This is a genomic window from Rhizobacter sp. (assembly GCF_046595475.1).
GTDB lineage: Bacteria > Pseudomonadota > Gammaproteobacteria > Burkholderiales > Burkholderiaceae_C > Rhizobacter.
This window is the reverse complement of the sequence record NZ_JBKJOQ010000004.1, coordinates 1-56085: the sequence shown is the minus strand read 5'-3', so window position 1 is coordinate 56085 and position 56085 is coordinate 1. Positions and strand designations below refer to the sequence as shown.

54 protein-coding genes, 1 other RNA gene, 2 pseudogenes and 1 riboswitch (1 of these 58 only partly in view) are annotated in these 56085 nt (G+C 64.6%); of the genes and pseudogenes, 26 read left to right on the top strand and 31 right to left on the bottom strand.

What is annotated here, in order from left to right:
• Positions 1–434: the beginning of a pyridoxal phosphate-dependent aminotransferase gene (locus AC30QB_RS00895; protein ID WP_489544296.1), read on the bottom strand. The gene continues 718 nt to the left of window position 1, outside the view; only the first 434 of its 1152 coding nucleotides appear in the window; its start codon is at positions 432–434; its stop codon lies off the left edge, out of view.
• A gap of 135 nt (positions 435–569) precedes the next feature.
• Here AC30QB_RS00895 and AC30QB_RS00890 point away from each other — a divergent pair, with 135 nt between their 5' ends.
• Positions 570–995 carry an Hsp20/alpha crystallin family protein gene (locus AC30QB_RS00890; protein ID WP_489544295.1) on the top strand — a complete coding sequence of 142 codons (426 nt, stop codon included), beginning with the start codon at positions 570–572 and terminating at the stop codon, positions 993–995.
• 7 nt (positions 996–1002) lie between these two features.
• Here the strand turns inward: AC30QB_RS00890 and tsaD are convergent, their stop codons facing one another.
• The gene (tsaD, locus tag AC30QB_RS00885) at positions 1003–2031 is read right to left on the bottom strand and encodes a tRNA (adenosine(37)-N6)-threonylcarbamoyltransferase complex transferase subunit TsaD (RefSeq protein ID WP_489544294.1); all 1029 of its coding nucleotides are present in this window, start codon (positions 2029–2031) and stop codon (positions 1003–1005) included.
• Positions 2032–2180: 149 nt separating this feature from the next.
• On the opposite strand from tsaD, the gene AC30QB_RS00880 reads away from it, so the two are divergent.
• From AC30QB_RS00880 to AC30QB_RS00870, 3 genes are all read left to right on the top strand, one after another.
• Positions 2181–2507: a hypothetical protein gene (locus AC30QB_RS00880; protein WP_489544293.1), complete on the top strand. Its 327-nt coding sequence runs from the start codon at positions 2181–2183 to the stop codon at positions 2505–2507.
• A gap of 77 nt (positions 2508–2584) precedes the next feature.
• Positions 2585–3229 carry an ANTAR domain-containing response regulator gene (locus tag AC30QB_RS00875; protein ID WP_489544292.1) on the top strand — a complete coding sequence of 215 codons (645 nt, stop codon included), beginning with the start codon at positions 2585–2587 and terminating at the stop codon, positions 3227–3229.
• Positions 3230–3304: 75 nt separating this feature from the next.
• Positions 3305–4507, top strand: a complete 1203-nt coding sequence (locus tag AC30QB_RS00870) for a CmpA/NrtA family ABC transporter substrate-binding protein (protein WP_489544291.1) — start codon at positions 3305–3307, stop codon at positions 4505–4507.
• Between the two features lie 101 nt (positions 4508–4608).
• On the opposite strand, the gene AC30QB_RS00865 is transcribed toward AC30QB_RS00870, so the two are convergent.
• From AC30QB_RS00865 to AC30QB_RS00850, 4 genes and pseudogenes are all read right to left on the bottom strand, one after another.
• Positions 4609–5451 (bottom strand): ABC transporter ATP-binding protein, encoded by an 843-nt coding sequence (locus AC30QB_RS00865; protein ID WP_489544307.1) that lies wholly within the window; start codon positions 5449–5451, stop codon positions 4609–4611.
• A gap of 417 nt (positions 5452–5868) precedes the next feature.
• A pseudogene (locus AC30QB_RS00860) lies at positions 5869–6420 on the bottom strand (ABC transporter ATP-binding protein); the annotation flags it as partial.
• A 29-nt stretch (positions 6421–6449) separates the two neighbouring features.
• Complete coding sequence (locus AC30QB_RS00855; RefSeq protein ID WP_489544290.1) at positions 6450–7418, bottom strand: ABC transporter permease; 969 nt, start codon at positions 7416–7418, stop codon at positions 6450–6452.
• 33 nt (positions 7419–7451) lie between these two features.
• Positions 7452–8819: a CmpA/NrtA family ABC transporter substrate-binding protein gene (locus AC30QB_RS00850; RefSeq protein ID WP_489544289.1), complete on the bottom strand. Its 1368-nt coding sequence runs from the start codon at positions 8817–8819 to the stop codon at positions 7452–7454.
• Positions 8820–9276: 457 nt separating this feature from the next.
• On the opposite strand from AC30QB_RS00850, the gene AC30QB_RS00845 reads away from it, so the two are divergent.
• The 3 genes from AC30QB_RS00845 to AC30QB_RS00835 are packed head-to-tail and all read left to right on the top strand — an operon-like array spanning position 9277 to position 12263.
• A complete protein-coding gene (locus tag AC30QB_RS00845; RefSeq protein WP_489544288.1) occupies positions 9277–11421 on the top strand; it encodes an ATP-binding protein in 2145 nt (714 codons plus the stop codon).
• Positions 11418–11801, top strand: coding sequence for a response regulator transcription factor (locus AC30QB_RS00840; RefSeq protein ID WP_489544287.1), 384 nt, complete (start codon positions 11418–11420; stop codon positions 11799–11801). The genes AC30QB_RS00845 and AC30QB_RS00840 overlap by 4 nt, the downstream gene beginning before the upstream one ends.
• Before the next feature lie 3 nt (positions 11802–11804).
• On the top strand, positions 11805–12263 hold the full coding sequence (locus AC30QB_RS00835; RefSeq protein WP_489544286.1) for a chemotaxis protein CheX: 459 nt from the start codon (positions 11805–11807) through the stop codon (positions 12261–12263).
• Positions 12264–12407: 144 nt separating this feature from the next.
• Here AC30QB_RS00835 and fdx read toward each other — a convergent pair whose 3' ends face one another.
• The 8 genes from fdx to uvrB form a co-directional block, all read right to left on the bottom strand.
• Positions 12408–12746, bottom strand: a complete 339-nt coding sequence (gene fdx, locus AC30QB_RS00830) for an ISC system 2Fe-2S type ferredoxin (protein ID WP_489544285.1) — start codon at positions 12744–12746, stop codon at positions 12408–12410.
• A gap of 9 nt (positions 12747–12755) precedes the next feature.
• Complete coding sequence (hscA, locus tag AC30QB_RS00825) at positions 12756–14612, bottom strand: Fe-S protein assembly chaperone HscA (protein ID WP_489544284.1); 1857 nt, start codon at positions 14610–14612, stop codon at positions 12756–12758.
• 4 nt (positions 14613–14616) lie between these two features.
• Positions 14617–15135 carry a Fe-S protein assembly co-chaperone HscB gene (hscB, locus tag AC30QB_RS00820; RefSeq protein WP_489544283.1) on the bottom strand — a complete coding sequence of 173 codons (519 nt, stop codon included), beginning with the start codon at positions 15133–15135 and terminating at the stop codon, positions 14617–14619.
• Between the two features lie 72 nt (positions 15136–15207).
• Positions 15208–15531, bottom strand: coding sequence for an iron-sulfur cluster assembly protein IscA (iscA, locus tag AC30QB_RS00815; protein ID WP_489544282.1), 324 nt, complete (start codon positions 15529–15531; stop codon positions 15208–15210).
• A gap of 1 nt (position 15532) precedes the next feature.
• On the bottom strand, positions 15533–15919 hold the full coding sequence (iscU, locus tag AC30QB_RS00810; RefSeq protein WP_047484366.1) for a Fe-S cluster assembly scaffold IscU: 387 nt from the start codon (positions 15917–15919) through the stop codon (positions 15533–15535).
• Between the two features lie 22 nt (positions 15920–15941).
• Positions 15942–17156: an IscS subfamily cysteine desulfurase gene (locus AC30QB_RS00805; RefSeq protein WP_489544306.1), complete on the bottom strand. Its 1215-nt coding sequence runs from the start codon at positions 17154–17156 to the stop codon at positions 15942–15944.
• Between the two features lie 25 nt (positions 17157–17181).
• Positions 17182–17715, bottom strand: coding sequence for a Fe-S cluster assembly transcriptional regulator IscR (gene iscR, locus AC30QB_RS00800; RefSeq protein ID WP_489544281.1), 534 nt, complete (start codon positions 17713–17715; stop codon positions 17182–17184).
• A gap of 286 nt (positions 17716–18001) precedes the next feature.
• Positions 18002–20092: an excinuclease ABC subunit UvrB gene (uvrB, locus tag AC30QB_RS00795; protein WP_489544280.1), complete on the bottom strand. Its 2091-nt coding sequence runs from the start codon at positions 20090–20092 to the stop codon at positions 18002–18004.
• Between the two features lie 99 nt (positions 20093–20191).
• Between uvrB and AC30QB_RS00790 the strand changes: the two genes are divergently transcribed.
• The 11 genes and pseudogenes from AC30QB_RS00790 to AC30QB_RS00740 all read left to right on the top strand — a co-directional run.
• A complete protein-coding gene (locus tag AC30QB_RS00790; RefSeq protein ID WP_489544279.1) occupies positions 20192–21391 on the top strand; it encodes an amino acid aminotransferase in 1200 nt (399 codons plus the stop codon).
• Positions 21392–21577: 186 nt separating this feature from the next.
• Positions 21578–22870 carry a polyhydroxyalkanoate depolymerase gene (locus tag AC30QB_RS00785; RefSeq protein ID WP_489544278.1) on the top strand — a complete coding sequence of 431 codons (1293 nt, stop codon included), beginning with the start codon at positions 21578–21580 and terminating at the stop codon, positions 22868–22870.
• Positions 22871–23089: 219 nt separating this feature from the next.
• Positions 23090–23752: a sugar transferase gene (locus tag AC30QB_RS00780; RefSeq protein ID WP_489544277.1), complete on the top strand. Its 663-nt coding sequence runs from the start codon at positions 23090–23092 to the stop codon at positions 23750–23752.
• 137 nt (positions 23753–23889) lie between these two features.
• Positions 23890–24879, top strand: a complete 990-nt coding sequence (locus AC30QB_RS00775; protein ID WP_489544276.1) for a glycosyltransferase — start codon at positions 23890–23892, stop codon at positions 24877–24879.
• A 25-nt stretch (positions 24880–24904) separates the two neighbouring features.
• Positions 24905–26329 carry a chain length determinant protein EpsF gene (epsF, locus tag AC30QB_RS00770; protein WP_489544275.1) on the top strand — a complete coding sequence of 475 codons (1425 nt, stop codon included), beginning with the start codon at positions 24905–24907 and terminating at the stop codon, positions 26327–26329.
• Positions 26330–26360: 31 nt separating this feature from the next.
• On the top strand, positions 26361–27278 hold the full coding sequence (locus AC30QB_RS00765; RefSeq protein WP_489544274.1) for a polysaccharide biosynthesis tyrosine autokinase: 918 nt from the start codon (positions 26361–26363) through the stop codon (positions 27276–27278).
• Between the two features lie 26 nt (positions 27279–27304).
• Positions 27305–28573 (top strand): hypothetical protein, encoded by a 1269-nt coding sequence (locus AC30QB_RS00760; RefSeq protein WP_489544273.1) that lies wholly within the window; start codon positions 27305–27307, stop codon positions 28571–28573.
• Entirely contained in the window at positions 28570–29685 is a 1116-nt protein-coding gene (locus tag AC30QB_RS00755) for an acyltransferase family protein (RefSeq protein ID WP_489544272.1), read from the top strand. Before AC30QB_RS00760 ends, AC30QB_RS00755 begins: the two co-directional genes overlap by 4 nt.
• The gene (locus tag AC30QB_RS00750; protein ID WP_489544271.1) at positions 29682–31031 is read left to right on the top strand and encodes a glycoside hydrolase family protein; all 1350 of its coding nucleotides are present in this window, start codon (positions 29682–29684) and stop codon (positions 31029–31031) included. Before AC30QB_RS00755 ends, AC30QB_RS00750 begins: the two co-directional genes overlap by 4 nt.
• Positions 31028–32101, top strand: a complete 1074-nt coding sequence (locus AC30QB_RS00745; protein ID WP_489544270.1) for a glycosyltransferase family 4 protein — start codon at positions 31028–31030, stop codon at positions 32099–32101. Before AC30QB_RS00750 ends, AC30QB_RS00745 begins: the two co-directional genes overlap by 4 nt.
• 30 nt (positions 32102–32131) lie before the next feature.
• Positions 32132–33259: pseudogene (locus tag AC30QB_RS00740) on the top strand (glycosyltransferase family 4 protein); the annotation flags it as partial.
• Here the strand turns inward: AC30QB_RS00740 and AC30QB_RS00735 are convergent.
• Genes AC30QB_RS00735 through AC30QB_RS00725 form a run of 3 tightly spaced genes read right to left on the bottom strand, consistent with a single transcriptional unit; the run spans position 33240 to position 36783 of the window.
• Positions 33240–34469 (bottom strand): oligosaccharide flippase family protein, encoded by a 1230-nt coding sequence (locus AC30QB_RS00735; protein WP_489544269.1) that lies wholly within the window; start codon positions 34467–34469, stop codon positions 33240–33242. The pseudogene AC30QB_RS00740 and the gene AC30QB_RS00735 sit on opposite strands and share 20 nt — an antisense overlap.
• A gap of 14 nt (positions 34470–34483) precedes the next feature.
• Positions 34484–35773 (bottom strand): aminotransferase class I/II-fold pyridoxal phosphate-dependent enzyme, encoded by a 1290-nt coding sequence (locus AC30QB_RS00730; protein WP_489544268.1) that lies wholly within the window; start codon positions 35771–35773, stop codon positions 34484–34486.
• Positions 35770–36783 carry a glycosyltransferase family 2 protein gene (locus tag AC30QB_RS00725; RefSeq protein ID WP_489544267.1) on the bottom strand — a complete coding sequence of 338 codons (1014 nt, stop codon included), beginning with the start codon at positions 36781–36783 and terminating at the stop codon, positions 35770–35772. Before AC30QB_RS00725 ends, AC30QB_RS00730 begins: the two co-directional genes overlap by 4 nt.
• Positions 36784–36914: 131 nt before the next feature.
• On the opposite strand from AC30QB_RS00725, the gene AC30QB_RS00720 reads away from it, so the two are divergent.
• Together AC30QB_RS00720 and nth are read left to right on the top strand one after the other, a co-directional pair.
• Positions 36915–37481, top strand: a complete 567-nt coding sequence (locus AC30QB_RS00720; RefSeq protein ID WP_489544266.1) for an RnfABCDGE type electron transport complex subunit B — start codon at positions 36915–36917, stop codon at positions 37479–37481.
• The gene (gene nth / locus AC30QB_RS00715) at positions 37478–38134 is read left to right on the top strand and encodes an endonuclease III (RefSeq protein ID WP_489544265.1); all 657 of its coding nucleotides are present in this window, start codon (positions 37478–37480) and stop codon (positions 38132–38134) included. The genes AC30QB_RS00720 and nth overlap by 4 nt, the downstream gene beginning before the upstream one ends.
• Here nth and AC30QB_RS00710 read toward each other — a convergent pair.
• The 12 genes from AC30QB_RS00710 to AC30QB_RS00655 are packed head-to-tail and all read right to left on the bottom strand — an operon-like array spanning position 38080 to position 49540.
• Complete coding sequence (locus AC30QB_RS00710) at positions 38080–38652, bottom strand: histidine phosphatase family protein (protein ID WP_489544264.1); 573 nt, start codon at positions 38650–38652, stop codon at positions 38080–38082. The two genes, nth and AC30QB_RS00710, sit on opposite strands and share 55 nt — an antisense overlap.
• A complete protein-coding gene (locus AC30QB_RS00705) occupies positions 38637–39416 on the bottom strand; it encodes an adenosylcobinamide-GDP ribazoletransferase (protein WP_489544263.1) in 780 nt (259 codons plus the stop codon). The genes AC30QB_RS00710 and AC30QB_RS00705 overlap by 16 nt, the downstream gene beginning before the upstream one ends.
• Entirely contained in the window at positions 39413–40459 is a 1047-nt protein-coding gene (gene cobT, locus AC30QB_RS00700) for a nicotinate-nucleotide--dimethylbenzimidazole phosphoribosyltransferase (RefSeq protein WP_489544262.1), read from the bottom strand. Before cobT ends, AC30QB_RS00705 begins: the two co-directional genes overlap by 4 nt.
• A 9-nt stretch (positions 40460–40468) precedes the next feature.
• On the bottom strand, positions 40469–41914 hold the full coding sequence (locus AC30QB_RS00695) for a cobyric acid synthase (protein ID WP_489544261.1): 1446 nt from the start codon (positions 41912–41914) through the stop codon (positions 40469–40471).
• On the bottom strand, positions 41911–42879 hold the full coding sequence (locus tag AC30QB_RS00690; RefSeq protein WP_489544260.1) for an aminotransferase class I/II-fold pyridoxal phosphate-dependent enzyme: 969 nt from the start codon (positions 42877–42879) through the stop codon (positions 41911–41913). The genes AC30QB_RS00695 and AC30QB_RS00690 overlap by 4 nt, the downstream gene beginning before the upstream one ends.
• On the bottom strand, positions 42876–43802 hold the full coding sequence (gene cbiB / locus AC30QB_RS00685; protein WP_489544259.1) for an adenosylcobinamide-phosphate synthase CbiB: 927 nt from the start codon (positions 43800–43802) through the stop codon (positions 42876–42878). The genes AC30QB_RS00690 and cbiB overlap by 4 nt, the downstream gene beginning before the upstream one ends.
• Before the next feature lie 9 nt (positions 43803–43811).
• The gene (gene cobO / locus AC30QB_RS00680) at positions 43812–44381 is read right to left on the bottom strand and encodes a cob(I)yrinic acid a,c-diamide adenosyltransferase (RefSeq protein ID WP_489544258.1); all 570 of its coding nucleotides are present in this window, start codon (positions 44379–44381) and stop codon (positions 43812–43814) included.
• A 1-nt stretch (position 44382) separates the two neighbouring features.
• Positions 44383–45147 carry an ABC transporter ATP-binding protein gene (locus tag AC30QB_RS00675; RefSeq protein ID WP_489544257.1) on the bottom strand — a complete coding sequence of 255 codons (765 nt, stop codon included), beginning with the start codon at positions 45145–45147 and terminating at the stop codon, positions 44383–44385.
• Positions 45144–46163 carry a FecCD family ABC transporter permease gene (locus AC30QB_RS00670; protein WP_489544256.1) on the bottom strand — a complete coding sequence of 340 codons (1020 nt, stop codon included), beginning with the start codon at positions 46161–46163 and terminating at the stop codon, positions 45144–45146. Before AC30QB_RS00670 ends, AC30QB_RS00675 begins: the two co-directional genes overlap by 4 nt.
• Positions 46163–47044, bottom strand: a complete 882-nt coding sequence (locus tag AC30QB_RS00665; RefSeq protein ID WP_489544255.1) for an ABC transporter substrate-binding protein — start codon at positions 47042–47044, stop codon at positions 46163–46165. The genes AC30QB_RS00670 and AC30QB_RS00665 overlap by 1 nt, the downstream gene beginning before the upstream one ends.
• Positions 47041–47604, bottom strand: coding sequence for a bifunctional adenosylcobinamide kinase/adenosylcobinamide-phosphate guanylyltransferase (locus AC30QB_RS00660; protein WP_489544254.1), 564 nt, complete (start codon positions 47602–47604; stop codon positions 47041–47043). The genes AC30QB_RS00665 and AC30QB_RS00660 overlap by 4 nt, the downstream gene beginning before the upstream one ends.
• 1 nt (position 47605) lies before the next feature.
• A complete protein-coding gene (locus tag AC30QB_RS00655) occupies positions 47606–49540 on the bottom strand; it encodes a TonB-dependent receptor domain-containing protein (RefSeq protein WP_489544253.1) in 1935 nt (644 codons plus the stop codon).
• A 68-nt stretch (positions 49541–49608) separates the two neighbouring features.
• Positions 49609–49845: riboswitch (cobalamin riboswitch) on the bottom strand.
• Positions 49846–49896: 51 nt separating this feature from the next.
• On the opposite strand from AC30QB_RS00655, the gene AC30QB_RS00650 reads away from it, so the two are divergent.
• The 4 genes from AC30QB_RS00650 to AC30QB_RS00635 all read left to right on the top strand — a co-directional run bounded on the left by AC30QB_RS00650 (position 49897) and on the right by AC30QB_RS00635 (position 51211).
• Positions 49897–50124 carry a cell division protein ZapB gene (locus AC30QB_RS00650; RefSeq protein ID WP_489544252.1) on the top strand — a complete coding sequence of 76 codons (228 nt, stop codon included), beginning with the start codon at positions 49897–49899 and terminating at the stop codon, positions 50122–50124.
• A complete protein-coding gene (locus tag AC30QB_RS00645; protein ID WP_489544251.1) occupies positions 50121–50423 on the top strand; it encodes a cell division protein ZapA in 303 nt (100 codons plus the stop codon). The genes AC30QB_RS00650 and AC30QB_RS00645 overlap by 4 nt, the downstream gene beginning before the upstream one ends.
• A gap of 37 nt (positions 50424–50460) precedes the next feature.
• A non-coding RNA gene (gene ssrS, locus AC30QB_RS00640) (6S RNA) lies at positions 50461–50641 on the top strand.
• 108 nt (positions 50642–50749) lie between these two features.
• Positions 50750–51211: an EVE domain-containing protein gene (locus AC30QB_RS00635; RefSeq protein WP_489544250.1), complete on the top strand. Its 462-nt coding sequence runs from the start codon at positions 50750–50752 to the stop codon at positions 51209–51211.
• Between the two features lie 17 nt (positions 51212–51228).
• Here AC30QB_RS00635 and AC30QB_RS00630 read toward each other — a convergent pair whose 3' ends face one another.
• Positions 51229–52263: a GGDEF domain-containing protein gene (locus AC30QB_RS00630; RefSeq protein ID WP_489544249.1), complete on the bottom strand. Its 1035-nt coding sequence runs from the start codon at positions 52261–52263 to the stop codon at positions 51229–51231.
• Between the two features lie 322 nt (positions 52264–52585).
• Here AC30QB_RS00630 and AC30QB_RS00625 point away from each other — a divergent pair, with 322 nt between their 5' ends.
• Positions 52586–53803 (top strand): MFS transporter, encoded by a 1218-nt coding sequence (locus tag AC30QB_RS00625; RefSeq protein WP_489544248.1) that lies wholly within the window; start codon positions 52586–52588, stop codon positions 53801–53803.
• Positions 53804–53806: 3 nt separating this feature from the next.
• Here the strand turns inward: AC30QB_RS00625 and AC30QB_RS00620 are convergent, their stop codons facing one another.
• Entirely contained in the window at positions 53807–55507 is a 1701-nt protein-coding gene (locus AC30QB_RS00620; RefSeq protein ID WP_489544247.1) for a bifunctional protein-serine/threonine kinase/phosphatase, read from the bottom strand.
• A gap of 174 nt (positions 55508–55681) precedes the next feature.
• Between AC30QB_RS00620 and AC30QB_RS00615 the strand changes: the two genes are divergently transcribed.
• A partial coding sequence (locus tag AC30QB_RS00615) for an NAD(P)/FAD-dependent oxidoreductase (protein ID WP_489544246.1) occupies positions 55682–56085 on the top strand: 404 nt, incomplete at its 3' end.

Sequence of the window (56085 nt, the reverse complement as noted above, 5' to 3'; positions counted from 1 at the left end):
AGCACCCAGGCGTCGTCTTTCACAGTCAACGACACGCGCCTCACCTGCGCGCCCAAGATGGCAGGTTGTGCGGTGATGTTGGGCCACACCGGGACAACCGCCACCACCTCGTCGCCAGGGCCAACGATCAACTGGCTGGCGATCATCAGCGCACTCACACCCGATGAGGTAACGGCAATGCGATCAGCCGCGATGGGGCTGTGCAGACCGCTCAACTGCTCGGCCAGCGCCTCGCGCAGTTCGGGCAAACCAAGGTTGTGTGAATAGAAAGTTTCGCCCGCACGCAGCGACGCGATCGCCGCTTCGCTCACAGCCAGAGGCGTCGCCTCGTCGCTTTCGCCGAACCAGAAGGCCAGCACGTCGCTCCGGCCAAGGCCCGCATTGGCCACCTCGCGAATCTTGGAAGCCGGTAAACCAGCAATGGCAGGTCTCATGATCAGCCGATGCTAGCGGGGTTGAAGAAGTCAGATTTCAAGCCCCTTGAAAACAAAAATGCGGAACCTAGTTGAGGGCCATGGGTTGCTGCACGGTGCGGTAGCCACGGTTGAATCTTCAAGGAGATACCTCTCATGTTTCTGTTCCCTGCCCCAGTCGCTTCCACCCGCCGCGTCAACCCCACCCTTTCGCGCGCCATCGACCACCTGTTCAACGACAGCTACCTGTCCGGCGAGCCGCGCGTGCCGGCACTCGACGTGGCCGAGAGCGACACCGCATACACCCTGACCCTCGATCTGCCCGGCTTGGCCAAGGATCAGCTGAAGGTGACGGTGCAAGGCCGCTGCGTCAACATCGAAGCCAACGCCACTGCGGCACAGGCCAAGGAAGGCGAACGCGTGCTCTACCGCGAGCGCAGTGCAGCGCAATACGCACGCACCGTGAGCTTGCCTGCCGAAGTAGACCAGTCCACCTCCAGCGCCAAGTTCGAGAACGGCGTGCTCACCTTGACGCTGGCCAAGAGGGTGCCGACCGGCGCCACGCAGATCAGCATCAGCTGATGCACGATCAGGCGGCCGCAAGCTCCCAACGCGGCCGCACATCAAACGCATAGTCGCGGCTGGTGGCCGCGATACCGCGCTGCAGCCTCATGGCCGCGGCGAGCGCGATCATCGCGCCGTTGTCGGTGCACAGCGCCAGTTCGGGGTAATGCACCCTGCACTGGCGCTTGGCACATTCGGCGTTCAGCATTTCGCGCAAGCGGGCGTTGGCACCCACGCCGCCGGCTACGACCAGTCGCTTCAGGCCGGTCAACTTCAATGCGGCCAACGACTTTTTCACCAGCACCTCGACGATGGCCTGCTGAGTCGACGCCGCCAGGTGCGCCTTGTCTTGCTCGCACACGTTGCCGAGCTTTAGCAGCTGGGTGCGCACCGCCGTCTTGAGCCCCGCAAACGAGAAATCGAGGTTGCCACTGTGCAGCAGCGGCCGCGGCAGGTTGAAGGTGCCGGCATCGCCAAACTCAGCCAGACGCGCGAGCGCCGGGCCACCGGGGTAGCCCAGGCCCATCATCTTGGCCGACTTGTCGAAGGCCTCCCCGGCAGCGTCGTCGATGGTTTCGCCGAGCAGCTCGTATTGGCCGACGTCGTCCACACGCATCAACTGCGTGTGGCCTCCCGACACGAGCAGCGCAACAAACGGAAACTCAGGCGGGTCGCTCGCCAGAAACGGGGAGAGCAGATGCCCTTCCAGGTGATGTACGCCCAACACCGGTTTGCCCAGCGCCGCACCCAAGGCGCAAGCCACACCCGCACCCACCAGCAAGGCCCCCGCCAGGCCTGGGCCACGCGTGTAGGCCACCACATCAATGCTGGCGAGGTCACAGGCGGCCTCAACCAGCACTTGTTGAGTCAAAGGCAGCACACGCCGAATGTGATCGCGTGACGCCAGCTCGGGCACCACGCCGCCATAGGCTTGATGCATGTCGATCTGACTGTGCAGGGCATGCGCCAGCAAGCGCGGCACACCGCTTGCATCGGCGTCGACCAACGCCACACCGGTCTCGTCACACGATGACTCCACACCCAGAACTCTCATCGAGCCGAGTGTACCGAGCGCAACACTGCGCCCAAAAATGCCTGTGGTTACCCACAGCTTTGCATCGGTGTTTTCCCGCGAAACCCCTAGAAGCTCTTCACGTCAACAGGTTCGCGCACTAATCTGCACATCCGAGCAATTGCCACGATGTGATTGCCAACAACGACAGTCAGTTGGGGAAATCCACCATGAAGGAATACCGTCTGGTCGCTTGGGCCGATCTTCCTGCGCCGTATCACCACACGGCCTATCGCCGTATGCTGAGCGATTTGTCACACCGATACATGTCGGTGGCCCAACTGGCGGCCGAAAGTGGTGCACGGCGCACCGAAGTCCGGCAATTTCTGGAGATGCTCAACAGCCGAGGCCTGCTGGCTGACCGCGATCTGTTCACCTCGGAGTCGGTCTTCGGCTCCCTGCGACCACTGGGCGGCTGGATTCGCAACGCCCTGACCACGTCGGCAAACGACCGCTGACGCGCCATTTGTCTCGACGAAGCCCGCCTTTGGCGGGCTTCGTCGTTTCTGGCGCAGATGTTGCAGTTTTGTGCACCATGACCGCGCCCCGACCGAGCTCCCCTGCAAACGCCCTGCGCATCGTGATCGTGGCACCTGACCTGGTGTCAGACGACTCGGAATCCCAGGCCGGAACCGAGACCGAGCGGTACAGGCGCCTGAACATCGGCCTGCTTGAGAACGGCTACAACATCGCGGCGGTCTTGCCAGCCGATGTGTTCCTGTCTGACCGGCTCGCACAGATCGCGCCCGACATGATCATCATCGACGCCGAGAGCCAAGCCCGCGACATGCTCGAGCACGTGGTCATGGCAACGCGCGACGCGCGCCGGCCCATCGTGCTATTCACCGAAGACCATGACACCTCACACGTGCCTGCGGCCATTGCGGCGGGGGTTACCGCCTACGTGGTGGCTGGCCTTGAAACCGACCGCATTCGGCCGGTACTCGATGTGGCGTTGGCGCGCTTCAAGCACCAGGAGTCCTTGCTGCAGGCACTGGCAGACGCTCGCACCGAGCTGAGCGACCGCAAGTTGATCGACCGCGCCAAGGGCCTGCTGATCAAGCGCCACAACCTGCCCGAAGCCGAGGCCTATGCCCGCATGCGCAAGACCGCCATGGACAAGGGCCTGAAGATCGCCGAGGTGGCACAACGCATCGTCGACATTGCCGAGTTGCTTTGATAGGCGTGCATCACGCCTGCCAACTGAACCCGCACCTCAGGCTTGGCACGGGGCTTGCCTTTTCAGCCTGAACCCATGAACCCAAACACACCGGGCAGCAACGGCCGTTCGCCGCGGCCCATTCTTCGACTCACCGGGAGCGACAGACCCGAGCTGGCAGAGGTGCGCATCGGCTTCATGCCGCTCACCGATTGCGCGTCAGTGGTGATGGCGTCAGCCCTCGGCTTCGACCGCAAGCACGGCATTCGCATCGTGCCCACGCGTGAATCATCCTGGGCCGCCGTGCGTGACAAGCTCGCGCGCGGTGACCTCGACATGGCGCACGCACTCTACGGCCTGGTCTACGGTGTGCACCTGGGTGTGGGCGGGCCGAAGAAAGACATGGCCGTGTTGATGACGCTCAACCAAAACGGCCAAGGCCTCTCTCTCTCGCGGCGCATCACCGAGCAAGGCGCGGTGGACTTGCCTTCGCTGGCTGCGCTGGTCAGAAAGCGGCCGGGGGCCTGCACCTTTGCACAAACCTTTCCCACCGGCACGCATGCCATGTGGCTCTACTACTGGTTGGCGTCGGGTGGCATCGACCCGTTTTCAGATGTGAAGACAGTGGTCGTGCCCCCGCCGCAAATGGTGGCCTACACGCGCAGCGGTCAGATCGACGGTTTCTCTGTGGGTGAACCCTGGAACCACCGCGGCATCCTCGACGGTGTTTCCATTCACGCGGCGAGCTCGCAAGACGTGTGGCGGGATCACCCCGAAAAGGTGATGGCCACGACCAGCGACTTTGTGGCACGCCACCCCCACACTTGTCGCGCCGTGGTGATGGCCCTGCTGGAAGCCAGCCGCTGGATCGACGCCAGCCCGGACAACCGCCTGAAGATGGCCGAGACCATTGCGTCGACGAGCTATGTGGACGCCTCGGTCGATGTCATTCGGGAGCGCATCGTCGGTTGCTATGCCAACGGCCTGGGGCGCACCTGGGAAGACCCGCACCACATGCAGTTCTTCCGCGATGGCGAGGTCAACTACCCCTACCTGTCCGACGGCATGTGGTTCCTGACCCAGCACAAGCGCTGGGGGCTGCTGAAAGAACACCCCGACTACCTGGCCGTGGCGCAAGAGGTCAATCGCACAGCCCTGTACAGCGAGGCCGCGTCAGCCCTTGGCATTGCCGTGCCCAACTCGCCCATGCGCACCAGCCGTTTGATCGACGGCAAGGTCTGGGACGGCTCGAACCCGCAAGCCTATGCCGACAGTTTCGAGATCGGTTGGCGCGGCTGATGCACCGGGTGACATGCCGGGTGACACGCCGGGTGTCACACGACCGGACAAGACAAAACAGCCGCTCGAAAGCGGCTGTTTGCATTCAACGCGGCCCCGCTTCAGTGCTGCCTACCGCACTCTTCCAGGAAGGTGATCAGCTCCTCACGCAGCTCGTAGTAGCGTGGGTGCGCCAGCAGCTCTGCGCGCGAGCGCGGGCGCGGCAGCGTCACCTCCATGATCTTGCCGATCTTGGCGCGGGGGCCGTTGGTCATCATCACCACACGGTCGGCGAGCAAGATGGCCTCGTCGACATCGTGTGTGACCATCACGGCGGTGACCTGGTTGCGCGCCCACACCTCCATCAGCACCTCTTGCAGATCCCATCGCGTGAGTGAATCCAGCATGCCGAAGGGCTCGTCCAGCAAGAGCAGCTTGGGCGACAACGCGAATGCCCGCGCGATGCCCACGCGCTGCTTCATGCCGTTGGAAAGATCTTTCGCCAGCTTGTGCATGGAGTCACCCAGGCCCACACGCGACAGGTAGTACTCGACCGTGTTGCGACGCTCGGCCGAGGAAGCCTCAGCAAACACCCGCTTCACGCCCAGCATGACGTTGTCGTAGGCCGTGAGCCACGGGATGAGGCTGGGGGCTTGAAATACCAGACCGCGGTCAGGCCCGGCGCCCACCACCTCGCGGCCGTCGAGAATGATGCCGCCCTCGCTGATGCCCGTCAGCCCCGCCACCATCGACAAAACAGTGGACTTGCCGCAGCCCGAGTGGCCGATCACCGAAATGAACTCGCCCTTGCGCATGCGCATGTCGAAACCGTCGACCACGGTCTGTGGGCCCTTGGGGGTCGGGTAGACCTTCACCACTTGCGAAAACTCAACAAAACGGTCGTCGGAAATCTTCTGTTGCGCCACCGCGTCAACGGCCGACGCCACCCCCTCGGCCTGCGCCATCTCCTGCAGCTGCGCTGCGTGTCGCAGGCGCGTCAACGAAGCCAGGGAGGGCAGCTTGCTGCGCTCCACCTTGGGCACCAGCGTCGGCAAGGGAATCACCTTGGCACTGCCACCCTGGCCGCGCTGGTGGGCGATGTCGATCAGGTACTTGGTGATCTCGCCGCGCAGCGCCTTGAAGCGCGGGTCATGGTTCATTTCACGCCGGTCGCGAGGCCGCGGGATGTCAACCTTGAATGCCGGCCCCAAGGTCGCCTTGGGCCCCGGGTTGAGCGGGATGATCCGGTCGGCCAGCATCAACGCTTCGTCTACGTCGTTGGTGATCAGCAGCACCGTCTTCTTCTGCTCGCTCCAGATGCGTGTGATCTCGTCTTGCAGGTTGGCGCGGGTCAGCGCGTCGAGTGCTGACAAAGGCTCGTCCATCAGCAACACATCGGGGTTGGTGGCCAAGGCACGTGCCACCGACACGCGCTGGCGCATGCCGCCCGAAAGCTGCGAAGGTTTTTTGTCGATGGCGGCGGTGAGGCCGACCATCGAGACGTATCGCAGCACACGCTCATTGCGCGCCTTGGCAGATTCGCCAGCGTGCACGCGGTCGACCGCCAAGGCGATGTTGTCTCGCACGCTCAACCAAGGCATCAGCGAATAGCTCTGAAACACAACGCCCCGGTCGGGCCCCGGGCCACGTATGGGCTGGCCCTGCTTGAGCACCAGCCCTTCGTCTGCGGTGAGCAACCCCGACAAGAGATTGATCAGCGTGGTCTTGCCACTGCCCGAGAAGCCCACGATGGCGACAAACTCACCCGGCGCAATGCTCAGGTTGATGTCGTGCAGCACTTCAGCCGCCCCAGCGCCACGCCCGAATCGCTTGCTCACGCCGCGCAACTCAAGCGCCGCGGTTGCGGCCACCGGTGTGATCGCCTTGCGCGAGACAAGCGCACTTGAGTCAGGCACAGCCAGGGCTTGCGCCATTTGCATGTTGGTTCCCATGGTTGGCTCCATCACGCTCGCGAAACAAGGTTTTGCAGACCGAGCATCAGCCGATCTAGCAAGAAGCCCACCACCCCGATGGTGAACACGGCCACCATGATTCGGCTCAAGGAGTCGGAGCTGCCGTTCTGGAATTCGTCCCAGACGAATTTGCCCAGGCCCGGGTTCTGCGCCAGCATTTCTGCAGCGATCAACACCATCCAGCCCACACCGAGCGACAAGCGCATGCCGGTAAAGATGTAAGGCAATGCAGACGGCAAGATGATCTTGCGAACCTTGGTGCCCCAAGGCAGCTGCAAAACCTTGCTCACGTTCATCAGGTCTTTGTCGACCGAGGTCACGCCGATGGCGGTGTTGAGCAGCGTCGTCCAGAGCGAACACAAGGTCACCGTGATGGCCGAGATCAGGAACGATTTCTGGAACATTGGCGTGCCGGTGGTCACGTAGACGGCGCTCACGATCAGCGTGACGATGGGCAGCCAGGCCAAAGGAGACACCGGCCGGAAGATCTGCACCATCGGGTTCAAGGCCGACTGCACGATGCGCGAAGAGCCGCACAAGATGCCCAGGGGCACCGCAATGACCGTGGCGATCAGAAAGCCGGTGAACACGGTGATCAGGCTGGTGATGATCTGGTCGATGTAAGTGGGCCTTCCGGTCCAGTTGAACACCCGCACTTCAGCCTTCGGGTCTTCCGCAAGGCGCTCCTTGTTGCGCTCGTCCTGGCGCTTGTAAAACTCTGCACGCTTTTGACGCTCGGCCACGTGGTCGGCCAAAAGCGTAGCAACCTGCTCGGCCACCTGAGCCGGCCCGGGCACTGCGCCCAGGCTGGTCTGGATGCGTGAGGCGCTGAAGGCCCACAACCCGAGGAACATGGCAAACGCAATGACGGGCACACCCAGGTTCATGAACAGCGCACGCGCCATGTCAGCGGGGGCTCGCCCGCCCAGGGCACCAAACAACTTGGCAACTTGTTCCATGTGTCGTTCCTCGAAAGTTCTGGGTTGCTTCGCTCAGGCGCTCTTGTCGGCCTTGAGGCCGATCTTGAATTTCTTCAGGTAGTCGCTGGGCTTCTTGCCGTCGTAGACGATGCCGTCGATGAAGCCGCTTTGCGGGCCACGGAAGCCGTCTGACTTGACCGGGAAGTCAGTCGCCTTGGCCTTGCCTTCGGCAATCAGCGCATCAGCCGCCTTCATGTAGATCTCGGGGCGGTACACCTTCTTCGCGGTCTCGAAGTACCAGCTGTCGGGCTTGTTGTCGCCAATCTGGCCCCAGCGGCGCATTTGCGTCAGGTACCAGATGGCATCGCTGTAGAACGGGTAGGTGGCGTGGTAGCGGAAGAACACGTTGAAGTCGGGCATCGGGCGCTTGTCGCCCTTCTCGTATTCGAAGGTGCCGGTCATGCTGTTGCCGATCACCTCGGCGTCAGCGCCCACGTAGTTGGACCTCGACAGAATCTTCACCGCCTCGATCCGGTTGGCCATGCTGGCGTCGAGCCACATGCAGGCGCGGATCAGCGCCTTGATCACTGCAATGTGGGTGTTGGGGTTCTTCTCGGCCCAGCCCGAGGTCACACCAAACACCTTCTCGGGGTTGTTCTTCCAGATCTCGTCGTCGGTGATCACCGGCACGCCTATGCCCTTGAACACAGCCTGCTGGTTCCACGGCTCGCCCACGCAGTAGCCATTGATGGTGCCGGCCTCCAGGGTGGCGGGCATCTGCGGCGGCGGCGTGACCGAGAGAAGCACGTCGGCGTTCGAGGTGCCCGAAATATCGCTCGCGGTGTAGTACCCCGGGTGCAGACCACCGGCCGCCAGCCAGTAGCGAAGCTCGTAGTTGTGCGTCGACACGGGGAAGACCATGCCCATCTTGAAGGGCTTGCCTTCCTTCTTGTACTTGTCGACCACGACCTTGAGCGCGTCGGCCTTGATGGGGTGCTTGACGCGGCCACCTTCCATGGGCAGCAGCGGCTTCATTTCTTGCCAAACCTGGTTGGACACGGTGATGGCGTTGCCATTCAAGTCCATGCTGAAGGCGGTGATGATGTCGGCCTTGGTGCCGAAGCCGATGTTGGCGCCCAAGGGCTGGCCTGCCAGCATGTGCGCGCCATCGAGTTGGCCGTCGATCACGCGGTCGAGTAGCACCTTCCAGTTGGCCTGCGCCTCCAGCGTGACAAACAAGCCCTCGTCGTCAAAGAACTTCTTCTCGTAGGCGATGACAAGAGGCACACAGTCCGTCAGCTTGATGAAGCCGAATTTCACCGCCTCCTTTTCCGGCCGCGCCTTCTTTTGTGCAAAGACTGGCAACACGGCAGAGGCGCCTGCCAACGCCGTGGCGTTGGCAATGAAGCGACGTCGATTGAGCTGCGAACGATTGGTCATCAAGGGTCTCCCGGTGCATGGAACAAGTTGAAGGCAGAAACAAAAACAGCGCCCGATCGCCAACGCGCGACCGCCAAGCTGCGCATTGAACGATCGGACGCCGTTGCCCAAGGTTCGATAATTTGTGAGGCACTTTCTCGTGCCGTCGTGGCTACCTAAGCAGATGACATGCCAGGGCCGCGCAACCCCCTTTTCTCCCAGTAGGCGCGCGTGACGAAGACTGTGGGCACAAGGCTCACCATTTCGGTGCTGCAGCGCAGCATTGGTGCGCGCATGCGGCCTGCCCCCCAGGTTTGGGTGAGCGGCGGTTGTGTTCAAAAGAGGTGGTTTGCAAGCGCGCCCCGAGTGCTCAGCGCGCCTCGCGGCGATCCACTGCCGCGCATCAGGCCCTTTTTTTGCGTGAGCACTTGTCGATCGGCACGACGCATAGCCCGCCCAGCCTTCAGGAAGGAAACCCATGCCTCTACACGGCGCCACCGGCCTCGCTCTCAACCCATCAGCAATGCCCATAGCCGGCGACGGCGTGCCCAGTCGATCGCGCAAGGCTGCTTTTTCATTGGGCAAGTACCGCGAAATCATCACTGCGGTGGCGCTCTTCCTGCTGTTCGACTTGGCGGTTCTGGTACTGAACTTCTACGTCTCGTTCCAGATTTCAGAAGACGCCGTCGCCATCAACTTGGCCGGCCGCCAGCGCATGCTCACGCAGCGCTTGTCCAAGGCCTCGTATGCGTCCGAGCTGGCGGTGACGAGTGGCCCCGTGCCACAGACCCTGCTCGCCGAATTGCAGCTCGCCAGCCGGCTTTTCGACAGCACGCTGCAAGGCTTTCGCTACGGCGCGCAAGTGACCGGCGGCGATGGGCGCTCCGTTCAGTTGCCGGCGGCGTTGGGCCCCAAGAGCGCTGACATCCTGGCCCGCGCATTGGCGGTGTGGGAGCCATGGCGACAAACGCTTGACGCTCTGCGCGAAGCCGACACCATAGCCCAGCCGGGCTACGTGAAAGTGGCGGCCGACTATGCGCGCGCCAACAATCTCGCCTTGCTTGGATTGATGAACGAGCTCACCACCGACCTCGAAGGCGCGGCCTCAAAGCGTGCCTCCACGCTGCGCTTGGTGCAAACCGGCGGCATCGTGCTCGCGCTGCTCAACTTCCTGTTCATCCTCTTCAAGTTCATCCGCCGGCTGCGGCAATCGGACGCCGCGGCCGAGCAGGCGAGCGGCGAGACGCAAGAAATCTTGTCGGTTGTGCGAGAAGGCCTGTTCTTGCTCACACCTGACATGAAGCTCGGCACCCAGATTTCGCGCTCAGTGGTTGGCATGTTCGGCCGCAATGCCTTGGCTGGCGACGACTTCGTTGCGTTGCTCTCCCCGCTGGTGTCGGCCAAGACCCTGGACGACGCGCGCGGCTACATGGAGCTGCTGTTCACCCCGCACGTGAAAGAAGACCTGGTGCAAAGCATCAACCCTCTCACCGAAGTGGAGCTCTCGCTGACCGATGCGCTCGGCCACCGCAAGCCGCGCTTCCTGTCGATGCAGTTCAGCCGGGTGCTCGAAGGGCGCGAAGTGAAGCACCTCCTGGTGACGGTGCAAGACGTGACACCTCGCGTCGAGCTTGAGAAGCGGTTGGCAGGAGAGCAGCGGCGCGCCCAGCGCGAGTTCGATCTGCTGGTGCAGGCCTTCGAGGCCGACCCCACCGCGTTGCGCAGCTTTGTCGACCGCGCAGAAGCCTCACTGCTGTCGGTCAATGATTTGCTGCGCGAGGTCGAGGCCGGATCAGACGCCAAACGCATGCGCCGCACGGTTGACGCCGTTTACCGACACGTCCATTCCGTCAAAGGGGAGGCAGCGATGCTGTCGCTCGACCTGCTCAGCGCCACGGCGCACGAGTTCGAGTCACAGCTGCAGACTCTGCGCGAGTCAGAGGTCGTCAGCGGAGAAGCCTTGTTGGCCCTGCCCCTGCCGCTGGAAGAGCTGCTGACCCGCCTGCAAGCACTCAAGCGATCGGTGCTGCGCGAGCGCGCCTTGCCAGTAGAAACGCTGCCGCACGCTACCGACCAGCTCAAAGGCCAGCTCGCCACTTTGGTGGCGCGCATTGCGAGCGCAACCGCCAAACCCGCTCGCCTGTCGGCTCAGCTCGAAGCGCTGGCCACCTTGCCAGCACACACGCGAGACGCCCTGACCCAGATCGCCTTGCAGCTGGTGCGCAATGCTGTCTTCCACGGCGTGGAAGACGCCACCACCCGCGCCGCGCAAGGCAAACCGACCGAAGCCTGCATAGAAGTGGAAGTCTCCCGCGACGATGACCAGCAATTGCAGCTGCTGGTGCGCGACGACGGCTCTGGCCTGAGCGCCGAACGTGTGCGCAGCCGGCTGCTGGCGCTCGGCTGGTTCAACGAAGCGCAGCTGGCCGAGATGAGCACCTCGCAAATCGTCTCGCAGGTGTTCAAACCCGGCTTTTCCACCGCAGACAAGACTGATGAGCATGCGGGCCGCGGCGTCGGGCTAGACATCGTGGCGCACGAGGTACGGCGCCTGGGTGCGCGGCTGCTGGTGTCTAGCCGCATGAACCAAGGCACGGCCTTTCGGGTGAAGCTCGCAACATGAGCGGGATGAAATTGCTCGTGGTTGATGACTCGAACATCGTGCGCTCGCGCATCGCCCGCGTGGTGCAAAGCGGTGCACTGGGCAATGTGACCCTGATCGGCTTGGCCCGCAACGGCGAGGAGGCCCTGCGCGCCGCGCGCCAGGCCGCGCCCGATGTCGTGACCATGGACCTGACCATGCCCGAGATGGACGGCCTGGCCTGTATCCCTGCGCTGCTGGCCTTGCACCCCCGCACGCGCATCCTCGTGGTCAGCGCGCTCGACGACAAATCGACCGCCATTCGCGCTCTGCGCCTGGGTGCGCATGGCTTTCTACCCAAGCCGTTCTCGGACGAAAGCCTTCAACTCGCCCTCGCGGGCCTACTCGACCACACCTGCTGAGCCATGGCCGCCTTGAAAGAATCCGAACTGCGCTTGTTCATCGACTCGGTGAGCCGCTACTTCAACGTGACGAGCCGCATCGCCCCCGAGATCACCTCAGCCTTCTTGGGCATGGGCGCGCTGCCCTGCCACGACTTCAACGGCATCGTGAGCTTCTCGGGGCGCTTCAGCGGGCAGGTGATCGTGTCGCTGCCGGCGGCGGCGTTGAAAGAGCTGTTGCTGATCCAGCGCGAGACCAATCTGTCGCAAGCCAACCTGCTGGACGCCGTGGGCGAGATCGCCAACACCCTGGCCGGGAACGCCCGCAAGAGCCTGGGCCAAGACCTGGAGATCTCTGTCCCCAGGGTGGTGCATGGCCGAGCCGCCAATGAGGCCAGTGCACGCCAACATCCTTACGTCATCACCTTCCGCTGGAACACCTACCCCGGCATGGTGTGTGTGGATCTGGCGGCGGCCGCCTGAGGCGACCCGGCAGGCACAGTGCTTGCTGATATGTCAGCGGCAAGGGCGATGCGCTTGCCGACTGTCTCCTCAGTAGGGCCCCAGCCCTTTTCATAAAACCTCTGGCCCGCAAGGCCAGGGGTTTTTTTTCGCATGCCGCCGACCTCAGTGCTTCTCTTTGGCGTGATTGATCGAGTACTTGGGAATTTCGATCGTCACGTCCTTCTGAGCAAGGATGGCCTGGCATGAGAGGCGGGAACTCGGCTCCAGGCCCCAGGCGCGATCCAGCAGGTCTTCTTCCACTTCGTCGATCTCACCCAGCGAGCTCAAGCCCTCGCGCACCACCACGTGACAGGTGGTGCAAGCCGCGCTCATCTCGCAAGCGTGCTCGATCTCGATGTCGTGCTCAAGCATGGCCTCGCAAAGCGAAGTGCCAGGCGTGGCCTCGATCTGCGCGCCTTGCGGACAGTACTCGGGGTGGGGAAGGATCTTGATGATGGGCATCTTGTGTGCTCAGACTTCTTCGACGCGCCGGCCAGCCAGTGCCCGGCGGATACCGCGGTTCATGCGTTCGGCAGCGAAGGCTTCAGTGCCTTTGGCGAGCGCCTCGACAGCGGTGTCGATGGCCGCATGGTCTTCGCTCAGGCTGATGGATTCAAGTGAAGACAGCAAGGCTTGAATGCTGGCTTTCTCGTCGGTGGCCAACAGATCACCGTCGGCCACCAGTGCGGCGCGAGTGGCCAATAGCATGCGCTCGGCCTCGACGCGTGACTCACGCAAGCTGCGCGCACGCATGTCGGCCTCGGCGGTGCTGAAGCTCTCGGTCAGCATGCGCGCCACTTCGTCGTCCGACAGGCCGTAACTGGGTTTGACGGAAATGGAGGCTTCGACGCCCGAACCTTCTTCACGCGCACTCACGGCCAGCAGGCCATCGGCATCGACCTGGAAGCTCACGCGTATGCGCGCCGCGCCCGCCACCATCGGAGGGATGCCGCGCAGCTCGAAGCGCGCCAACGAGCGGCAATCGCTCACCAGCTCGCGCTCGCCTTGCAGCACGTGTATGACCATGGCGGTCTGGCCGTCTTTGAAGGTGGTGAAGTCTTGCGCACGCGCCGTGGGGATAGTGCTGTTGCGCGGGATGATGCGTTCGACCAAACCGCCCATGGTCTCCAGGCCCAGCGAAAGCGGGATCACATCGAGCAGCAGCAGCTCGTCGGCCCCTGCGTTGCCGGCCAACGCGTTGGCCTGAATGGCGGCGCCGAGTGCTACCACTTCGTCGGGGTTGAGGTTCGTCAGCGGCGTCTTGCCGAAGAACGCGGCCACCGCGGCCTGCACCTGCGGCATGCGGGTAGAGCCGCCCACCATCACGACGCCCTGTACGTCATCTTTTGCCGACTTGGCGTCGCGCAGCACCTTGCGCAGCGCGCCCATGGTGCGGGCCATGAGGTCTTGCGTAAGCGACTGAAACTCATCGCGCGTCACGCGCACCGACAGCTCGCCACCGCTCAAAGGGCAGGCCAAGGTGGCGTGATCGGCAGAAGACAGCTTTTCCTTGGCCGCACGGGCGGCCACCAGCACGGCGCGTTTGTCTTGCGGGGTGGTGGCGGTGAGGCCGGCGTGTGCCAGCGCCCAATCAGCAAGCAAACCATCAAAGTCGTCACCACCCAAGGCTGAGTCGCCACCGGTGGCAATCACCTCGAACACGCCTTGCGTCAGGCGCAACAGCGAAATGTCGAAGGTGCCGCCGCCGAGGTCGTACACCGCATAGAGACCTTCGGAGCTATTTTCCAGACCGTACGCAATCGCCGCGGCCGTGGGTTCGTTGATCAAGCGCAGCACGTTGAGGCCGGCGAGCTGGGCGGCGTCTTTCGTGGCCTGGCGCTGTGCATCATCGAAGTAGGCCGGCACGGTGATCACGGCACCGAACAAGTCGTCGGCGAAGGTGTCTTCAGCGCGGTAGCGCAGCGTGGCCAATATCTCGGCCGACACCTCGACCGGCGACTTGATGCCGTCGACCGTGTTGACCTGCACCATGCCGGGGGCATCGACGAAGTCGTAAGGCAGCTTCTCGCGCTGGGCGATGTCGGCCAGCCCACGCCCCATGAAGCGCTTGACCGACACGATGGTGTTGCGCGGGTCGGTGGCAGCCTCCATCAAGGCCTCGTGGCCGATCTGGCGGCGCCCGGCTTCGAGGTAGCGCACGGCAGAGGGAAGGATTACGCGGCCGGCCGAATCGGGCAGACACTCGGCCACGCCGTTGCGCACCGCGGCCACCAGAGAATGCGTGGTGCCGAGGTCAATGCCCACCGCAATGCGGCGCTGATGCGGGTCGGGGGTGCCGCCGGGTTCTGAAATCTGAAGCAAGGCCATGGCGCTATTGTCCCAGCGCTTCGAGGCGGCGATCGACGTCGTCCGCAAAGCGCTCAACGAACATGAGGGCTCTCACCTGTTGGGCGGCGGCGATGAAATCGCGCTGCTCGTCAAGCGTGATTTGCAGCCTCACCAAGGCCTCTTTGCGGTGCGTGGTGACCGCATCGGCCAAGGCCTCGACGTCGCTCAACGAAGAGGCTTCGTCGAGCGCCTCACGCCACTCCATCTGCTGCATCAGAAAACCGGGCGGCATGGCGGTGTTGTTCTCGGCGTTGACAGGTGCCCCATTCAGCTCACACAGATAGGCTGCGCGCTTGAGTGGGTCTCGCATGCGCTGATAAGCCTCGTTCACGCGCACGGCCCATTGCATGGCCACGCGCTGAGAGGCCGCGCCTTCGGCCGCGAAGCGATCAGGGTGCACCTGCGCCTGCAGCTCACGCCAGCGGTTGTCGATCAGAGGGCGGTCTTGCGCGAAACGCGGCGGCAAGCCCAGCAGGGTGAAGTCGTCGTCGTCCAGCTTCACGACACGCTCGATTCGTCAGTCAAAAAAACAAAAGCGCGACCTGAGCCGCGCCTGAGGGGGCGAGCACAGGGCTCAGACCCGGAACGATTCACCGCAACCGCAGCGGTCTTTCTCGCGCGGGTTGTGAAACTTGAAGCCTTCATTGAGGCCTTCGCGCACGAAGTCGAGCTCGGTGCCGTCGAGGTAGGGCAGGCTCTTGGGGTCGATCAGCACCTTGACGCCGTGACCTTCGAAGATCACGTCTTCAGGGGCCACGTCGTCGGCGTACTCGAGCTTGTAGGCCAAGCCCGAGCAGCCGGTGGTCTTCACGCCTAGGCGTACTCCCACGCCTTTCCCGCGCTTGGTGATGTAGCGAGACACATGGCGTGCCGCCGCTTCTGTCAGCGTGACCGCCATCTCAATGTGCTTTCTTGGCCTTGTAATCATTCACCGCCGCCTTGATGGCGTCTTCAGCCAAGATGGAGCAGTGAATCTTCACCGGCGGAAGGGCCAGCTCTTCGGCGATGTGGGTGTTCTTGATGGTCAGTGCTTCGTCGAGCGACTTGCCCTTGACCCATTCGGTCACGAGCGAACTCGATGCAATGGCCGAGCCGCAGCCGTAGGTCTTGAACTTGGCGTCTTCAATCAAACCCGTGACAGGGTTGACCTTGATCTGCAGCTTCATCACGTCGCCGCAAGCGGGTGCGCCCACCATGCCGGTGCCGACCGTGTCGTCACCCTTTTCGAACGAGCCCACATTGCGTGGGTTCTCGTAATGCTCAACCACTTTTTCGCTGTATGCCATGTCAGTTCTCCAATGCTTTGTGTCAGTGCGCCGACCACTGAATCGTGCTGATGTCGATGCCGTCTTTGTGCATCTCCCACAGCGGCGACAGGTCGCGCAACTTGGCCACGCGGTCTTTCAGCGTGGTGATTACGTAATCGATTTCTTCCACGGTCGTGAAACGGCCAATGGTCATGCGCAGCGACGAATGCGCCAGTTCATCACTGCGGCCTAGGGCGCGCAGCACATAGCTCGGCTCCAGGCTGGCCGAGGTGCAGGCCGAGCCCGACGACACGGCAATGCCCTTGATGCCCATGATCAGCGACTCGCCTTCGACAAAGTTGAACGACATGTTCACGTTGTGCGGAACGCGCTGCGTGGGGTGGCCGTTCAGGAAGGTCTGCTCGATGTCGGACAAGCCCGCGATCAGGCGCTGCTGCAGCATGCGAATGCGTTCGCTTTCCACACCCATCTCTTCGCGGGCGATGCGGTAGGCCTCACCCATGCCGATGATCTGGTGCGTGGCCAAGGTGCCCGAACGCATGCCGCGCTCATGGCCGCCACCGTGCATTTGCGCTTCGATGCGCACCCGTGGCTTGCGGCGCACATACAGCGCGCCTATGCCCTTGGGGCCGTAGGTCTTGTGCGAGGCCAGGCTCATCAGGTCAACCGGCAACGCGGCCAGATCGATAGACACCTTGCCGGTGGCTTGGGCAGCGTCAACGTGGAAGATCACGCCGCGCTCACGGCAAATCGCGCCGATGGCCGTGATGTCTTGAATGACGCCAATCTCGTTGTTGACGAAGAGCACCGACGCCAGGATGGTGTCAGCACGCAATGCAGCCTTGAATTTATCAAGGTCGAGCAGGCCGTCTTCCTGCACGTCGAGATAGGTCACCTCGAAGCCCTGGCGCTCCAGCTCGCGCATGGTGTCCAGCACGGCCTTGTGCTCGGTCTTCAGGGTGATCAAGTGCTTGCCACGCGTCTTGTAGAACTGCGCCGCCCCCTTCAGCGCCAGGTTGATCGACTCAGTGGCGCCCGACGTCCACACGATCTCACGTGGGTCGGCATTCACCAGGGCCGCAACCTGCTCACGCGCCTTCTCAACCGCCGCTTCTGCTTCCCAGCCCCAGGCGTGGCTGCGAGATGCCGGGTTGCCGAAGTGTTCGCGCAACCACGGAATCATCGCGTCCACCACGCGCTGGTCGACCGGCGTGGTGGCGCCGTAATCCATGTAGATCGGGAAATGCGGAGTCATGTCCATGGCGTACTGCGAGAACGGTTTACTTGTTGAAGGCGTTGCCCAGGGCAAAGACAGAGTTGGGCGCGGTGATCTTGATGGGCTTGACGACCGGCTGGCTAGAGATGGCGCGCTTGACCGGGTGCTCTTCGATAGAGATGCCCTTGGCCAGCTGCTCTTCGACGAGCTTGCGCAGCGAGATGGAGTCGAGATACTCGATCATCTTGGAGTTGAGGCTGGCCCACAGGTCGTGCGTCATGCAACGGCCAGAGTCTTCGCCCATGCAGTTTTCCTTGCCACCGCAGCCGGTGGCGTCGATGGGCTCGTCAACGGCGACGATGATGTCGGCGACGGTGATTTCCTCAGATTTGCGGCCCAGCGAATAGCCGCCCCCAGGGCCACGGGTGCTTTCCACCAACTCGTGGCGGCGCAGCTTGCCGAACAGCTGCTCAAGATAGGACAGCGAAATTTGCTGGCGCGCGCTGATGGCAGCCAGCGCAACGGGGCCTGTGTTCTCGCGCAAGGCGAGATCGATCATTGCGGTAACGGCAAAACGGCCTTTTGTGGTCAGACGCATGAAATCCTCCTGGTGCCGGTGACGGCACAACAAATCAATGAAAGCGATCAAGGGTGGCTTCACGCTTGTCGAGCCCCGCCGATGGAGCGGGATAACCCGCGGTTTTGATCCCGACAGGTTTACTCAAGTATAGCTGAGGCCTACTGTTTCGGTCGGCATTGAGGCCGGAAGTTCCCCCACGGCGAACAAGCTTTTGTTGCAGCGCACATGGGGTGGAAGCGAACCACAAGCCGACAGAAGCACACCGAAGCCGGCAAAAATTACCGAGTACTGCGAAATGCTGCGGTCACGTGGCGGCCGGTGAGATGTTGTCGGAACCCGATGCCCCAAAAGCCTGCTCCCGCAGCTGCGCCAATTGGTCACGTACACGCGCCGCCTTTTCAAATTCGAGGTTGCGGGCGTGTTCCAGCATCTGCTTCTCCAGCTGCTTGATGCGCTTGCTCAGGTCTTTCTCGGACAAGACCTCGATCGCAGCAGCCTCCAGATCACGCTGGGCGCCCTTGGTCTTCTCGGAATAGACGCCATCGATCAGGTCTTTCACCTGCTTTTGGATGCTGCGCGGCGTGATGCCCTGCTCGATGTTGTGCGCCATCTGCTTGGCGCGGCGGCGTTCGGTTTCGCCCAGTGCCGCCTTCATCGAGTCGGTGACCTTGTCGGCATACAGGATCGCCTTGCCATTGAGGTTGCGCGCCGCACGGCCTATGGTCTGGATCAGCGAGCGCTCGGAGCGCAGGAAACCTTCTTTGTCCGCATCGAGGATGGCCACCAGCGACACCTCGGGGATGTCCAGCCCCTCGCGCAGCAGGTTGATGCCGACCAGCACGTCGAAAGCGCCAAGCCGCAGGTCGCGCAAGATTTCCACCCGCTCCACCGTGTCGATGTCGCTGTGCAAGTAACGCACCTTCACACCGTTGTCGGCAAGGTAATCGGTCAACTGCTCGGCCATGCGCTTGGTCAGCGTGGTGATCAGCACGCGCTCGTTCTTTTCGACGCGGTCGCGAATCTCTTGCAGGACGTCGTCCACCTGGTGCGTGGCAGGTCGCACTTCCACCAGCGGGTCGATCAAGCCGGTGGGCCGCACGAGTTGCTCGACCACCTGGCCGGCGTTCTCTTTCTCGAAGTTCGCCGGGGTGGCCGAGACAAACATCACCTGGCGCATCTTCTTCTGGAACTCTTCAAACTTGAGCGGCCGGTTGTCCAACGCCGAGGGCAGCCGAAAGCCGTACTCCACCAAAGTGGTCTTGCGCGCGCGGTCCCCGTTGTACATGCCGCCCAGCTGGCCGATCAACACGTGAGATTCGTCGAGGAACATCAGCGCATCTTTCGGCAGATAGTCCACCAGCGTCGACGGTGGCTCGCCCGGCGCCGAGCCCGACAAGTGCCGCGTGTAGTTCTCGATGCCCTTGCAGTGCCCGATCTCCTGCAGCATCTCCAGGTCGAAGCGGGTGCGCTGCTCCAGGCGTTGCGCCTCCACCAGCTTGCCGCCCTTGACCAGCTCGGCCAGCCGCTCGCGCAGCTCTTGCTTGATGGTGTCGATGGCGGCGACCACGCGGTCGCGTGGCGTCACGTAGTGGCTCGACGGATACACCGTGAAGCGAATGATCTTCTGCCGGATCTTGCCGGTGAGTGGGTCGAAAAGCTGCAGCGTCTCAACCTCGTCATCGAACAGCTCGATGCGAATGGCCAGCTCCGAATGTTCGGCCGGGAACACGTCGATGGTGTCGCCCCGCACGCGAAAGGTGCCGCGGCTGAAGTCCATCTCGTTGCGCTGGTACTGCATGCGGATCAGCTGCGCGATCACATCACGCTGGCCCATCTTGTCGCCGGCGCGCAGCGTCATCACCATGCGGTGGTAGTCGCTCGGATTGCCTATGCCGTAGATCGCGGACACCGTCGCCACAATGACCACGTCACGCCGCTCCAGCAGGCTCTTGGTGGCACTCAACCTCATCTGCTCAATGTGCTCGTTGATTGAGCTGTCTTTCTCAATGAACAGGTCGCGCTGCGGCACATAGGCCTCGGGCTGGTAATAGTCGTAGTAGCTGACGAAGTACTCGACCGCGTTCTTCGGGAAGAACTCGCGAAACTCGCTGTACAGCTGAGCGGCCAGCGTCTTGTTGGGTGCGAACACGATGGCCGGCCGGCCCATGCGCGCGATCACGTTGGCCATGGTGAAGGTCTTGCCCGAGCCGGTCACGCCCAGCAGCGTTTGGTAGGCCAACCCGTCGTTCAGCCCCTCGACCAACTGGTTGATGGCAGTGGGCTGATCCCCCGCAGGCGGATAAGGCATGAACAGCTGGAACGGCGAACCGGGAAAGCTCGCGAACTCGCCCTGTGCGGGGGCGTCGACAACAAGGGTCTCAGACAGGTCGGCCATGGCAGATAAAATCTCCGGGTTTCCCCGCAAATGGGGCGCACTGGGCAAACATCCAGGGTAGCCCAAATCCAAGTTCCGCTCTACTGACAAGGACTGTCCATGACCTCGCTGTTCGCCGCCGTTGAAATGGCCCCCCGCGACCCCATCCTGGGCCTCAACGAACAGTTCAACGCCGACCCCAACCCCGCGAAGGTGAACCTGGGCGTCGGCGTCTACTACGACGACAACGGCAAACTCCCCTTGCTCAAATGCGTGGCACAGGCCGAGCGCCAGATGACCGATGCCGCCAGCCCGCGCGGCTACTTGCCCATCGACGGCATTGCGGCCTACGACAAGGCCGTGCAAGGGCTGGTGTTTGGCGCTGAAAGTGCTGCAGTGAAGGAAGGCCGCATTGCCACGGTACAAGGCGTGGGCGGCACCGGTGGTCTGAAGATCGGCGCAGACTTTTTGAAGCGTGTGAGCCCAAATGCCAAAGTGCTGATCAGCGACCCGAGCTGGGAAAACCATCGTGCGCTCTTCACCAACGCGGGCTTCCCGGTCGACACCTACCCCTACTACGACGCAGCCAAGCGCGGCGTCAACTTCGACGGCATGCTGGCCACGCTGAACGGCGCCGCCGCCGGCACCATCGTCGTGCTGCACGCTTGCTGCCACAACCCGACCGGCTACGACATTACGCCGGCCCAGTGGGACCAGGTGGTCGGCGCCGTCAAGTCGCGCAATCTCGTGGCCTTTCTCGACATGGCCTACCAAGGCTTCGGCGAAGGCATCAAGGAAGACGGTGCGGTGATCGCGCAGTTCATGGCCGCCGGCCTCGACTTCTTCGTCTCGACCTCGTTTTCCAAGAGCTTCTCGCTCTACGGCGAGCGCGTGGGCGCGCTGAGCGTCGCGTGTGTGAGCAAAGACGAAGCCGCCCGCGTGCTGAGCCAGCTCAAGATCGTCATCCGCACCAACTACTCCAACCCGCCAACACATGGCGCGCAAATCGTGGCGACCGTGCTCAACACCCCTGCCCTGCGCGCGATATGGGAAGAAGAGCTCGCCGGCATGCGCGTTCGCATCAAGCAGATGCGCACCGCCTTGCTTGAGAAGCTGACGGCGGCAGGCCTCAAGCAAGACATGAGCTTCATCACCCAGCAAAAGGGCATGTTCAGCTACTCGGGCCTGAACCAGGCGCAGATGCAGCGCCTGCGCGGCGAGTTCGGCATTTACGGCGTCGACTCGGGCCGCATCTGCGTGGCCGCACTCAACAGCAAGAACATCGACGCTGTGGTCGCGGCCATCGTCAAGGTCAGCTGAGCGCACCAAGGTGTCACGCCGGTGACACTTGAATCGCCTTGGAATGCACACACACGGTGCAATTCAGGGCTCTTTTCGGGGTTTTCACTCGCGGGCTCGGCTGCACGATTCTGGTCAGCTGCCTAGAATGTTGCGATGCACAAACGTGCATCGCCATCTGGCGACGCGATCTCACGAGGAAAACCCATGCTGTATCAGCTCTATGAAACCCAACGCGCACTGTTGAGCCCGTTCTCGGAGTTCGCAAGCGCCTCCTCCAAGCTGTACAACCACCCCCTCTCGCCCTTCACGCACACGCCCATGGCGCAACGCGTCTCAGCCGGGCTGGACCTGATGCACCGGCTGGCCAAAGATTACGAGAAGCCCCAGTTCAATATCAATTCGGTGAAGGTGCGAGACATAGACGTGGCGGTGCAAGAGCAAGTCGCCATAGAGAAGCCGTTCTGCCGCCTGTTGCGCTTCAAGCGCTTCACCGATGACCTGCCACTGTTGTCGGTCATGAAAACACAGCCCACCGTGCTGGTCGTGGCGCCGCTGTCAGGCCATCACTCCACCCTGCTGCGCGAGACGGTACGCAATCTGCTGGTCGACCACAAGGTCTTCATCACCGACTGGACCGACGCGCGCATGGTGCCCCTTGAGGCCGGCCCGTTCCACCTCGACGACTACATCGCCTACGTGCAAGAGTTCATCCGCCACATCGGCCCCGAAGTGAACGTGATCTCCGTGTGCCAACCCACCGTGCCGGTGCTCGCCGCCGTGTCGCTCTTGGCCAGCGCAGGCGAGTTCACCCCGCGCACGCTGACGATGATGGGAGGCCCCATCGACGCCCGCCTGTCGCCCACTGCGGTGAATAACCTGGCGACGAACAAGAGCTACGAATGGTTCGAAAACAACGTGATCTACCGCGTGCCGGTCAACTACCCCGGCAACGGCCGCCGTGTGTACCCGGGCTTTCTGCAGCACACCGGTTTCATCGCGATGAACCCCGACCGCCACCTCACGTCGCACTACGACTACTTCATGGACCTGATGCGCGGTGAAGACGAGAGCGCTGACTTCCACCGCTCCTTCTACGACGAGTACAACGCCGTGCTCGACATGCCGGCCGAGTACTACCTCGACACCATCAAGACGGTGTTCCAGGACTACGCGCTGGTTAACGGAACCTGGGCAGTCGATGGCCAGCTGGTGCGCCCGCAAGACATCAAAACCTCGGCGCTGCTGACCATCGAAGGCGAGCTCGACGACATCTCGGGCGCAGGCCAGACCAAGGCAGCACACGGCCTGTGCACTGGCATTGCGAAATCACGCCAGTTCCACTACGACGTAGAAGGCGCGGGCCACTACGGCATCTTCTCGGGCCGCCGTTGGCGCGAGAAGGTCTACCCCGAGGTGCGCGACTTCATCGCCAGCCACCAGAGCGCACCAAGTGCTGCCGCGAAGAAGGCGGCACCTGCGCGCAAACGCGCGCGCTGAGGCACGTCGCAGGCACGCGGCAGAAACAACTTCACACACAGCGCTCTCGCCGCTTTGCGGTGAGAGCTGGCAGCTCCACTCGTCCGTTTCTCAGCGGAGAAATGCGCCACGAATGACGACGACGACACCCTGAACAGGTGGGATGCCGGGATGGCATCGCCTCCTGTGGCCCGAATGTTGCACTGCAACACGTGGTTCAGAATCGCAGGGAGAGACGTCATGAATGTCGCGTCGTATATCGCAGGTGCGCTGTGGGTCAACAGGCGCGAAGGCGCGCAGGTGCTAGCGCTGCGGCTCAATCAGTTGGCTGCACTGTTGCTGCTGCTGTTGCTCAGCCCTTTGATGCTGTTGGTGGCTTGGCTCACATGGCGCCGCGACGGTGCGCCTATCTTGTTCGCGCACTACCGCGTGGGGCACGGCGGTAAACTTTTCCGGTGTCTTAAGTTCCGCACGATGTACCGCGAGTCCGAGCAGATGCTCGCCAACTTGCTGCGCGACAGCGCGCAAGCCCGTGAAGAGTGGCAACGCGATCAGAAGCTGTCGAACGACCCGCGCGTGACACCCATCGGCCGCTTCCTGCGCCGAACCAGCCTCGATGAGTTGCCACAACTCTTCAATGTGCTGCGAGGCGAAATGGTGCTGGTCGGGCCACGCCCAATCACCGTCACTGAGCTCACCCGTTACGGTCGTGTGCGCTGGCACTACCTGAGCGTGCGCCCCGGCATCACTGGCCTGTGGCAGGTGAGCGGGCGCAACGACGTGAGCTACGACGAGCGGGTGGCGCTAGACCGCAACTATGTAGAGAAGCGCTCGGTCTGGCTCGACATTCGCATCCTCTTCAAGACCGTCGGTGTCGTGCTGTCGCGCGATGGAGCGCGGTGAGCGCATAACCGCGCAAGCCACCACATGAACAAACTTTCGGTGATGTCGGTGTGAAAAACATCGGGTCGGAAAATCTCGCGCTGCAACACACCGAGCCACGGGCGCCTGTAGGGAAAGTGGTTCACTTGGTCGACCCCGTGACAGACGACGTCTACGGCTTCCTCGGGCCCGCCACGGCTGCCCTGGCTGAGGCCGAGATAGAGCAGTCGATCGTGTTCGTGAACCGCCCGCAGCTGCACCACGTACTGCCGCAGGTGAATTCATCGTTCCGGGTGATCCTGACCCCGGAGGCGCGCAACCCGCTGCGCCGCTGGATCTGGGCACTCAAGGCGTTTCGCAAAGAGCTGCGCCAAAGCCCCACCCAAGGCGTGCACCTCTACGGCCGGCTGCCTACCCTCATCGGCACGTGGGTGGCGCGCCGCGCCGGGGTGACGGTCGCGTGGCACTACCCATCCGGTGGCGCCGGCTCGTCACCCGCCGCCTTAGCGCACCCGGGGGCGAGTGAATTCAAGGCACCCTCACCAGACTCGCTGGCGCTCATGGAACGACCGGTGAGCCCGCAGTTTTTTTCCGTACCCCGTGTCGAATCACGGCGCCCTCTCGTCGTGACTGGCAGCCACTTCGCCGACCCCCGCAGTGCCGATCTCTTCGCGCAGCTCGCCGTGCTGCTCGGCGGCGAAGACCTCGGGCTCGCGTTCAACTGGCTGGGCACTGTCGACGAGCCCACGCGCTTGCGCCTGAAGGCGGCGCAGGTCGGCGTTTTTCGCGTCGACACCGCGGGCGAACGCGCATCACGTTTGTCTTCAGGCTGGGTCTACCTCGCGCCCGGCGGCGACCGCGGCTTTCCTTCACATCTGGTCGAGGCCATGGCCGTCGGCCTGCCCTGCGTGGCGGTAGACACGCCCGACCACCGCGAAATCATCCGCCACGGTGAAGACGGCTACCTGTGCCGCACACCCGAAGAGATCGTCAGCTGCATTGCACCCTTGATCGACTCGCCTGAGCTGCGCCTGCGCATCGGACTGGCCGCTCGCCAGAGCGTCGAGCAACGCTTCGGCGAGGCCCGCTTCCGCGACGCGCTGCTGTCGGCCTACCAGCTGCCGCTAGACGCGGCCCGTTCGCCATGAAACCTTTCAAACCGAGCCCCACACCATGTCGTTCTTTCGCTTGATCTTGGTCATGCGCGCACGCTGGCGCGCCGCCCTCATCGTGGTCACCAGTGCCATCACTGTGGCGGTGCTGCTGAGCGTGCTGCTGCCACGTCAGTACAAGGCCACGGCCTCGGTGCTGGTCGACATGCGCTCTCCCGACCCCTTGGTCGGCACCGTGCTCGGTAGCACGCTGCTCACCGGCTACATGGCCACGCAAATGGACGTGGTGCAGAGCGAGCGCGTCGTGCGGCGCGCCATCACCTCATTGGGCCTGGAGCAAGACCCCGAGCTGATACGGCAATGGCAAGAAGCCAGCAACGGCGAAGGCAGCTTCCCAGACTGGCTCACCGAACGCGTGCAGAAGAAGCTCGACATCCAGCCCACGCGCGAGTCGGGTGTGATGTCCATCCTGTTCACGGCCAACGACCCCAAGGCCGCGGCCGCTACCGCCAACGCCATCGTGCGGGCCTACATCGACACCACGCTCGACCTGCGCGTTGAGCCCGCCCGGCAGTACAACGACTTCTTCGACGACCGCCTGAAGCAGCTGCGCGCCGCGCTCGAAGCCTCGCAGGCCAAGCTCTCCGCCTATCTGCAAGCCAACGGCATCGCCGCCTCAGATGAACGCATCGACGTGGAGAGCCTGCGGCTGTCCGAGCTGTCTTCTCAACTGGTGGGCGCGCAGGCCATGAATGCCGACTCACGTGGCCGTGAGCAACAGGCCAGCACCGATTCCGACAACATGGCCGAGGTGTTCAACCACCCCGCCGTCGCAGCACTCAGCGCCGAGCTGGCGCGCCAGCAGGTCAAGCTCGGTGAGCTGCGCCAGAACCTGGGCGAGCACCACCCGCAGGTCAAGGAAACACAAGCCAGCCTCGCGCTGCTGCGCACCCAGATCGACGCCGAGAAGCGCCGTGTCTCGGCCGGCATCAGCTCCAGCCGCCAGATCAACGGTGCGCGTGAAACACAATTTCGTGGCCTGCTGGCCGAGCAACGCGCGAAGGTGCTGCGCATGAAAGGCCAACGAGACGAGGCGAGCGCTTTGCAACACGATGTCGACAACGCGAGAAGCGCCTACGACAGCGTGTTTCAGCGCGTGCGCCAGACCAGCCTCGAGAGCCAAATCACCCAGACCAACGTGACCGTGCTGCGCCAGGCGACCCCACCGGCGCGGGCCTCGTCGCCCCGGCTGTGGCCCAACGTCGCGCTGGCCTTCGTGCTGGGGCTGCTGCTGGCTGTGGCCACGGTGATGCTGCGCGAGATGAAAGACCGCCGGCTGCGAACGGTGGAAGACGTGGTTGAGGGCTTTCGCCAGCCGCTGCTGGTGGTGCTACCCAACGCAGCCGCCAGGGCTTCATTGAACAAGGCACGCTCGCAATCGCTGAAGACCCGCATCCTCGGCAGTCTGGCGCGCCCCGCGTCATGACCCCCCGCGCGACCCCACCACGAGCCCACCCATGATGCTTCCACGTCGCACCCCTCTGCCCAGATCATCAGGCGCATCCGACAGCGCCGAGGTCACCTCTGCCAACCTGCACGACCGCTCCATGGGCGACCTGCTGCGCGACGCGCGGCAGCTTTCGCAGGAGCAGATCAACCAGATTGCCACCCACCAGCGCGACAGCGGGCTGCGCTTCGGCCAGGCCGCCGTCGCGCTCAAGCTGGTGAACGACGACGACGTGCTGTGGGCACTCTCACAGCAGTACCACTACCCCTACGCACCCCAAGGCCGCAGCAACCGCTACCCCGAGCTCGTGGCGGCGGCCGACCCGTTCAGCCCCGAGGCCGAGGTCTTTCGAGACCTGTGCAGCCAAGTCTCGATGAGCCACTTGAGCACCAGCGCTGCGCGCAGCCCGTTGGCGCTGAGCGTTGTAAGCCCCGACGTGGGTGATGGCAAAACTTTTCTCGCTGCCAACCTCGCCGTGGCGTTCTCCCAGGTCGGCGGCCGCACGCTGCTGGTCGATGCCGACATGCGCACCCCACGCCAGCACGCGGTCTTCGGCGTCAGCAGCGCGGTGGGGCTGAGCACGGTGCTGGCCGGGCGCGCCGAAGCCAACGTCATCCAGACGGTGCCCGACCTGCCCAGCCTCTTCGTGATGCCGGTCGGCACCATCCCGCCCAACCCGATGGAGCTGCTGCAACGCCCTGCCTTCGGCCTGCTGATGCAAGAGCTGTTGAGCAAGTTCGACCATGTGGTGGTTGACACGCCGGCCTTCGCCCGCGGCGCCGACGCACGGGTGATCTCGGCCCGCTGCAGCGCTGCCATCGCTGTCGGCCGCAAAGGCACCACCCGCATGGCCGCAATGGACAGGCTCATTGGTGCGCTCGGCTCGGGGCGAACGCACCTGGCCGGCGTGGTGCTGAACGAGCACTGAGCGCCTGGCGAGCCGCACCCGACTGCATGAGCACCCCCGTCGTAGCCGACCGCCCGGCGCCTAGCCCCTGGTGGATCACGCCGCACGGGCTCACGCTCGGCTTTCTGCTACCCGTGCTGCTGATGGTGGCGGCCGCGGGGCGCTTGGGCTTTCCGGGCCTAACGGTGCGTGGCCACATCTTCTTAAACGACGCCTACGTGCTGATGGCCATCGTGATCCTGGTGTGCATCGCCATGGGCGGCTGGATCGGCAGCAAGATCACGACCACGCTCGTCGCCCCCGACATGAGCGTCTACATGCGGGCCGGCTTCTTCGTCGGGCTCATCGGCTTGCTGGCCTATTTGTATTGGTTCAAGTCGTTTTTCCTGAGCCCGGCCGTGCTGCTGCAGATGGTGCTCGGCAGCTACAAACCCGACCGCACCGAGATCGGCTCCACCACCGGTATCACTTCGCTGGTCAACATGGCGCCGGTGTACCTGTCGCTCTGCACGTTTCACTGGGTGCATGGTGAGAAGCGCCTGCCGCTGGCCTACCGCGTGCTGGCCATCGCCCTGGTCGCGCTCACGCTCTTTCGTGTCTATGCGTGGTCGGAGCGCCTGGCCCTCATCGAAGCGGCCATTCCCTTCGCCGTGGCGATCGGCGTGAAGCTCTCGATGGGCAAGGCCACGCCGCTCAAGCGCTTGGCGCTGGTCGTGGGGCCATTTGCGGCCGTCCCGCTGCTGATTCTGTACTTCGGCGCATCTGAATATTTCAGGTCATGGCAGTCAGACACCTACGCCGGCAAGATGAACTTCTGGGAGTTTGCGATCGGCCGCTTCGCAAGCTACTACTTCACCTCGCTGAACAACGGCGCCGGCGTGCTTGAAATGCTGGACTGGCCGTCGTTTCGGTTCGAGAACACGCTGATGTGGATGCACAAGTTCCCATTTGGCGTGGGCGAGGGTTTCGCCCTCTTCGTCGGCCAGCCGCGGGTGGGGTTCGACCAGTTCCTGTCGAAGTACGCCGACCTCGAGTTCAACAACCCGTCAGGCGTCTTCTCGGTGGTGTACGACCTCGGGTTGCCCATGGGCATCGTCTACTTCTGCCTGATCGCGGTGACGGCCGGCCATGCCTTGAACCTCTACCGACGCAAGCACCCGGCGGGCGCCCTCATCTACCCGATCCTCTACCTCTCCTTGCTTGAGATCTATCGCTACCCCTACCTCGGAGCCTCGCGTGCGTTCACCTGGCAGCTGGGCATTGCCATCGTGCTGGTGGTGGCTTCGTTGATGAAACCTGTGAACCGCGTCACATGAAAAGCCCCGCACGCCTGGCCTGGATAGACGCCCTCAAGGGCATGGGCATCATCCTCGTGGCCGCCGCGCATCACCCGGGAATCTGGGCGTATTCCGAGGCCCTGGGCCGCGCGATCTTCTCGTTCAACATGCCGCTGTTCTTCTTTGTCACCGGCCTCACGCTCAACCAAGGCATGAGCGTCAGGGCGCTGGCCGCACGCGCACTCTCTTGCCTGATCCCCTATTTCGTCTTGGCGCTCGCGTCGCTGCCCATGATCTTTCACCTGCACCCTGAGGTGAGCCTCATCGACCTCTTGCTCGGCATCGTCTATGGCACAGGCCACACCATCTTCACCGTGCCACTGTGGTTCCTGCCCTGCCTCGCCGTCACGCTGGGGTTCATCTACGTGATCGACAGGCTCGCCACTGCGATCGTCGGGCCCACCGCTGCTGCGAGCGCCGCCGCACAGCTGCTGCTGTTCGTCATGCTGCAAGCGGGCTGGCAGTTCGCCATCTCTTTCGACTACCAGCTGGTGCAGCATGCCGGTTGGGGCCAGTGGCTGCGCTCCGGCGCGCCTTGGAGCATGGAGGTCGCGCTTGCTGGCGCCAGCTACGTGCTGCTGGGTCGCCTCTTCACTGGGCATTTCGGCAGCACCGCCTGGGTGGCCACTCCGCAGTGGATCGCCTGCGCCCTGGTGGCCGCCGTGTTCGTTGCAATGAATCTGCTGCTGCAGCCGATGATCGACCTCAACTGGCGCTATGACCGGCCGTTCGCCGTGAGCCCCCTGGTGGCGCTGGCGGGCATCTTGGCCACCGTGCTGCTGGCCGTGTCGATACGCAACCGGATTGCGATGTGGGTGTTGCGCTGGCTCGGCACCTCGACCATCCTGATCCTGTGGGCGCACGCCACCATCGAGAAGAGCGTGTTCAAGCTGCTCGCGCCTTCCGTGGGTGGCCTGGCCATCGTCGCGTCCATGGCGCTGGCCCTCTTCCTGCCGGCGCTCGCGGCACTGGTGGTCAAGCGCATCCCGGTGCTGCACACGCTCATCACGCCCAACGCATTCCTCAAGAAGCGGCTGGCTGAGCGACCGCGAGACACGTCAAGTGCGCCCTCGGCGCGCGGGCTCACATGAACCGCCGCCGAATCGTGTTCGCCACGGCCCTCGCCGCACCGTTCGGCTGCTCGGCTGGGGGCAGCCGCACGTTGGCGTCGTTCGGGGCACGTGGCAATGGCGAGGCAGACGACACCGCCGCACTCAACCGCGCACTCACCGATTACTCAGGCGACGTGAGCATTGCAGCAGGCACCTACCGCTATACCCACACCCTGAAGCTCATCGGTTCGGGCCGAACCGTCCGCTTCGAGCCGGGCGCCATGCTGCTGGGCGACGACGCTTCAGCCACAGGCATCGAGATTCGCAATGCCAGCCAGGTGACCTTGTCGGGCGCGACGCTCACCTGGCGCAGCCCCGCGCCGCGGCGCATAAGCTTCGGCGCCGGCGTGCTGGTGATGGGCGGGGCCGACGTGCGCATCGAGCGCGCCGTGGTCGACGGCTTCGGCGGCGCCGGCCTGCTGTTCGAGTCTTGCCTGCGGCCTGTGGTGGCGGGTGCCCGCGTGCGCAAGACGCTGGCCGACGGCGTGCATTTCGCCAACTGCGCGCAGCCGCTGGCCGAAGACATCGACTGCCAGGACACCGGCGACGACGGCCTCGCCTTTGTCAACTACCGGCGCCTGCCCGACGCCACCGGCGGCACCGCGCGCCGCATCGTCGTCACCGACTCGGGCGCCCGCGGCATCACGGTGGTGGGCCAGTCCGAGGTCACGGTGTCGGGCTTCAAGGTGCTGCGCACACGGGCCAGCGGCATCTATGTGGCACAGGAAGAGTCGTACGGCACGCGCGTGCCACGCAAGGTGGTGTTCGAAAACGGCAGCGTCGACGGCGCCGGCACGCAAAACGGGCCCGGGGGCGGCAACCGCTGCGGCGCCGAGCTCGTGCGCAGCGTAGACACCACGCTGTCATCCATCACCATCACCAACACCCGCTCGCGCATGGTGGGGGTGAACGGCGCATCGGGCACTGTGCGGCTGGCCAACCTCACGCTGCACGACAACGAAGGTGGCGAAGGCATCTACCTGCTCGCCAGTGAGCACGTGCAGATCATCGGTGGTCGTGTAGTCAACGCTTTCAACACCGGCCTCTATGCCAAAGACGTGCAAACGCTGGCCGTCAGCGAGCTGCAGCTTTCAGGCTGTGCCGAGCGCGGCGCCTCGCGCACAGCCGTGTGGCTGGAAGGCGTGGGCGACCTGCAGGCTCGCTTCGGCGCGGTCGAGGCCAGCGCCGCGTCGGCGAGCCCGGCGCGCGTGATGCTGCGCCGCATCGCATCGGGTGCGGCTTCGTTGCCCGACGAGGCAAGGGCAGGCCGGCGAGTGTCGGTGTCGCGCGAAGACTCACCGGCCCTCAGGACGGAAACGCGGTGACTGCACTGAACATCAACGGCCGCTTCCTCACGCGACCCCTGACCGGGGTTGACCGGTTTGCCGTCGAGCTGATGGACGCCTACACCGTTGCCCGGCCCGCCGCCCCAAGACCTCGGGTGTTGGTGCCACAAGTAGCGCTGGTCAACCAGCCGGCCTTCATCGACCGAAGTGAGCTCGTGACCGTGGGCCGCCGGCAGGGCCACGCATGGGAGCAGATTGAGCTACCGCGTGCAGCCGGCACCGCGCCCTTGATCAACCTGTGCAACACCGCACCGGCGCTGCACCGCCAGCAGATGATCGTGGTGCACGACGCCGCCACGGTGGCCAACCCCACCAACTACAGCCTCGCCTTTCGCACCTGGTACAGGCTCATGCTGGGCGCCGCGCTCAAGCGCTCGCGCGTGGTGGCCACCGTGTCGGCCTTCAGTGCCGGCGAGTTGCACCGCCACTTCGGCCGACCCTTGACCGACATCGAGCTCATACCCGAAAGCGGTGAACACATCTTGCGTGTAGCGGCCGACGCGTCGGTGGTGGAGCGCTTGGGCCTGACCGGTCGGCCTTTCGTGCTGGCTGTGGGCAGCAACTCGCCCAACAAGAATTTTGGCGCGGTGGCCGCCGCCATGGCGATGCTGGGCAACGATGCCGTGCCGCTGGTCGCGGTGGGCGGCGGCAACAACAAGGTGTTTGCCGAAACGGCAAGCGCCGGTGCAGGCATTTTGCGCACAGGCTACGTGAGCGATGCACAGTTGCGTGCCTTGTACGAAGCCGCCTCGTGTTTTGTCTTCCCCTCGTTCTACGAGGGCTTCGGCCTGCCGCCACTCGAAGCCATGACCTGTGGTTGCCCGGTGGTGGTGTCGCGCTGCGCCTCCATGCCTGAGGTGTGCGCCGACGCCGCGCTTTACTGCGACCCGCACGACCCAGCCACGCTCGCGGCCGAGCTGCGTCGCTTGCTGGCTGCACAAAGCCTGCGCCTTGAGTTGCGCGAAGCCGGCATTGCACGCGCCGCGCAGTTCACCTGGGCGCGCGCAGCCAGCGTTTTTGCCGAAATCGTGCAGCGGCGCTTCGAATAACCGATCCTCATGACCGACCCTGAAACCTTGCCCTTGAAAGTTGCCGTAGTACACGAGTGGCTAGACGCCTATGCCGGCAGCGAGCGGGTGCTGGAGCAGATCTTGAAGGCCTACCCCTCGGCCGACCTGTTTACCGTGGTCGACTTTCTGAAAGACGACGAGCGTGGCTTCGTGCTCGGCAAGCGCGCCACCACCACCTTCATCCAGCGGCTGCCGTTTGCCCGCAAGCACTTCAGGTCGTACCTGCCGCTGATGCCGCTGGCCGTAGAGCAGCTCGACCTGTCGGGCTACGAGCTGGTGATCTCGTCCAGCCACGCCGTGGCCAAGGGCGTCATCACCGGGCCGGACCAGGTGCACGTGAGCTATGTGCACTCGCCGATACGCTACGCCTGGGACATGCAGCACCAGTACCTGAGCGAGTCGGGCTTGTCCAAGGGCCTCAAGGGCGCCATCGCACGGGTGGTGCTGCACTACATACGCCTGTGGGATTTGCGCACCGCCAACGGCGTCGACGCCTTCATCGCCAACTCGGCCTTCATTGCACGCCGCATTCGCAAGGTCTACCGGCGCGAGGCCGAGGTGATCTTTCCGCCAGTCGATCTCGACCGCTTTCAGCCGCTGCAGCAGAAAGAAGACTTCTATCTCGCTGCATCGCGCATGGTGCCCTACAAGAAGATGCCGCTGATCGCGCAGGCGTTTGCGCAAATGCCCGACAAGCGGCTGATCATGATCGGCGACGGGCCCGAGATCGACCGCGTGCGTGCTGCCGCTGGCCCCAACGTCACCGTGATGGGCTATCAGGGCACCGACGTGCTGGCCGACCACATGCGGCGCGCGCGAGCCTTCGTGTTTGCCGCCGAAGAAGATTTCGGCATCATGCCGGTCGAGGTGCAGGCCTGCGGCACGCCGGTGATCGCCTTCGGCCGCGGCGGCGCCACTGAAACCGTGCTCACCGAAGGGCCGCAGCGCACGGGGCTCTTCTTCCATGAGCAGAGCACGGCCGCGTTGATTGACGCGGTGCAGCGCTTCGAGTCGGGCCCGCCCTGCACCGCCGCCGCCTGCCGCGCCAACGCAGAGCGCTTCTCGGTGGCGGCTTTTCAAGCCGCCCTGCGATCGGTGGTGGAGCGTGCCTTGCGCGCTACGACAGGCGCTTCTTCAAGACCGCTCTGAGCCGCAAGCCCGCCATGGCCGCCAGGCTGGCTTCAGCAGACAGCAAGGCCCAGCCGTACGAGAGCGGCCCATGCAGCACCAACAGCAACATGGTGCCGAACACCACTGCGGCCAGCATCACCACTACCGCATAAGACTTCTCTTGCCCGAAGGCGATAAGCGACTGCATGCCGAACAGCTCGGCCGCGGCATTGAGCGGCACGCTCAGGCCCACCAGCATGATCAGGCCCACCGCCACCGGGTACTCGCCCAGGAACACGTGGCGCACGATGAACTCTGCGGCGAAGATGATCAGCAGGCCGATCACCAGGCCGCCGCCAAGCAGGCCGGCGAGCGACAGACGCCCGAGCCGCAGCGCCTGCTGCGGCGATGAGCGCGCCAGCCCCGACAGGCGCACGAAGGTGAGCTGTTTGATCGGAAGCAACACCGCCTGCCCGGCCATGCGCACACGCACCGCGAGGTTGGCCGCACCTACTGTGGCCGGGTCGGCGGTGAGGCCCAGCAGGGCCACGCCACCGTTGGTGAGCAATGCACCGCTCAGGTTGCCCACCACGATGGCCGACGAGCGGCGCATCAGCCCCCACATCACCGACAGCTGCGGGCGCACGAGACCGGCCAGCCGCTGGCGCACCAACACGACCCAGCCCATGCCGGACGTGGCCAGCGAGACGAAGGCGTAAGTCCAGAGCGCGCCTGGCATGTCACCGGGCTGCGAGACCAGCACCCACAACAATGCAATCGCCAGCAGCCGAATGGTGGTGGTGACGGCCAGCAGCACCTTGGTGCGCTCCAGCGCGCGCAGGTACCAGCTCACGTCCATCGCGAAGCCGACCATGTAGAACACGATCGGCAGCACCAGTTTCCACTGGTCGAGCCCGCGCAGCGAGAGCGACAGCGCCGCCGTGAGGCTGGCCACGCCGCTGCAGATCAAGAGCTTGGCCGCCGTCACGTTGCACAACAGCCGGTGCTGGCGCCCAGCATCGCCGTGGGCCTGAGACACCTCGCGTATGCCCAGCCAGTCGAAACCGAACTCGATGATCACGCCAAGAAAGGCAGCCAGTGCGGTGTAGAACGACACGATGCCGAAGTCATGCACGCCCAGCACACGGCCGCACAGAATCGCAAAAAAGAGCGGGAAGGCGAAATTGGCGAGGTGGGTCAGGGCCAACTCGACGAGCTTGCGAAAAGTGTCTTTCACGGGGCCTTGTGTCTTCAGGCTTGCCGGCTGCTCAGCCGGCCGCCGGCGCACACCATCAACTGCAGCAGATCGCAAATGGTGTCGACATCTGACACGCTCACACCGGTGCCGGTAGGCAGGATCAGCAGCTTGTCGGCCAGAGCTTCCGTGCGCGCCAGGCGCATGGGCGTGTCGGCATAGAGCGTGCGGTAGGGCTCCATGCGGTGGCAACCGGGCCAAAAGTATTTGCGTGCCATCACATTCTCGGCCCACAGCGCCGCCAACAGGTCGTCGCGCGAGGGCCCGTCAGGAAACGCCGGCTCGTACTCGACCACCACGTACTGATGGTTGCTGCGCTCCTCGGGCGGGCCTTCACGCAGCAGCATGCCGGGCATGTCGACCAGTCTGCGGCGGTAAGCCGCGTGGTTGGCGTGGTTGGCCGACATGAAGCCGTCCATCGCGCGCAGCGAGGTCAGGCCCATCGCGGCAGAAATCTCACTCATCTTGCCATTGGTGCCGACGTACGAAACCTCGTCTACACCCGTGATCCCAAAGTTGGCCATCGAGCGAAACTTGCGTGCAAGCTTGTCGTCGTTGGTGGTGATGGCACCCCCCTCGAAGGTGTTAAAAAACTTGGTGGCATGGAAGCTGAAGACCTCGGCATTTCCAAAGCCGCCAATCATCTGCCCGCCGTGCGTGCAGCCAAACGCGTGGGCCGCATCGAACAGCAGCTTCAGCCCATGCTCGTCTGCAATCTCCTGCAGCTCACCCACCGGGCAGCCGTGGCCCCACAGGTGCACGCCGATGATGCCGGTGGTCTGAGGGGTGATCAGCCGCCGCACCTCAAGAGGGTCGAGCACATGCGTGGCTTCGTCGACATCGCAAAACACCGGCTTGACCCGCTGCCACTGCAAGGCATGCGCAGTGGCCACAAAGGTCATCGAGGGCACGATGACTTCGCCTTCCATCTGCAGCGCCCGAATGGCGATCTCAAGCCCGACGGTGGCGCTGGCCACGGTGATGCAGTGCTTGACACCCAGGTAGCGGCACAACTCGGCTTCCAGCTCCTGCACGCAAGCGCCGTTGTTGGTGAACCAACGCGAATCGAGTATGGCCTCCACGCGCTTCATGAAGTAGGACCGGTCGCCCATGTTGGGCTGGCCCACGTGAAGCTTGCGCTCTAAGGCCGGCACGCCACCAAACACGGCAAGATCGTCGAGGGTCTTGACCGCGTGGCCATCAGATGGGGTGGCAAGTTCGGCGCCGGCACACAACGCGTCGTATGAGCCCAGCGCCTGCGGCTGCGTGTCGGTGAATTCGCTCATGCCGAACTGGGCGCGCCGGTGGCACTGCGGTGCATCTGCGCCAGGCGCAAGGCCAGCGGGCGCGGCAACACCAGCACCCCCATCATCCACACCGACACCGCGAGCTTCATGCCCAAACCGATCTCTGGCCAGCGCCACACCGACTGCAGCGCGAACCCCGTGAGCCGGCCCGCCGACACGGGCCTGGTGAGCACACCCGCCGCCGGCGTGCCGCCGAATCGCAGGCAGATGGCGGCCAAGCGGGCTTCCCACGGCGCCATCAGCTGCGGGATGCGTGGCTTCTTGTTGAGGCGCGACAGGCTCTTCTCGACGAAGCGCTTGGTCGAGTCGGCGCGCTCGTATTCCGACCACAAGCCGGTCGGCGCGTTGTTCATCAGCAGCGAACCTTCAGCGGCGGAGCGGTGCAGGCGATAGGCGCCAAGCGGCGCCGACAAGGTGAGCACCTCGCCATAGGCCGGCGCCAGAAGAATGGGCACCGAGTCAGCAGCGCGCAGCCACAACTTGGGGTCCATCGGCAAGACTTGCCGGAGAAAATCTGCCCCGTAGGCGTTGCCCGAACCCGGTGGTGAGCCATAAGTGCCGAACTCGCGCACCAGATCGAGCGCCTGCGCGTCGTGCATGTGGTGGGGCACCTGGCGGCCGAGCGAGCGGCCTTCAGCATCGACCATCAGCAACGGAAACTGAACCTTGCTCACCCCGCTGCGCCAGGCCGCGGCGATGCTTGCGGCGGCCTGCGGGTAGAGCCAGTCGTCGGCATCGAGAAAGACCACCGCGTCGCCGGTGGCCTGGGCGTAGCCCTCGTTGTAGGCGGAGCCTTGCCCGCCATTGGGTTTGACGATCACCTTCACGCGGTCAGCAAAGCGGTTGATCACCTCGACCGAGCCGTCGGTGGAACCGTCGTCGACCACGATCACCTCCACGTCAGGGTGAGTTTGCGCAAGCGACGATTCGATGGCCTTGCCCACGAAGTTGGCGTAGTTGTAGTTGTCTATGACGATACTGATGCGCATATGAATGTTTGTGAACTGTTATGCCATGAATGGCTTGCGTTTCCGATGCAATATCAGTGCCGCAAAGCGCAAGAAACCGCGTCGTACACCCACTCATTCAGGGGCACCGCAGGGCAGGCTAAGCTGTGCGGGTGAACCGCACAGAACTCGCATCCGCCCTGAACGCAGCATTGCCGCAAACGCAATGTACCCGCTGCGGCTACCCCGATTGCCACAGCTACGCCCAGGCCATCGCCGAAGGTGATGCCGAAATCAACCAGTGCCCGCCGGGCGGCGCCGAAGGCATCGTGCGGTTGGCCCGAATCACCGGCCGCACCGCCCTGCCCCTCAACCCCGACAACGGCCACGAAGGCCCGCGTCAGCTCGCCGTGATCGACGAGGCCTGGTGCATAGGCTGCACGCTGTGCCTCGCGGCCTGCCCGGTGGATGCCATCTTCGGTGGCCCTAAGCTCATGCACACCGTCGTTGACCTGCAGTGCACGGGCTGCGAGCTGTGCATTCCGGTGTGCCCGGTCGACTGCATCTCGCTCGTCAACATCACCAGCGAGCGCACGGGCTGGCAAGCCTGGGGGCAGACGCTGGCCGATGAAGCCCGTGAGCGCTACGCCTTTCACACCTTTCGCAAATCGCGCGACGAGCACGAACGCATCGCCCGCCTGGAAGCCGCGGCCAAAGCGCGCTCACAACCCCGCCCATGAAAACGTCGTTCATCGAGCCTTTCTTTTCCACCCTTCGCGCCGCCAACCCTCACCCCGTCACCGAGCTCGAATACACCAACGCGTTCGAGCTGCTCGCCGCGGTGCTGCTGTCGGCGCAAGCCACCGACGTGGGCGTCAACAAGGCCACGCGCAAGCTCTTTGCCGTGGCCAACACGCCGCGCAAGATGCACGCACTGGGTGTAGAGGGGGTGAGCGAGTACATCAAGACCATCGGCCTGTTTCGCAACAAGGCCAAGAACCTGGTCGAGACCAGCCGCCTCCTGATGGAAGAGCACGACAGCCAAGTGCCGCGCAGCCGCGAAGCACTGGAAGCCCTGCCGGGCGTGGGCCGCAAGACGGCCAATGTGGTGCTCAACGTGGTGTATGGCGAGCCGACCATGGCGGTTGACACGCACATCTTCCGTGTCAGCAACCGCACCGGGCTCGCGCCGGGCAAGAACCCGCTTGAAGTGGAGCTGGGCCTGCTCAAGCGCGTGCCGGCCGCGTACTTGCAGCATGCGCACCATTGGTTGATCTTGCATGGCCGCTATGTGTGCCAGGCCCGCAGGCCGCTGTGCGAGCAGTGCAGCGTGGCGCGCTACTGCGACTCGGCACCACCCGCACTGCGCGGCAGCTCAACGGCGCAACCGTAAGGCAGGGCTGGCGGCCAATCCCTTGCCAGCGTCGGTGGAGGCAGGCCTGCAGCCACACGCAGAGCGGCATTGATCCAGCCCGCGTGCGCCACCAAGCACACCTTGTCTTGCGCATGTTCGGCAAGAAACGCTGCGCAGCGCGCCATCAGCTGGGTCACAGATTCACCGCCGCCGGGGGCATAGACGGCGAACGCATCCGTCCATGCGGCCACTTCGGCAGGGTTGATGGCGTCCCAGCGCTGGCCGTCCCAAGCACCGAAATCCAGCTCGCTCAGGCGCGCATCCACATGGTGCTGCCAGCCCCAGCGAGCGAGCCAGCGGCCGACATCAGCGCTGCGCCGCAAAGGTGAAGTGAAGACCACGCGCGGCCAAGCGTGACGCCGCGCACGCTCGCGCACGCGGTGCGCAACGCGCTTGGCCTTGCGCGCATCCACCAGCACATCGGTTCTCTGGCCGATGCAGCGCCCATCCAAACCCAAAGGGCGCGGGTGGCGCCAAACAATCAGAAGCGCAGCCACACCAGAAAGCCCATCAGCACCAGCAGCTCACTCACCTGCTGCGTGGCGCCCAGCGTGTCGCCGGTCATGCCACCGAGACGGCGCCGCAGCCACACCGCAGCAAGCGCGGCGCACAGTGCTGCCAGCACCAAGCTCATGAGCACAGGCTGCCACCACGCGGCATGCCATGCCACCAGCAAGGCGCCCATGACCAGCACCCAGCCGCACGCCACCACCAAGCCCTTGGCCGACACGCGCTGCGCCAAAGGCTTGGCCTTGGCATGCGACGCGTCACCGGCGTACGGCAGCCAGCGGATCAAGGCCACTGCAGCAGCACGCGAGGCCGTGTGGCCCAGCAGCATCGCCGCGAACACGAGGGGCACGGGCAATGCCACCAGCACCATCGCCTTCAGCCCCAGCACCAGGATCAGACCCACCGCACCATAGGTGCCGATGCGCGAGTCCTTCATGATTTCGAGCGCCCGCTCGCGGCTCACCGCACCACCCAGGGCATCACAGGTGTCAGCCAGGCCGTCTTCATGGAAGGCACCCGTCAACAGCACGGTGGCCGCCATTGACAAGCCGACCGCCACACCCATGGGGAAGACCCAGCACGCACCCCACAACACCGCAGCCGCCACACCGCCGACAAATGCGCCCACGGCGGGGAAATGGCGCGCACTCTCGTTCAACCACTGCGGCTCGTACCCCACCCAGCGCGGCACGGGCAAGCGCGTGAAGAACTGCAGCGCGATGAAGAAGAGCCGCAGCTCGTGGCGGATCATGGCGCGTCTTGGCGATCCGACACACCCGCCGACTCGAAGCTCGCCATCTCGTTGAGCACGCACACCGCGCTCTCCAGCAGCGGCCATGCCATGGCCGCACCCGAGCCTTCGCCAAGACGCAAACCCAGATCGAGCAAGGGCTGTGCACCCAGGTGCCTGAGCATCAGCTCATGCCCGATCTCGGCCGAGCGGTGTGACCACACGCAATAGCCGAGCACCGCGGGCGCGAGCTTGGCCGCCACCAGCACGGCCGCACCGGTGATGAAGCCATCGACCACGATCGTGCGTCTTTGAGAGGCGGCTTGCAACGAAGCGCCCACCAGGGCTGCGATCTCGAAACCGCCCATCGCCGCAAGCACCTGCAGCGGATCGTTCAAGCCTTGGTGCCGGCCCTTCACTGCCGCCAGCACTGCGAGCTTGTGCGCCAGCCCGGCATCGTCCAGGCCGGTGCCGCGGCCTACGCACAGCGCGAGGTTGGCACCTGTGAGCCTCGCCATCAGCAGGGCGGCGCTCGATGTATTGCCTATGCCCATCTCGCCCAGCAGCACGGCATTGCCGGGTAGGCGCTCGACCACCTCTCGGCCCATGGCGATGGCCTGCAGGCACTGGGCCTCGGTCATCGCCGGGCCTTCGCATGCGTCGGCCGTGCCCAAGGCAACCTTGCGCAGGAGCAGGCCGGGGCGAGGTGCAAAGTCATGCCGCACACCGGCATCGACCACGGTCAACGCCAGGCCATGCTGGCGTGCCAGCACGCTCACCGCCGCACCGCCGGCAGAGAAGTTCTCGACCATCTGCCACGTCACGTCGCTCGGGTAGGCCGACACGCCGCGCGCTGCGAGACCGTGGTCGCCTGCGAAAACGACCAGCTGCGGCGCCAGCCAACGCGGTGTCTCGGTCTGCTGGATGAGACCGACTTGCAGCGCCAGGCTCTCCAGCCGGCCCAGCGCACCGAGCGGCTTGGTCTTGCGGTCCATGCGCTGCTGCAGCTTGCGCGCCAGCGCGTCGTCATGCACGTGGGCAATGGCTGGAAGGGTCAGGTTCATGCGGTCAGTTCATGAGGCAAGCAGGTTCATCAGGGAATCGTGCTCGAAGTGCTGCTCGATGAAATCGGCCAGCCCGTCGAACACTTCATCGAGGCCACGCACTTCGGCGCCGAAGAGCGCGCGCAACACCTCGGGCGACTCGAACATGCCGTGCGCGTACACGCCGAGCACGCTGCCTTGCTGCCAGCCTATGGGCACGCCCTCGGCGTTGTACAACGCAGCCGGCGCGCCGTTACGCGCTTGTGTGCGCCCGTGGCGAATCTCGTAGCCGCGAAACTGCAAGCCCGACAGCGCCGCCCAGGGTGCTGCCAGCGTGCCTGCTTTTGCGCGGGTTTCGCGCAGCAGCTTGGCGGGCTCGAAATGGGTGGTCAGCGGCAGCAAGCCGAGGCCGGGCGCATTGCCGTCCACGCCATGCTCGTCGACCAGCGCATCGCCCAGCATCTGCAGGCCACCGCACACGCCCAGCACCGGCTTGGCTGCTGCGGCGTGGAAGGCAATCGCTGCGTCCATGCCTTGTGCGCGCAGCCAGGCCAGGTCGCTGCTGGTGTGCTTGGAGCCGGGCAACATGATCCAGTCAGCACCTGCCAGTTGTGCTGCCGTGCGCGCCCAGCAGAGCGACACGCCGGGCAGGTTGCGCAGCGGCTGAAACTCGTCGAGGTTGCTGATGCGCGGGTAGGCCACGATGGCCACCTGCAGGCCCTCCTGTCTTACCGGCATGTCGTCGAAAACACCGTCTTCTTCCGGCAGGCCGTGGCCGCGCCACATGGGCAGCACGGCCAGCGTGCGCACCCCGGTCAGCCGCTCCAGCATCTCTGGCCCCGGGGCGAGCAGGCTTGCGTCGCCGCGAAAGCGATTGAGTACGAAGCCCCGCAGCAAACGCGCCTCGGCCTCGGGCAGCAGCTGGTGCGTGCCGTAGAGGTGAGCAAAGGCGCCACCACGGTCGATGTCGGTCATGAGCAAGCAGGCCGCGTTGACCTCGCGCGCGGTGCGCATGTTGACGTAATCGCTGGCATGCAGGTTGATCTCGGCCGGCGAGCCCGCGCCCTCGATCACCACCAACTCGTTCTCTTGCATCAGCTCATGCAAGGCACGCCGGCCATAGGGCCACAGCGCCTCGCTGCGCTCACGCCAGGGCACTGCCGCCAGGTCGGGCCGCACCTCGCCCATCACCACCACCTGGCTGGCGCTGTCGTGCTCGGGCTTGAGCAGCACCGGGTTCATGCGCACTTCCGGCGAGCAGCGCGCAGCGAGCGCCTGAAAGTACTGCGCACTGCCGATCTCGCCGAGACGGCCGCCCACACCCGGCACCACGCGCGCGTTGTTGCTCATGTTCTGCGCCTTGAAGGGCGCGACCTTGATGCCACGCTGCACATACCAGCGGCACAGCGCCGTCGCCAGCCAGCTCTTGCCTGCGCCGCTGGTGGTGCCGAGCACCATCACAGCCCGTGCACTCATGCTCTCGCCTTGTACCAAGCCGCGCGCAAGGCCTGCTGTGCCTGAGGCGGCTGCACGCTCAGGCGCACATGGCCGGGCAAGCCCATATCGGTGGTGTCACGCAGCTTCACACCCTGTGCACGCAAACGCTGCAGCTGCTGCACCTCAGGCCCCTGCGCCAGAAAAAACGGCGTGACGCTTTCACTGCAAAGCCAACCTAACTCGGCACAACACTCAAGCTGCTGGCGCTTCCAGGTGCGCAGCAAAGACAGGCAGTCGACCAGCCAGGCTTGCGTTTCTGCCGCGGCCCAACCCGCGAGCATGGCTACGCCATGTGCGCCCACGGCCCAGGAAGGCGCGAGCGCTTCGAGCGTGGCTTGCAGATCACCCGCATCGTCGGGCGCAATGGCATAGGCGCCGCGCACGCCAGTCAAGCCCAAGGCCTTGTTGGGCGACATCAGCCGCCAGGCCTGCTCGGGCAGCGGTGGTGCGTCGCCCTCAAGTCGCAAAGGCGCGTAGGCGCAGTCGACCACCAGCACGGCTCCTTCGCGCGTGGCCGGTACGCGGTGGGAGCGCCCATCGGGGCTGCCCGGCTCGGTGTGCCACACCAGCGCGGCATCGCCCGCCTGCGCAAGCCGCAGGCCAAAAGCCTGCGCCGCGCGCGCGTAATCGGCATAGCCGGGAACCGGCAGGTACACGCTCGCCTGTGGACTGCGGTGCGCCATCGCCAGGCTCATGCGGTAGATGAATTCACTGGCGCTGGCGGCCATCACGATGCGGCTCACAGGCACGACGTGAAAGCTCGCCAGCTGCTCGCGCAGCGCGGTGTAGGCAGGGTCGGGGTAACGCGCCGCATCAGCTTGGCGGACCGAGAGCAGCACACGCGGCGCGGGCCCGCAGGCATTGGCGTTGGTCGAGAAATCCCAGCGCGGCACGCCTGCGGCGTCAGGCCCGCCATGCGCCACGCCACTCACGCCTGCGTTCACAGCGCCCTCGCCACCCACGACAACATCGCCAGCACCATGCCTGCCCAGGCTGCCATGGTGGCAAAGCCCAGCGCCTGGGCCATGTTGCGCGACGAAGGCGAAGCGCCGGTTTCATTGAGCACGTACACGCCGGGCTTGGCCAGGCGCACACCCAGGCGCAGCGCCATGGCGCCCATGGCCCAACCCCCGTTGGGGGACGGCGTGCGCCCGGCCTGCCGTTTCAGCGAGCGCCAGTGGGCCGCGCGCCAGGCGGGGTAGAGGCTCAGTGCGGTGATGCGCGCGGGCAGCCACGAGAGCACGTCGTCTGCACGCGCGGCCCACTTTCCCGCCCATTCCCACACGCCGTGGTAGCCCCACATGGCGTCGGCGGTGTTGGCAAACCGGTAGACCACGGCACCTGGCAGGCCCGCCACTGCAAACCAGAACAGCGGGGCGATCACCGAATCGTTGAGGTTCTCGGCCAGCGTCTCGATAGCGGTCTCGCGCAGCGCTTCTTCGTTGAGGCCGCTCAGGTCGCGGCTTACCAGGCGGGAGAGACGCTCACGCGCCGGCTCGATGCCCAGCGCCAGCTCGTCTTCGACCGCCAACACCTCGTCGCGCAGCATGCGCCAGGCCAGCATGGGCTTGAGCATCAACGCAAGAAGGGGCACGGCCCACCATGTCGACAAGGCCAGCACGCGCAGCTGCAGCCACCAGGCAAGCGCACCCAGGGCGCCAGCGATCAAGAGCCAAGACGCCGCCCCGCCCCAGAAGGCCGCGGCCGGCGACATGACGCGCAGCCAGCAACCGAGCGGCCACAGCACGCGGCCCAGCCACGCCACCGGGTGCAAGGCATCAGGCGGCTCGCCAAACAGGGTGTCGATCACCCATGCGAGCAGCAGCGCGAGGGCGAGCACCAGGGCGGATGAGTGGGAGAGCAGCATCGAGGCGGTTCAGTCTTCGATGCCGCGCTGGGCTGGCACGCCGGCTTGGTAGTGGTGCTTCACGAGCGTCATTTCAGTCACAGTGTCGGCCAGATCGATCAACTCTTGCGGCGCATTGCGGCCCGTGAGCACCACATGCACATGCGGCGGTCGCTCGCGCAGGCAGGCGAGCACCGGCTCCAGGGGCTGCCAGCCATAGCGCAGAGGGTAGGTCACCTCGTCGAGCACCACGAGAAAGTGCTCACCGGCGCGGATTGTCGCCTCGGCGCGCGCCCAGCCCTCGCGGGCCAGCTGAGCCGAGTGCTCGAGGTCATGGCTCTTCCAGCTGAAGCCATCGCCCAGGCCCTCTATGGGAACGCCGAGGTCGGCGAACACGCGGTGCTCGCCGAAACGCGCCGTGGGCACTTTCATGAACTGGTAGATCTTCACTGGCTTGCCGCGGCCGTGGGCTCGCAGCGCAAGGCCGAAGGCGGCCGTGCTCTTGCCTTTGCCGTCGCCGGTATGAATGAGCAACAGGCCTCGCCGCTCGCCAGTGGGTTTGTCTTTTCCGTGCTCGGTGGGAGGGGCTTCGATCTGCATGTCAGTCCAGGTTGGGAAGCACCGCGAGCCTGTCGCCCAGGCGTTCGATGCGGATGGCGTGGTCGAACACACCCACAAGCGTCTCGTGTACCGCGGGGTCGCCGACCGCGCCCTCTGCAGCAATGCGGCCGGCCTGCATGACCACCAGGCGATCGGCCTGCAAGGCCAGCGGCACGTCATGCAGCACGCTCACCACCGTGCGCTCGCGGGCGAGCCGTTTGAACAGGCGCACCAGCGCCACCTGGTGGGGCGGGTCGAGGTGGGTGGTGGGCTCATCGAGCAGCAACACCGGCGCGTCGACGGCCAACGCGCGCGCCAGCAGCACACGCTGGCGTTCGCCGCCCGAGAGTTCGTGCAGCCGGCGATCGGGCCAGGCATCGCACTCGGCAGACTTCATGGCTTGCTGCACAAGGGCCTGGTCTCGCTCGCTCGGCTCATCAAAGAGGCCGAGCTGCGGCAGCCGACCCAGCTGCACGATCTGGCGCACAGTGAGCTCACCGGTGGCGCTGCCCTGCTGCGCCAACCAGGCGATCTGCTGCGCGCGCTCGCGCACCGACCATGCGGCCAAGGGCTTGCCTTGCAACAGCACGCGGCCTGCGTCCAGAGACTGCAGGCCCGCCAGGCTGCGCAGCAGCGTCGACTTGCCTGCGCCATTGGGGCCGACGATCACTGTCCAGCCCGGCTGCAAGGCAAGCGAGACCTCGTGCAGCACCCGGTTCCCGCCCAACGACACCGAGACCTTCTCTGCCACAAGCGACGTGCTCATGCGATCTTTCGCCGGTGCAGCAGCCACAGCAAGTAGCCGCCGCCGAGCACCGCAGTGAGCACTCCGACGGGCAGCTCTTGCGGTGCCAGCAGGCTGCGCGCCAGCACGTCGGCTGAGAGCAGCAACACGCCGCCCATCGCCGCACTGGCCACCAGCGTGTAGCCATGCGCGGCAGGGGCAAACCGGCGAACAAGATGCGGCGACACCAGGCCGACAAAAGCGATCAGGCCGGCCTGCGAAACCGCCATGCCGGTGGCCAGCGCAAGCGCACCCACCAGGGCCAGGCGCACCTGCGGCAGCGCCAGGCCCAGGCTTGCAGCGCTCTCTTCACCCAGCGTCAGCGCGTCGAGTGCGCGCGACAAGCGCCACACCAGCGGCAGCGCAATCAGCAATCCACCCGCCATCAGCACGCAACTGCTCCACCCGAGGAAGCCGGTGGAGCCGAGCAAGAACGCCTGCTTGCCGCGCAGCGCATCGGGCGCGAAATTGGTGACCATGTCGCTCAGCCCGCCCAGCAGCACGCCCACCACCACACCCGAGAGCAGCAGGTGCGTGGTCTCGTGCGCACCGCGGGCCAGGCTCAAGGTCAGCACCACGCCGAGCAAGGCGCCAGCAAACGCAGCGCCCACCAGGCCGATGCGCCCGATCAAGCTGGCCGTGGCCAGGCTGATGCCCTGCCCGGCCAGCATGCTGGCGGCCAGCACCAGCACCACACCCAGCACAGCTCCTGAGGCCGAGCCGAGCAAATAGGGGTCGGCCAAGGGATTGCGAAACAGGCCCTGCGCAACGGCACCGGCCAGCCCCAGCAACGCCCCTGTCAACCAGGCCCCGATGGTGCGCGGCGCTCGGATCTGGCCAACGATCAAGGAGCCGTCAGGGCCGTTGAGCAAGGCGAGGGTCTGCGAGATCGACCACCCCTCGCTGCCTGCCGCGATACCGGCCAAGCCGAGCAGCAGCGTCAAAGCGCACAAACCGAGCGCCAGGCGCCGCCGCGTTGGGCGTTCGGTGTCGGACATCAGCGCGGTTCCGGCAGGGCGGCCAGACAAGTGGCCAGCAGCTGCGCCGCCTCACCCATGCGCGGGCCGGGGCGGATCAGCAGCTCGTAGTGCGCCGCATCGAAGCCGCAGGTGCGCTGCTGCTGCAGCGCGGCGAGCGTCGCCCAGCCGGGACGCCTGGGCATCTCTTCAAGGCTGCGCTGCGCCGCGATCACGACGTCGGGCTGGGCCTTGACCACGAACTCGGGGTTGAGCCGCGGGAACGGGCCCATATCAGACGTGACGATGTTGCCCATGCCCAGCCGCGCCAGGGTCTCACCGATGAACGAGCCTGCGCCGGCCGCGTAGGGCGTGGTATCGACCTCGAAGTAAACCCGTTGTCCCCGAAGCCGAGCGGGCACGCGGGTGGCGGCTTCGGCCACGGCCGATTCGATGTGCGCCCAGGTAGCGTCGGCTGCGGCCGGCACACCCAGCATCAGAGCAATTGTCTGCAGACCGCGCTTCACGTCGGCATGCGTTTTGGTGTCAAGCACCAGCACCTTGAGCCCCAGCGACTCCAATCGGTCGATCACACGCGCCGAAGGCGCGGCCAGCACCACGTCGGGCTTCAGCGAGGCGATGCGCTCGATCAGGGCATCTTCCAGCCCACCCAGCTTGGGCAAGGCCTCCACGCTCTTCGGCGTGTTGGAAAAGCGATCGGTGCCCACCAGGCGGCTGCAAGCGCCCAGAGCGCAAACGCTTTCGGTGAGCGAGGGCAGCAAGGTGACGATGCGCTGCGGGCTGCGTGGCAACACGAGCGTGCTGCCGCGGTCGTCGCTCAGACGTATGTCGGCCAGTGCGTGCAGCGGCAGGCACAGCAAGAGAAACAACATGCGCAGCCAGCGCTGACGCAGAAGCGTCATGCAGCACCCCGCTTCACTGGCATCTCGATGCCCGCCACCATCCACGTTACCCGCTCGCAGCGCGCCGCGATGGCCTGATGCAAGCGCCCCAGTTCGTCGACGAAACGACGTGCCTCGGGCGACAAAGGCGACACGCCGAGCCCGATCTCGTTCGACACCAGCACCACGGGGCCTGGGGCCTCGTCGAGGGCATGGCAGAGCTCGTCGCTGCGGGCCAGCCATGCGGCCTCGCCGAGCGCCGCGCCGCTCATGGGCATCAGCAGGTTGGTCAGCCACAAGGTAAGGCAGTCGATCACCAACAAACGCTGCGGTGAACTCAAGCGAAGTACGGCCTGAGCAAGCTCAATCGGCACCTCTTCGGATTGCAAGCCGGACACCCGCTCGGCCCTGTCTGCACGATGGCGAGCGATGCGCTCGCGCATCTCGCCATCGTGAGCCACAGCCGTGGCCAGGAGCACGGCCGTGACGCACGGCTTCTTCAGCCAGGCAGCGGCGCGCTCCTCGGCGCAGCGCGACTTGCCGCTGCGCTGGCCGCCGAGGATCAGCTCGCTGCCTGCCACCTCAGAAGCCCACCCTGATCGACGCCACGAAACTGCGACCCGCTTCCGGGTAGATGGAGTTGGTGACACCGCTGGGAGTGCAGCTGAAGGCCTGCGTGTAGTACTTCTTGTCGGTAAGGTTGGTGACACCCAGCGACAGCTCCACATCGCCACTGCGGTAGGCATAGCGCGCGTCAGCGGTGGTGTACGCCGGCATGCTGCACACGTTGTCGAAATCAGGCGACTGCGAAGACACCATGTTGACCAGCCCGTTCAGCTTGTGACCACCGCCGACATCCCAGTCGGCACCCAAAGACAGCGTGCGCTTGGGTACGAGCGCGATGTCGTTGCCATCGTAGGTACCGCCAGTGAACTTGGCCTGGCGGGCGGCTGCGTTCAAGCGCAACTTGACGTCACGGCTCAGGTCGTGGGTCAACTCAAGTTCAAGGCCCTGGCGCCGGGTGGGGCCATCGAAGTTCACGTTGGCGCCGAAGAAACCTACGTTCCGGTCGTAGCCGATCTCGTCATGCAGGGCATTCCGATAAAAGCGCAGCTCGGCCCGCCCCGTGTCATAGGCCAAGCGAGCGCCGAGGTCAATGTCGCGCGAGGTCTGCACGCGCAAACCGCCTGGTTGCGAAAAGCCGATTTCGTCGACATTGGGAAAGCGGAAGCTGCGGCCCAGATGTGCAAACAACGAAGCGCTCGCACCCAGCGGCTGCACCACACCGACATTCCAGGCGTTGAAGGATTCGTCCACCGGCGTCGTCGCCGAGGTGTCGGTCTTGGTAACGTGCTCCCTGCGCACACCCGCACTCAGACGCGTTCCACCCGGCAGCCTGAAATCTTCCTGCAGATAGACAGCCTTGTTCTGCTGCTCGCTGGTCGAGCCGAACGCGCCGCGCACCGCACGATCCCAGTCGTCGCGATCCACGCCGAACACCACCGTGTTGGCGTAGCTGCCGAACGTGGCGCTGTGCCTTGCGCGTGCCGAGCGGTTGCGGGCATCCACGTCATAGGCGTAGGCAAACGAGGTCTGGCTGATCAATGTCTTGTCGCGCTTGCCGGTGTCAATCGCGATCTGCCAGTCGCCCCAAGTGGCTTCTGCGAACAGGTTGTCGCGATGGTTGTCGATGTCGGCGCGGTCATTCGGGCGGTTGGTCTGCCGCGGATTGGCCTCGTACTGGGCGGCCGTCAACGCACCCGGCAAGCCCGTGTGCAGCTCGTCTTGCGTGTGCTGCCCACCCACGCGCAGCCAGTCGTTGCGCCATTGGCCCGTCATCGAAAGACCTTCGACCGCAGAGCGAAAGTTTTCGCGGTGCCCGTCACTCGTGCGCCGCATGCCCGCCACGTCGAGCGAGAAGCCCCCGCTGACAAGCGTGGCGCCGGCACGCGCGTCTGCCAGCGACTGGCTGCCTAGCGCCATGTAGGCGCGACCATCACTTACCGCATTGCCGCTGGCAGCTTTGGTGGTGATGACGATGGCGCCGCCCGTCGCTCCCTCGCCGTACAAGACCGCCGCACTGCCGCGGATCACCTCGATGCGGGCTATCGAATCGATCGGAATGCCGGCCAGCCGGGTGCCGCCCAAATCAGCTTCGCTGATGCGAACGCCGTCGACGACCACCACCTGGTTGCTGCCCGCGGTAATGCCAAAGCCGCGCAGATCGAGCCCGTAGTCGCCACCACCATAGAAGTCGAGCTTGCCGGGCACGCCCAGCAGCTTCATCAGTGCCTCGTTGACGGTAGAGACGCCCGCGTCGCGCATGTCTTCAGCGGTGATCACGCTCACGCCAAAGGGCAGGCTCGTGGCGTCTTCGGGAAAGCGTGTGGCCCTGATGATCACGGGCGCCAGGGTTTGTGGCGTCGCGCTTTGAGCCACGGCCACGCTGCAGGCCGACGCAAGAACGGAAAGGGCAAACACGGCAAATGGCGCGCGCCCGACAGAAGGAGAAATCATTGAATGCTCACGGAACAAGTCGTGCGCGCCGGCTTCCCCGCCAGTGCACACCTCATGGCATGCGGCACGCCGCACACCCCTTGTTGGCCGGTATCCGGGCTGGCGAACATTCTCATGCGACCTTCCCAGAGCCGCGAGGCTCCAGTGGTGTATGCACATGAGCGAGAGCGCAAGTCTCTCGTTCGCTTACCGTTGCGGGGGCAGCGCAGGTGGGCTTTCAGCCGTGGTGACTGAATGACCTCTGCTTCCCGTTTAACTGTGCCGATATGAAAACCGGCACGGGCACCAACATGCAGGATTGTAAGCAGCGGCACCCACCACCCTACAATCGACCACTCGCAACCCCGCAGGGCGCCATGTCGAAGACCCAAGATCTCGCGGATCGCGTAGAGCGTTTGTTGCTACGGCACGAAGAGCTCAAGCGCACCAACGAATTGCTCGAGCAGCAACTGGCAGCGCTGACGCACGAGCGCGACAACTTGCGCTCGCGTCTGAACGCCGCCCGCAGCCGTATCGATGCCTTGCTCGACCGCTTGCCCGTCGACGCGCCCACAGAAAGCCCCCCTGAAGGAAGCGCACCGTGAAGCAGATGGAAGTCACGATCATGGGGCAGATCTACATACTCGGCTGCCCCGAAGGTGGCGAGACCTCGCTGCTCGAAGCGGTGAGCAGCGTCGACCGCGAAATGATTGCCATACGCGATGCAGGCCGCGTCAAGGCACGTGAGCGCATTGCAGTGCTGGCGGCCCTTAATTTGGCCTATGCATTGGCAGAACGCCCGATGCCCAAAGCACCTTCTGCGGCAAGCAATGAAGAAGTCGATGTCGACGCGCTGATCCAGCGGCTCGATCAAGCCCTCGGAGCCGACGGGCAATTGCTTTAAAGCATGACTTCGGCGATAGACGCGCCGTAGAATGAATTCGTCCGTTGCGTTCGCGTGAGTCTTATATTTCCTTGAACCGATGCTCGCAAGAGCAAGGGCTTGGAACATCGCTCGGTAGGTGTGATCGTCTCGCGTCAGATGAACCCGAAATCAAGCTGACCTCGCCCACCTGAACTGCCTGGGTTCAGGAATGCGGCTCACGGTTCGTAACGGACACCTTATTTACATCGATAACCACATCGCACGAGCCTGAACGCCCGGCCGCCTGAAGCCAGGCGAGATCCGCTCGGGATATCGGCCGATGTACTCACTGGCCAAGGGGTTCCATGCCACAACAGTTCTGGTTGATGAAGAGCGAGCCCGGTGAGTGCTCGATCGACGACTTGGCTGCCGCGCCAAAGAAGACGGTGCCTTGGTTCGGCGTGCGCAACTACCAGGCGCGCAACTACATGCGCGACGAGATGCGTGTAGGCGATGGCGTTCTCTTCTATCACTCCTCATGCCCCGAGCCCGGCATTGCCGGCCTGGCGACTGTGGCCAGCACGCCCTACCCCGACGAAACGCAGTTCGACAAGAAGAGCCACTATTTCGACGCAAAATCAGCGCCCGATAACCCGCGCTGGAGCTTGGTCGACGTGAAGCTCGACCACAAGACGCGCTTGCTGTCACTGGCCGAGATGCGTGAAACGCCCGCGCTGTCGACCATGGTGGTGCTCAAGCCGGGCAACCGGCTGTCGATCACGCCGGTGACGGCCGATGAGTGGAAGGCCTTGCTCAAGCTGCTCTGAAAGCAGCGCTCAATCGCTCAGCTGGCTTCGAAGCGGATGCTGGCCAGCGTGACGTGGTTGCCCCCGCGCTTCTGAGCCTGCGCCAGCGCGGTGTCAGCCGCGTGCAGCAGGTCTTCTTGCGTGTGGGCAGTGTGCGGAAAACTCGCCACCCCCATCGACACGGTGAACCCCAGGTCTTGCCCGTTGAGCATGACGATCTGGGTGGCGCATTGCCGGCGCAGCCCTTCCATGCGGGCATGTGCGGTGGCCAGGCCCACACCGGACAGCAGCACCGCGAAGTGGTCTTCGTTGAGGCGGCACGACGCGTCCATCGCGCGGGTGCCACTGCGCAGCAGGCGGCCCAGCGATTCGAGCACCCGTGTGCGGGCTTCGGAGCCTGACGCCCGGGCGGTGTCGCTGAGCGGGTCTAGCGCCACCGACACGAGTGCGAACTCGCGATGCTCGCGTGAAGACAGATCGACTTCGCGCCTCAGCTGGTCGTCGAAGTGGCCGCGCTGGTACAGGCCGGTCACGCCGTCGCGCAGCCCTTGGTCTTGCATTTCGCGGCGCAAGCTCTCATTGGCCTGCTGCTGCTCTTCCAGTTGGCGCAAGGCCAGCTGCAATTGCGCTTCGCCGTGGCGCTGCGCGGTGACGTCAATCCAGAGGCTGCACAGGTAGCGAGGCGCGCCGCCGTCTGCAGACGCAAGTGGCAGCCGCGTCACGGTGAATTCGCGGCGCACGCCAGCTTGTTCTACGCGGTGCTCGCTGACCTGCGGCACGGTTTGCACCATGGCGGAATGGTCGGCGGTGCGAAGAGCAGAGCACGCTTCGCCCCCCACCCATTCTTCGTCAGTCAGCCCTTCCGCGGGGCGGCCCATCAGCGCCACCATGCGGGCGTTGGCATGCACATAGCGTCCGGTCGCGGCCTCTTTGATGCTCAGCATGGCATCGACTCGGTCCAGCAGCGCCGTTGCGACGACGCCCCAAGCCTCCGGCGCCAGACCCAATGCACGCACCAGCGCTTGCGACTGATCGGCGCGCGCAGAGAGTGCCTGCTGGTTGGATTCCGTCATTCCATGTCTCGTCTGTATTCACAGGCTGCCGTCGACGGCGTAGCCCTCTTCGCCTTGCGATTAATGCATTGGCAGAGTGACCTGAAAACCCCTAGGTTGATCATAGCGGCAGGGTTTTCTCCGGCAGAACGCACACCCTAAGTGCGGGGCGTGAAGATTTCGCACAAATCGCGGGCTGAGCCCTGCAGCGCCGCCCGCGCCCGCACCTGGTTGGCGCCACCGGCCAGCAAATGCTGCACCGATCTGGCACGGGATTCGCTTGCCAGGTCTCAAACACAAAACGCGCCCGCAAACAGGGCGCCCCACCCTGAGGATCACGCCTGTGTCTGGTTTTAAGAGCTTCCTGAAGACGGGGCATGGCCCCACCTTGTTCGCCGCTTTCCTGTACTTCTGCTTCTCGTGTTCCATCTGGGTCTTGAATGGCGCGATGGCGCCGTTCATCAGCGAGACCTTCCAGCTCTCGCCGGCCCAAAAGGGCCTGATGCTCTCGATACCCATCATTGCTGGCGCGCTCATGCGCTTCCCACTGGGTGTGCTGGCGCAGTACATCGGCCGCAAGAACGCCACCCTGGTCGAGATGAGCCTAATTGCAGCCGCAATGCTGTTTGGCTTCTTCTTCGTGCACAGCTTCAATGACCTGCTCGCCATGGGCGTGCTACTGGGCATTGCAGGTGCGAGTTTCGGCGTGGCCCTGTCTCTGGGCTCAGGCTCGTTCCCGCCGCGGCACAAAGGCCTGGCGATGGGCCTGGTGGGTGCCGGTAACGTGGGCACCGCGCTGTCGGTGCTGATCGCGCCGCCGCTGGCGCAGGCCTTCGGCTGGCAAGCCGTCTACGGCTTTGCCGCCGGAGCCATCGCCATTCCGATGCTGGTGATGATCTTCCTGGCGAAAGAACCGCCCGATCTCGACACCCACGCCAGCCTGCGCGAACACGTGGCCTGCTTGTTCGAGAAAGACGGCTGGGCGTTCAGCCTCATCTATGGCATCACCTTCGGCGGCTTCATCGGCCTCACCACCTTCTTGCCCACCTACTACTTCGACCAGTTCCACGTGAGCAAGGTGCAGGCGGGTCAGCTGACCATGCTCGCGGCCTTCGTGGGCGCCACGGTGCGCGTGTTCGGGGGGTGGATCTCTGACCGCTGGGGCGGCATCAACACCCTGACCACCGTGTTGCTGACCGTGATGGTGACGCTGCTCGCTTGTGGCTTGGCAGACGGCTCGCTGGCCGCCTCGACCTTGCTCTTCATGCTGTGCTTTGCAGCACTTGGCGCCGGCAATGGCGCGCTCTTCCAGCTGGTGCCGCTGCGCTGGCCGCTGAGCACCGCCGTCGCGGGCTCGATGATCGGCGAGGTGGGCGCGTTGGGCGGTGGCCTTGTGCCCAACGCCATGGGCCTGTCCAAGCAATACACCGGCAGCTACTTCTGGGGCTTTGCGGTGTTCGCCGTGCTCGCACTGATCGTGCTGGCGATGATGCGCAAGATGCAGCTGCGCTGGACGCGCACCTGGGCCGAGAAAGGCGGCCGCGCGAGGGTTACGGGCTGATCTCTATCGCGGCAAAAACAAGATCCAGTAAACCAGCAACAAGTTGAACAGCACCGACACACCCAGCGCCACCTTCCACAGCAAAATCGGGTCGCGCGCCAGCAGGGGCGTGGCGGCTTGCGCCGAAAGTGGGCGCGAAGCACCCCGCTGAATCGCCAGCTCCAGCTCTTCGGCGGTCTCGAAGCGCTGCTTCTTCTCAAACGCCACCGCCTTCAGCACGATGTGGTCGAGCCAGATGGGCACATCGGGCCTCAGCCGCGATGGCGGCCGTGGCGGGCGGCGATAGCGCAGCTTCTGGTAGGGCTCGATGTCACCAAACGGCAAGTGCCCCGTGAGCAGCTGGTACAGGCTGACGCCCAACGCAAACAAGTCGGTTTGCGCGTCGACCGGCTCGTCGTCCCACAGCTCAGGGTTCATGTAGCTGGGCGTGCCCGCATGCAGGCTGCGTTGCTCGGCGGGCTCGTTGCCCGACAAGGCCACCCCCAGATCCAGCAGGCGCAGCTGACCGTCTTCGCCCAGGTGCAAGTTGGCCGGCTTGATGTCTCGGTGCACCACACCCAGCCGGTGCAGTTGCGCAATCGACTTCGTGGCCGCCAGGCCCCACGCCACCACGTCGCCCACCGGCAAACCCTGAGGGCTGCGCTGTGCCATCTGCTCCAGCGTTTGCCCGGTGTGCCAGTCGAACACGAGATAGAAGGCGCTTGCGTCTTGCACCTCATGCAGCTTGACGAAACCAGCGCCCGCCCGCTCGCTCACCCGCGTGCCCAGCCAGGCCTCGTGGGCCAGCATGGCGCGCTCTTGGGGATCGCTCGCGCGCGACGGGTGCAGCGTCTTGAGCGCACGCAGGGCTCGCGTCTCGCCATGCCTCACCTGGTAGAGCAGGTGCACGTCCGTGTCGGCGACCAGGGCCGTGACCACGTGGCCATCCATCGCGTCACCCACCTTCAAGCGCGGCGGCACCGGCAGCTGGCGGCTGCGCACCAGCGCATCTTCGAGCCGCGAGCGTGCCAAGCCGCGCACGCGCACCACCAGTGCGGTGGCATTGTCTTGCGAGCCAGCCGCCAGCGCGGCCTGCACAATGGCCGCGCTGGCGTCTTGTGCCGACGCCGCATCACGCAACAAGGCCAGCATGCGGGGCTGCGGCAGGCGGCTGTGCACGCCGTCCGACACCAGCACGAAGGCGTCGCCCAGGTGCAGCTCGCCTTGCAGGTAGTCGACGCGGATGGCATCGTCTTGCCCCATGGCGCGGGTCAGCTGGCTGTGCAGATCGGGGTGGTCGAGGCAGTGGTCTTGCGTCAGGCGGCGGCACTCGGGCCCGCGCACCAGATAGGCTCGCGTGTCACCCACGTGGGCCACTGTCCAGGTCTGGCCGCGCAGGGCAAGCGCCGTCAAGGTGCTCATGGCAGCACCGACATGGCGCCTGTTGTGCGCCGCCAGCCAAGCGTTTTGCGCACCGATGATGCGGTCGAGCACCACACTGGTGTCCCAGGTGGGAGGGGCGGCGAAGTAGTCCTGCACCAAAGACATCACGGTGGTTTGCGCCGCCATGGCGCCCTCTCCGCCCGCGGAGACACCATCGGCAATCGCGGCAATAAAGCCCAATGCCTCTTCATGTGAAGCGGGTCGCATGGCGGCCGCGAAATCCTCGTTGTCTTGCCGCGGCCCGCGATCGCTCGTATAGCCCATGTCGATGTCAAAGCTCATAAGGTCGGGTTTGCACCTAGATGGGGCAAGTGTTGAATTCGGGAGTAAACAAGCAAGACGCTTGCCCGCAAACAGTGCGTCAGGCACCAGATTGCAGCCGATTGGGGGTAACCCGTTGGCACCCACCTTGCTACCTCTTAGGGCACTGAGAACAGTGACTGAGGAAACAGCCGCATGAAGAAGATGAAGTTGGTGATGGTCGGTAACGGCATGGCCGGGGTTCGCACCCTGGAAGAGCTGCTGAAGATTGCCCCCGATCTGTACGACATCACGGTGTTCGGCGCCGAGCCGCACCCCAACTACAACCGCATTCTGCTGTCGCCGGTGCTGTCCGGCGAGCAAACGCTCGATGAGATCGTGCTCAACCCCCTGAGCTGGTACGAAGAAAACAAGATCGACCTGCACCTGGGCCAGAAGGTGATCGGCGTGGACCGCAAGCGCCGCGTGGTGCAAGCCGCCAACGGCAGCGAAACCGAATACGACCGCCTGCTGATTGCCACCGGTTCCAACCCTTTCATCCTGCCGGTACCTGGCAAGGAACTCGAAGGCGTGATCGCCTACCGCGACATCGCCGACAC

Excerpts from the sequence above, each read along its gene's own strand:
- iscU (WP_047484366.1), bottom strand. The coding sequence starts at position 15,919 with ATGGCATACAGCGAAAAAGTGGTTGAGCATTACGAGAACCCACGCAAT.
- AC30QB_RS00620 (WP_489544247.1), bottom strand. The coding sequence starts at position 55,507 with ATGAGCTTTGACATCGACATGGGCTATACGAGCGATCGCGGGCCGCGG.
- AC30QB_RS00870 (WP_489544291.1), top strand. The coding sequence starts at position 3,305 with ATGAACCCAAACACACCGGGCAGCAACGGCCGTTCGCCGCGGCCCATT.
- AC30QB_RS00630 (WP_489544249.1), bottom strand. The coding sequence starts at position 52,263 with ATGACGGAATCCAACCAGCAGGCACTCTCTGCGCGCGCCGATCAGTCG.
- cobO (WP_489544258.1), bottom strand. The coding sequence starts at position 44,381 with ATGCAGATCGAAGCCCCTCCCACCGAGCACGGAAAAGACAAACCCACT.
- cobT (WP_489544262.1), bottom strand. The coding sequence starts at position 40,459 with ATGAACCTGACCCTTCCAGCCATTGCCCACGTGCATGACGACGCGCTG.
- AC30QB_RS00670 (WP_489544256.1), bottom strand. The coding sequence starts at position 46,163 with ATGTCCGACACCGAACGCCCAACGCGGCGGCGCCTGGCGCTCGGTTTG.
- AC30QB_RS00695 (WP_489544261.1), bottom strand. The coding sequence starts at position 41,914 with ATGAGTGCACGGGCTGTGATGGTGCTCGGCACCACCAGCGGCGCAGGC.
- AC30QB_RS00635 (WP_489544250.1), top strand. The coding sequence starts at position 50,750 with ATGCCACAACAGTTCTGGTTGATGAAGAGCGAGCCCGGTGAGTGCTCG.
- iscR (WP_489544281.1), bottom strand. The coding sequence starts at position 17,715 with ATGCGTCTGACCACAAAAGGCCGTTTTGCCGTTACCGCAATGATCGAT.
- AC30QB_RS00845 (WP_489544288.1), top strand. The coding sequence starts at position 9,277 with ATGCCTCTACACGGCGCCACCGGCCTCGCTCTCAACCCATCAGCAATG.
- AC30QB_RS00780 (WP_489544277.1), top strand. The coding sequence starts at position 23,090 with ATGAATGTCGCGTCGTATATCGCAGGTGCGCTGTGGGTCAACAGGCGC.
- fdx (WP_489544285.1), bottom strand. The coding sequence starts at position 12,746 with ATGCCCATCATCAAGATCCTTCCCCACCCCGAGTACTGTCCGCAAGGC.
- uvrB (WP_489544280.1), bottom strand. The coding sequence starts at position 20,092 with ATGGCCGACCTGTCTGAGACCCTTGTTGTCGACGCCCCCGCACAGGGC.
- AC30QB_RS00665 (WP_489544255.1), bottom strand. The coding sequence starts at position 47,044 with ATGACGCTTCTGCGTCAGCGCTGGCTGCGCATGTTGTTTCTCTTGCTG.
- AC30QB_RS00865 (WP_489544307.1), bottom strand. The coding sequence starts at position 5,451 with ATGGCGCAGGCCGAGGGGGTGGCGTCGGCCGTTGACGCGGTGGCGCAA.
- AC30QB_RS00750 (WP_489544271.1), top strand. The coding sequence starts at position 29,682 with ATGAACCGCCGCCGAATCGTGTTCGCCACGGCCCTCGCCGCACCGTTC.
- AC30QB_RS00890 (WP_489544295.1), top strand. The coding sequence starts at position 570 with ATGTTTCTGTTCCCTGCCCCAGTCGCTTCCACCCGCCGCGTCAACCCC.
- hscA (WP_489544284.1), bottom strand. The coding sequence starts at position 14,612 with ATGGCCTTGCTTCAGATTTCAGAACCCGGCGGCACCCCCGACCCGCAT.
- AC30QB_RS00855 (WP_489544290.1), bottom strand. The coding sequence starts at position 7,418 with ATGGAACAAGTTGCCAAGTTGTTTGGTGCCCTGGGCGGGCGAGCCCCC.
- epsF (WP_489544275.1), top strand. The coding sequence starts at position 24,905 with ATGTCGTTCTTTCGCTTGATCTTGGTCATGCGCGCACGCTGGCGCGCC.
- AC30QB_RS00655 (WP_489544253.1), bottom strand. The coding sequence starts at position 49,540 with ATGATTTCTCCTTCTGTCGGGCGCGCGCCATTTGCCGTGTTTGCCCTT.
- nth (WP_489544265.1), top strand. The coding sequence starts at position 37,478 with ATGAAAACGTCGTTCATCGAGCCTTTCTTTTCCACCCTTCGCGCCGCC.
- AC30QB_RS00835 (WP_489544286.1), top strand. The coding sequence starts at position 11,805 with ATGGCCGCCTTGAAAGAATCCGAACTGCGCTTGTTCATCGACTCGGTG.
- AC30QB_RS00760 (WP_489544273.1), top strand. The coding sequence starts at position 27,305 with ATGAGCACCCCCGTCGTAGCCGACCGCCCGGCGCCTAGCCCCTGGTGG.
- AC30QB_RS00785 (WP_489544278.1), top strand. The coding sequence starts at position 21,578 with ATGCTGTATCAGCTCTATGAAACCCAACGCGCACTGTTGAGCCCGTTC.
- iscA (WP_489544282.1), bottom strand. The coding sequence starts at position 15,531 with ATGGCGGTCACGCTGACAGAAGCGGCGGCACGCCATGTGTCTCGCTAC.
- cbiB (WP_489544259.1), bottom strand. The coding sequence starts at position 43,802 with ATGCTGCTCTCCCACTCATCCGCCCTGGTGCTCGCCCTCGCGCTGCTG.
- AC30QB_RS00840 (WP_489544287.1), top strand. The coding sequence starts at position 11,418 with ATGAGCGGGATGAAATTGCTCGTGGTTGATGACTCGAACATCGTGCGC.
- AC30QB_RS00675 (WP_489544257.1), bottom strand. The coding sequence starts at position 45,147 with ATGAGCACGTCGCTTGTGGCAGAGAAGGTCTCGGTGTCGTTGGGCGGG.
- AC30QB_RS00725 (WP_489544267.1), bottom strand. The coding sequence starts at position 36,783 with ATGCGCATCAGTATCGTCATAGACAACTACAACTACGCCAACTTCGTG.
- AC30QB_RS00875 (WP_489544292.1), top strand. The coding sequence starts at position 2,585 with ATGACCGCGCCCCGACCGAGCTCCCCTGCAAACGCCCTGCGCATCGTG.
- tsaD (WP_489544294.1), bottom strand. The coding sequence starts at position 2,031 with ATGAGAGTTCTGGGTGTGGAGTCATCGTGTGACGAGACCGGTGTGGCG.
- AC30QB_RS00790 (WP_489544279.1), top strand. The coding sequence starts at position 20,192 with ATGACCTCGCTGTTCGCCGCCGTTGAAATGGCCCCCCGCGACCCCATC.
- AC30QB_RS00650 (WP_489544252.1), top strand. The coding sequence starts at position 49,897 with ATGTCGAAGACCCAAGATCTCGCGGATCGCGTAGAGCGTTTGTTGCTA.
- AC30QB_RS00805 (WP_489544306.1), bottom strand. The coding sequence starts at position 17,156 with ATGACTCCGCATTTCCCGATCTACATGGATTACGGCGCCACCACGCCG.
- AC30QB_RS00850 (WP_489544289.1), bottom strand. The coding sequence starts at position 8,819 with ATGACCAATCGTTCGCAGCTCAATCGACGTCGCTTCATTGCCAACGCC.
- AC30QB_RS00705 (WP_489544263.1), bottom strand. The coding sequence starts at position 39,416 with ATGATCCGCCACGAGCTGCGGCTCTTCTTCATCGCGCTGCAGTTCTTC.
- AC30QB_RS00730 (WP_489544268.1), bottom strand. The coding sequence starts at position 35,773 with ATGAGCGAATTCACCGACACGCAGCCGCAGGCGCTGGGCTCATACGAC.
- AC30QB_RS00765 (WP_489544274.1), top strand. The coding sequence starts at position 26,361 with ATGATGCTTCCACGTCGCACCCCTCTGCCCAGATCATCAGGCGCATCC.
- AC30QB_RS00755 (WP_489544272.1), top strand. The coding sequence starts at position 28,570 with ATGAAAAGCCCCGCACGCCTGGCCTGGATAGACGCCCTCAAGGGCATG.